Origin of the sequence: Streptomyces sedi (genome assembly GCF_006335015.1) — a bacterium.
Classification (GTDB): Bacteria; Actinomycetota; Actinomycetes; order Streptomycetales; family Streptomycetaceae; genus Streptomyces; species Streptomyces sedi.
Genome location: NZ_VDGT01000002.1, coordinates 1 through 56,731 on the forward strand (window position 1 = coordinate 1; position 56,731 = coordinate 56,731).

General features: G+C 73.7%; 51 protein-coding genes (1 of these 51 cut by a window edge). 25 read left to right on the forward strand and 26 right to left on the reverse strand.

The window, feature by feature from the left end:
- Positions 1-293 precede the first annotated feature (293 nt).
- The 6 genes from FH715_RS02855 to FH715_RS02880 all read right to left on the reverse strand — a co-directional run bounded on the left by FH715_RS02855 (position 294) and on the right by FH715_RS02880 (position 8,322).
- Positions 294-2,330, reverse strand: a complete 2,037-nt coding sequence (locus FH715_RS02855) for an ATP-binding protein (protein ID WP_139640425.1) — start codon at positions 2,328-2,330, stop codon at positions 294-296.
- Between the two features lie 70 nt (positions 2,331-2,400).
- Positions 2,401-3,231: a transferase gene (locus tag FH715_RS02860; protein WP_139640426.1), complete on the reverse strand. Its 831-nt coding sequence runs from the start codon at positions 3,229-3,231 to the stop codon at positions 2,401-2,403.
- Positions 3,228-4,493, reverse strand: a complete 1,266-nt coding sequence (locus FH715_RS02865; RefSeq protein WP_139640427.1) for a glycosyltransferase family 4 protein — start codon at positions 4,491-4,493, stop codon at positions 3,228-3,230. The genes FH715_RS02860 and FH715_RS02865 overlap by 4 nt, the downstream gene beginning before the upstream one ends.
- A 455-nt stretch (positions 4,494-4,948) precedes the next feature.
- Entirely contained in the window at positions 4,949-7,402 is a 2,454-nt protein-coding gene (locus FH715_RS02870) for a phosphoketolase family protein (protein WP_211367405.1), read from the reverse strand.
- Complete coding sequence (locus tag FH715_RS02875; RefSeq protein ID WP_139640428.1) at positions 7,399-7,803, reverse strand: ChaB family protein; 405 nt, start codon at positions 7,801-7,803, stop codon at positions 7,399-7,401. The genes FH715_RS02870 and FH715_RS02875 overlap by 4 nt, the downstream gene beginning before the upstream one ends.
- Positions 7,804-7,980: 177 nt before the next feature.
- Complete coding sequence (locus FH715_RS02880) at positions 7,981-8,322, reverse strand: helix-turn-helix domain-containing protein (RefSeq protein WP_139640429.1); 342 nt, start codon at positions 8,320-8,322, stop codon at positions 7,981-7,983.
- Between the two features lie 768 nt (positions 8,323-9,090).
- Between FH715_RS02880 and FH715_RS02885 the strand changes: the two genes are divergently transcribed.
- Positions 9,091-9,519 (forward strand): hypothetical protein, encoded by a 429-nt coding sequence (locus FH715_RS02885; protein ID WP_139640430.1) that lies wholly within the window; start codon positions 9,091-9,093, stop codon positions 9,517-9,519.
- A 375-nt stretch (positions 9,520-9,894) separates the two neighbouring features.
- Positions 9,895-10,266, forward strand: coding sequence for a hypothetical protein (locus tag FH715_RS28020; protein WP_170184611.1), 372 nt, complete (start codon positions 9,895-9,897; stop codon positions 10,264-10,266).
- A 46-nt stretch (positions 10,267-10,312) separates the two neighbouring features.
- Here FH715_RS28020 and FH715_RS02900 read toward each other — a convergent pair whose 3' ends face one another.
- Positions 10,313-11,749, reverse strand: coding sequence for a glycoside hydrolase family 30 protein (locus tag FH715_RS02900; RefSeq protein WP_139640432.1), 1,437 nt, complete (start codon positions 11,747-11,749; stop codon positions 10,313-10,315).
- Between the two features lie 391 nt (positions 11,750-12,140).
- Between FH715_RS02900 and FH715_RS02905 the strand changes: the two genes are divergently transcribed.
- The 11 genes from FH715_RS02905 to FH715_RS02955 all read left to right on the forward strand — a co-directional run bounded on the left by FH715_RS02905 (position 12,141) and on the right by FH715_RS02955 (position 25,169).
- Positions 12,141-12,749, forward strand: coding sequence for a TetR family transcriptional regulator (locus FH715_RS02905; RefSeq protein ID WP_281290687.1), 609 nt, complete (start codon positions 12,141-12,143; stop codon positions 12,747-12,749).
- Positions 12,750-13,038: 289 nt separating this feature from the next.
- Entirely contained in the window at positions 13,039-15,468 is a 2,430-nt protein-coding gene (locus FH715_RS02910) for a PQQ-dependent sugar dehydrogenase (protein WP_425472652.1), read from the forward strand.
- Positions 15,465-16,886, forward strand: a complete 1,422-nt coding sequence (locus tag FH715_RS02915; protein ID WP_425472653.1) for a ThuA domain-containing protein — start codon at positions 15,465-15,467, stop codon at positions 16,884-16,886. Before FH715_RS02910 ends, FH715_RS02915 begins: the two co-directional genes overlap by 4 nt.
- Positions 16,887-17,120: 234 nt before the next feature.
- Complete coding sequence (locus tag FH715_RS02920; RefSeq protein WP_139640433.1) at positions 17,121-18,242, forward strand: inositol-3-phosphate synthase; 1,122 nt, start codon at positions 17,121-17,123, stop codon at positions 18,240-18,242.
- Positions 18,239-19,096: an SCO3242 family prenyltransferase gene (locus FH715_RS02925; protein WP_139640434.1), complete on the forward strand. Its 858-nt coding sequence runs from the start codon at positions 18,239-18,241 to the stop codon at positions 19,094-19,096. Before FH715_RS02920 ends, FH715_RS02925 begins: the two co-directional genes overlap by 4 nt.
- Complete coding sequence (locus FH715_RS02930; protein WP_139640435.1) at positions 19,093-19,971, forward strand: sugar phosphate isomerase/epimerase family protein; 879 nt, start codon at positions 19,093-19,095, stop codon at positions 19,969-19,971. The genes FH715_RS02925 and FH715_RS02930 overlap by 4 nt, the downstream gene beginning before the upstream one ends.
- Entirely contained in the window at positions 19,971-20,609 is a 639-nt protein-coding gene (locus tag FH715_RS02935; protein ID WP_139640436.1) for an EboA domain-containing protein, read from the forward strand. The genes FH715_RS02930 and FH715_RS02935 overlap by 1 nt, the downstream gene beginning before the upstream one ends.
- The gene (locus tag FH715_RS02940) at positions 20,609-21,466 is read left to right on the forward strand and encodes a TatD family hydrolase (RefSeq protein WP_139640437.1); all 858 of its coding nucleotides are present in this window, start codon (positions 20,609-20,611) and stop codon (positions 21,464-21,466) included. The genes FH715_RS02935 and FH715_RS02940 overlap by 1 nt, the downstream gene beginning before the upstream one ends.
- Before the next feature lie 11 nt (positions 21,467-21,477).
- Positions 21,478-22,662 (forward strand): metabolite traffic protein EboE, encoded by a 1,185-nt coding sequence (gene eboE / locus FH715_RS02945; RefSeq protein WP_139640438.1) that lies wholly within the window; start codon positions 21,478-21,480, stop codon positions 22,660-22,662.
- Between the two features lie 68 nt (positions 22,663-22,730).
- On the forward strand, positions 22,731-24,131 hold the full coding sequence (locus FH715_RS02950; protein ID WP_139640439.1) for an alkaline phosphatase family protein: 1,401 nt from the start codon (positions 22,731-22,733) through the stop codon (positions 24,129-24,131).
- Positions 24,132-24,191: 60 nt separating this feature from the next.
- Positions 24,192-25,169: a DUF1963 domain-containing protein gene (locus FH715_RS02955; protein WP_139640440.1), complete on the forward strand. Its 978-nt coding sequence runs from the start codon at positions 24,192-24,194 to the stop codon at positions 25,167-25,169.
- A gap of 28 nt (positions 25,170-25,197) precedes the next feature.
- On the opposite strand, the gene FH715_RS02960 is transcribed toward FH715_RS02955, so the two are convergent.
- The 4 genes from FH715_RS02960 to FH715_RS02975 form a co-directional block, all read right to left on the reverse strand.
- Complete coding sequence (locus FH715_RS02960) at positions 25,198-25,656, reverse strand: NUDIX domain-containing protein (RefSeq protein ID WP_139640441.1); 459 nt, start codon at positions 25,654-25,656, stop codon at positions 25,198-25,200.
- A 63-nt stretch (positions 25,657-25,719) separates the two neighbouring features.
- The gene (locus FH715_RS02965) at positions 25,720-26,064 is read right to left on the reverse strand and encodes a DUF7848 domain-containing protein (RefSeq protein ID WP_139640442.1); all 345 of its coding nucleotides are present in this window, start codon (positions 26,062-26,064) and stop codon (positions 25,720-25,722) included.
- The gene (locus tag FH715_RS02970) at positions 26,061-26,318 is read right to left on the reverse strand and encodes a hypothetical protein (protein ID WP_139640443.1); all 258 of its coding nucleotides are present in this window, start codon (positions 26,316-26,318) and stop codon (positions 26,061-26,063) included. Before FH715_RS02970 ends, FH715_RS02965 begins: the two co-directional genes overlap by 4 nt.
- A 23-nt stretch (positions 26,319-26,341) precedes the next feature.
- Positions 26,342-26,806, reverse strand: coding sequence for an ATP-binding protein (locus tag FH715_RS02975; protein ID WP_342782157.1), 465 nt, complete (start codon positions 26,804-26,806; stop codon positions 26,342-26,344).
- Positions 26,807-27,046: 240 nt separating this feature from the next.
- Here FH715_RS02975 and FH715_RS02980 point away from each other — a divergent pair, with 240 nt between their 5' ends.
- Both FH715_RS02980 and FH715_RS02985 read left to right on the forward strand, forming a co-directional pair.
- Positions 27,047-27,922 carry a helix-turn-helix domain-containing protein gene (locus FH715_RS02980; RefSeq protein WP_139640445.1) on the forward strand — a complete coding sequence of 292 codons (876 nt, stop codon included), beginning with the start codon at positions 27,047-27,049 and terminating at the stop codon, positions 27,920-27,922.
- Complete coding sequence (locus tag FH715_RS02985) at positions 27,919-28,155, forward strand: DUF397 domain-containing protein (RefSeq protein ID WP_139640446.1); 237 nt, start codon at positions 27,919-27,921, stop codon at positions 28,153-28,155. Before FH715_RS02980 ends, FH715_RS02985 begins: the two co-directional genes overlap by 4 nt.
- A 53-nt stretch (positions 28,156-28,208) precedes the next feature.
- Here FH715_RS02985 and FH715_RS02990 read toward each other — a convergent pair whose 3' ends face one another.
- The 3 genes from FH715_RS02990 to FH715_RS03000 form a co-directional block, all read right to left on the reverse strand.
- The gene (locus FH715_RS02990; RefSeq protein WP_139640447.1) at positions 28,209-29,009 is read right to left on the reverse strand and encodes a protein kinase family protein; all 801 of its coding nucleotides are present in this window, start codon (positions 29,007-29,009) and stop codon (positions 28,209-28,211) included.
- 217 nt (positions 29,010-29,226) lie between these two features.
- Complete coding sequence (locus tag FH715_RS02995) at positions 29,227-29,865, reverse strand: DUF6879 family protein (protein ID WP_211367407.1); 639 nt, start codon at positions 29,863-29,865, stop codon at positions 29,227-29,229.
- Entirely contained in the window at positions 29,858-30,136 is a 279-nt protein-coding gene (locus tag FH715_RS03000) for a hypothetical protein (protein ID WP_139640448.1), read from the reverse strand. Before FH715_RS03000 ends, FH715_RS02995 begins: the two co-directional genes overlap by 8 nt.
- A gap of 355 nt (positions 30,137-30,491) precedes the next feature.
- On the opposite strand from FH715_RS03000, the gene FH715_RS03005 reads away from it, so the two are divergent.
- The gene (locus tag FH715_RS03005; protein ID WP_246108514.1) at positions 30,492-31,196 is read left to right on the forward strand and encodes a barstar family protein; all 705 of its coding nucleotides are present in this window, start codon (positions 30,492-30,494) and stop codon (positions 31,194-31,196) included.
- Between the two features lie 15 nt (positions 31,197-31,211).
- On the opposite strand, the gene FH715_RS03010 is transcribed toward FH715_RS03005, so the two are convergent.
- Together FH715_RS03010 and FH715_RS03015 are read right to left on the reverse strand one after the other, a co-directional pair.
- Complete coding sequence (locus tag FH715_RS03010; protein ID WP_170184612.1) at positions 31,212-31,862, reverse strand: response regulator transcription factor; 651 nt, start codon at positions 31,860-31,862, stop codon at positions 31,212-31,214.
- Complete coding sequence (locus FH715_RS03015; protein WP_246108515.1) at positions 31,853-32,977, reverse strand: sensor histidine kinase; 1,125 nt, start codon at positions 32,975-32,977, stop codon at positions 31,853-31,855. The genes FH715_RS03010 and FH715_RS03015 overlap by 10 nt, the downstream gene beginning before the upstream one ends.
- A gap of 214 nt (positions 32,978-33,191) precedes the next feature.
- Here FH715_RS03015 and FH715_RS03020 point away from each other — a divergent pair, with 214 nt between their 5' ends.
- Positions 33,192-33,809, forward strand: a complete 618-nt coding sequence (locus FH715_RS03020) for a DedA family protein (protein WP_139640996.1) — start codon at positions 33,192-33,194, stop codon at positions 33,807-33,809.
- Positions 33,810-33,993: 184 nt separating this feature from the next.
- On the opposite strand, the gene FH715_RS03025 is transcribed toward FH715_RS03020, so the two are convergent.
- Entirely contained in the window at positions 33,994-34,950 is a 957-nt protein-coding gene (locus tag FH715_RS03025) for an arabinan endo-1,5-alpha-L-arabinosidase (RefSeq protein WP_246108516.1), read from the reverse strand.
- A gap of 478 nt (positions 34,951-35,428) precedes the next feature.
- Here FH715_RS03025 and FH715_RS03030 point away from each other — a divergent pair, with 478 nt between their 5' ends.
- The 3 genes from FH715_RS03030 (at position 35,429) to FH715_RS03040 (ending at position 39,548) form a co-directional block, all read left to right on the forward strand.
- Positions 35,429-36,100: a helix-turn-helix domain-containing protein gene (locus tag FH715_RS03030; RefSeq protein ID WP_246108517.1), complete on the forward strand. Its 672-nt coding sequence runs from the start codon at positions 35,429-35,431 to the stop codon at positions 36,098-36,100.
- A 191-nt stretch (positions 36,101-36,291) separates the two neighbouring features.
- Complete coding sequence (locus FH715_RS03035; RefSeq protein WP_246108518.1) at positions 36,292-37,026, forward strand: HAD family hydrolase; 735 nt, start codon at positions 36,292-36,294, stop codon at positions 37,024-37,026.
- A gap of 80 nt (positions 37,027-37,106) precedes the next feature.
- Positions 37,107-39,548, forward strand: a complete 2,442-nt coding sequence (locus FH715_RS03040; protein ID WP_139640998.1) for a glycoside hydrolase family 65 protein — start codon at positions 37,107-37,109, stop codon at positions 39,546-39,548.
- Positions 39,549-39,658: 110 nt separating this feature from the next.
- On the opposite strand, the gene FH715_RS03045 is transcribed toward FH715_RS03040, so the two are convergent.
- The 4 genes from FH715_RS03045 to FH715_RS03060 form a co-directional block, all read right to left on the reverse strand.
- Complete coding sequence (locus tag FH715_RS03045; protein ID WP_139640453.1) at positions 39,659-40,549, reverse strand: universal stress protein; 891 nt, start codon at positions 40,547-40,549, stop codon at positions 39,659-39,661.
- Between the two features lie 135 nt (positions 40,550-40,684).
- A complete protein-coding gene (locus FH715_RS03050; RefSeq protein ID WP_139640454.1) occupies positions 40,685-41,071 on the reverse strand; it encodes a nitrite reductase small subunit NirD in 387 nt (128 codons plus the stop codon).
- Positions 41,068-43,683 carry a nitrite reductase large subunit NirB gene (nirB, locus tag FH715_RS03055; protein ID WP_139640455.1) on the reverse strand — a complete coding sequence of 872 codons (2,616 nt, stop codon included), beginning with the start codon at positions 43,681-43,683 and terminating at the stop codon, positions 41,068-41,070. The genes FH715_RS03050 and nirB overlap by 4 nt, the downstream gene beginning before the upstream one ends.
- A 1-nt stretch (position 43,684) precedes the next feature.
- A complete protein-coding gene (locus FH715_RS03060) occupies positions 43,685-44,953 on the reverse strand; it encodes an NAD(P)/FAD-dependent oxidoreductase (RefSeq protein WP_139640456.1) in 1,269 nt (422 codons plus the stop codon).
- Between the two features lie 726 nt (positions 44,954-45,679).
- Here FH715_RS03060 and FH715_RS03065 point away from each other — a divergent pair.
- Positions 45,680-46,216 (forward strand): GNAT family N-acetyltransferase, encoded by a 537-nt coding sequence (locus FH715_RS03065; RefSeq protein ID WP_139640457.1) that lies wholly within the window; start codon positions 45,680-45,682, stop codon positions 46,214-46,216.
- Between the two features lie 27 nt (positions 46,217-46,243).
- Here the strand turns inward: FH715_RS03065 and FH715_RS03070 are convergent, their stop codons facing one another.
- Positions 46,244-47,125 (reverse strand): NmrA family NAD(P)-binding protein, encoded by an 882-nt coding sequence (locus FH715_RS03070; protein ID WP_139640458.1) that lies wholly within the window; start codon positions 47,123-47,125, stop codon positions 46,244-46,246.
- An 80-nt stretch (positions 47,126-47,205) separates the two neighbouring features.
- Between FH715_RS03070 and FH715_RS03075 the strand changes: the two genes are divergently transcribed.
- Positions 47,206-48,150: an AraC family transcriptional regulator gene (locus tag FH715_RS03075; protein WP_139640459.1), complete on the forward strand. Its 945-nt coding sequence runs from the start codon at positions 47,206-47,208 to the stop codon at positions 48,148-48,150.
- A gap of 24 nt (positions 48,151-48,174) precedes the next feature.
- On the opposite strand, the gene FH715_RS03080 is transcribed toward FH715_RS03075, so the two are convergent.
- From FH715_RS03080 to FH715_RS03095, 4 genes are all read right to left on the reverse strand, one after another.
- Positions 48,175-49,638 carry a bifunctional phosphatase PAP2/diacylglycerol kinase family protein gene (locus FH715_RS03080; protein WP_139640460.1) on the reverse strand — a complete coding sequence of 488 codons (1,464 nt, stop codon included), beginning with the start codon at positions 49,636-49,638 and terminating at the stop codon, positions 48,175-48,177.
- A gap of 120 nt (positions 49,639-49,758) precedes the next feature.
- Positions 49,759-51,141, reverse strand: a complete 1,383-nt coding sequence (locus tag FH715_RS03085; protein WP_139640461.1) for a hypothetical protein — start codon at positions 51,139-51,141, stop codon at positions 49,759-49,761.
- A 144-nt stretch (positions 51,142-51,285) separates the two neighbouring features.
- Complete coding sequence (locus FH715_RS03090; RefSeq protein WP_139640462.1) at positions 51,286-51,654, reverse strand: cupin domain-containing protein; 369 nt, start codon at positions 51,652-51,654, stop codon at positions 51,286-51,288.
- A 62-nt stretch (positions 51,655-51,716) separates the two neighbouring features.
- Positions 51,717-53,876, reverse strand: coding sequence for a molybdopterin oxidoreductase family protein (locus FH715_RS03095; RefSeq protein WP_139640463.1), 2,160 nt, complete (start codon positions 53,874-53,876; stop codon positions 51,717-51,719).
- 182 nt (positions 53,877-54,058) lie between these two features.
- Between FH715_RS03095 and FH715_RS03100 the strand changes: the two genes are divergently transcribed.
- The 3 genes from FH715_RS03100 to FH715_RS03110 form a co-directional block, all read left to right on the forward strand.
- Entirely contained in the window at positions 54,059-54,787 is a 729-nt protein-coding gene (locus tag FH715_RS03100) for a sirohydrochlorin chelatase (RefSeq protein ID WP_139640464.1), read from the forward strand.
- Positions 54,788-54,820: 33 nt separating this feature from the next.
- Positions 54,821-56,125: a deoxyguanosinetriphosphate triphosphohydrolase gene (locus FH715_RS03105; protein ID WP_139640465.1), complete on the forward strand. Its 1,305-nt coding sequence runs from the start codon at positions 54,821-54,823 to the stop codon at positions 56,123-56,125.
- A gap of 142 nt (positions 56,126-56,267) precedes the next feature.
- Positions 56,268-56,731 carry the 5' end (the start) of an NAD(P)/FAD-dependent oxidoreductase gene (locus tag FH715_RS03110; RefSeq protein WP_139640466.1) on the forward strand. Its footprint extends 832 nt past the window's final position, so 464 of the gene's 1,296 nt are visible here — the first part of the coding sequence; the start codon lies at positions 56,268-56,270; the stop codon falls past the right edge of the window.

Genomic DNA, 56,731 nt, shown 5'->3' on the forward strand with positions numbered 1-56,731 from the left:
CGGGGGTTGGTCGACTACTGACCTTGCCGGTCTGGGTGGGTTGTCGTCTGCGCCCCGGTGGTGGGTTGTTCGCGCAGTTCCCCGCGCCCCTGGTGGGGGCTGGCGTCGTCGTGCGGGTGCGGGTTCACCTGCGGCAGGTGACGGCCCGCTTGGGGGCGCGGGGAACTGCGCGGTGCATGGGTGGCGGGCCGCAGTCGACCACGGTCCGCACCGGCAAGGTGGGTTGTCGGCGTGAGCCCGCTGGTGGGTTGCTCGCGCAGTTCCCCGCGCCCCTGGTGTGGGCTGGCGCCCCCTCACCCCGCCGGAGGCGCCGGCGGAACGCCGGCCCCGCGGTCGGCCTCCGCGAGCCGCTCCGCGACCCGCGCCGCGGCCTCCGGCTCCCGGGTCAGCTCCGCGAGAACCAGCAGCGCCGCCCGCGCCTTGGCCCACAGGCCGAGGCGTTCGGCCAGGGCCGCCGAGGCGTCCAGCGCGGCGACGGCCTCCGCCGTCCGGCCGGCCGCGCGCAACGCCTCCCCGCGCACGAGGCCGATCCGCGCGTGCAGCGCCGCGTTGCGTTCGCCCGGCACCCGGGCCAGCGCCTCGTCCAGCTCGGCGAGCGCGGCCTCGGGCCGGCCGAGGTCCAGCAGGGCGCCGGCGAGTTGGTAGCCCTGCACGGCCATGCCACGCTCGTCGCCCGCGTTGGCGTCCTTCGCCGCCCGGAAGTGCTCCGCCGCCTCCGCCGGGCGCCCGACCGCGCGGGCCAGCACGCCCCTGGTCTCGTGCAGCACACCGCGCAGCTGCCGCTGCGGGACCGCCGCGAGCAGCGCCTCCGCCGGCTCCAGGGTCTCCTCGGCCGCCGCGTACTCGCGCAACTCCACACGGGCGCGCGCCAGTTGGTTGACCATTCGCAGCTCGGCGTCCGGCCGTCCGGCCCAGCGGGCCGCCACCACGCCGAGCCGGTGGGACTCGATCCAGTCCCCGTAGGGCTTGCGGCTGTGGTAGTACGCCCACAGCGCCTGACACATCAGCCACACCCGCTCGTGGCGCCCGTCCTCGGCCGCCGCCCGCAACAGCGCCAGCACGCCGGCGTGTTCGCGTTCCATCCAGTCCAACGCCTCGCCGGGCGCGGAGAGTTCGGGAAGGGCCGCCACCTCGGGGCGGGGCTCGTCGCCGGTCAGCCGCAGCCGTTCGCCGAGCACCGCGCGGTCCACCAACTCGCAGACGGCCCATGCGAACGCGGAACCCGCCTCCCGCGCCGCCGCCCGCTCCGCCTCGTCCGGCAGTGTCGCCGCGTGCGCCCGCACCTCGTCGTGGAACGCGTAGTGGCCCGGCGCCCGCCGGGTGACCAGCCGCGCGGCCTCCAACGCGTCCAGCCCCGCGGACGCGTCGTCGACCCCGAGGCTCAGGGCCAGCTCGCGGGGGAACGTCGGCCCGGGCAGCGCGCCCAGCAGCCGGTAGAGCCGGCGCGTCGCCGGCGGGAAGCTCGCCAGGACCCGGTCGAACGCGTGCCGCATCGTGACGGCCTCTCCCTCCCGGGCCAGCTCGGCCACCACCCGCTCCACGCCGGCGCCGGAACCGTCCAACAGCCGTTCCCCCACCGTCCACAGCGTCAGCGGCCGGCCCCCGCACACCCGCAGCAGCCCGCCGAGCGCCGCGTCGCTGACCTCGCTCTCGTCCAGCCAGGAACGGACCAACTCCCGGCAGGCCGCGGTGTCCAGCTCGCCCACCGGCACCGGCCGCGCGCCGTCCATCCGCAGCGTGCCCAGCGGGCGGCGGCTGGTGACCAGCACCATCCCGTGACGCGGCAGCAGGGCGCGGACCTCGGCCGCGTGTTCCGCGTTGTCCACCACCAGCAGCAGCCCGTGGCGGCCCGCGGTGGCGGAACGGTAGACGGCGGCGCGCCCCGCCGGGTCGGCCGGCACGAAGTCGGCGCCGACGCCCAGCCGTCGGGCCAGGTAGGCGGCCACCGTGCCCAGGTCGACGGCGCCGCCCCGGCGCTCCTGGGCGAGGTCGACGTACAACTGGCCGTCGGGGAACCGCTCGACGTGCCGGGCCGCCCACTGGTAGCTCAGCGCCGACTTGCCGATCCCGCCGTCGCCCGTGAGCACCAGCAGCGCCGGGCCGCCCGCGCCCTCCGGGCCCCGCGCCCGCGCGGCCTCCCACGCGGCGTCCAGCGCGGCGAGTTCGGCCGCCCGGTTGACGAAGCCGTGGGCGGGAGCCGGCACGTCCCGGGGGACGGGCGGCCGTTGGGCGTGCACCACGGTGAGCGCCTCGATCACGCCGGCCTGGACCTGCGCCCCGAACACCGTTCCGCTGCTCTGGTTGTGGACCCGCCCGTCCCCGCCGCTCATCGCCCGCGCCCTCCCCTTCGTCGACGCCGCCCGCCGATGCCCGACGGGAGCCTTCCCGTCCCCCAGGGTGTCAGTCGCCGGGCGACACCTGGATCGACACGTCGTTGTCGATCGTGAAGTACGGCCGGAACACGGCCGAGCCCACCGTCGCCTCCGGGTAGACGAAGACGGCCTTGCGGTCGGGGATATCGTCCAGCAGCCGCGCCACCCGCACCGGGCGGGCGTCGGCGGCCGGCCGGACGAACACGTTCCACACCGACGTGGCGCCCGCCTCGGTCGGCAGCGCCCGGTAGTCGGCGGTGAACGTGAACGCGCCGTCCTCGCCCGGCTCCAGCGCCGCCTCCCGCTCCGGGCCCGCCTTGCCGCGCCGCCGCAGCACGACGGCGGCACCCGGCCCGAACTCGCGGCCCAGCAGCCGCCCGCGCACCGTCACGCCCTCCGGCTCCGGCCGCACCTCGTCGACCTCGGCGTGCCCGTCGCGCTGCCAGGCGCGGACCGCGAGAAACCCGTCCTTGGTGCGGTAGGGCAGCCGCACCCGCAACACGCCGTCGGACAGCAGCGGTTCGACGGGCGCCGTGGGCGCCAGCGCGCGCAGGTCGCGCAGCCCGGGCAGCAGCCGCGCCCGGGGCCGCTCCGGGTCCGCCAGCACATAGGTGTCCCAACGCCCCTCGCGCAGCCGGGGGTTGGACCCGATCTCGGCCCGCCAGCGGCCGGGTGTCTCCGCCACCTCGACCAGCTCGACGGCGTGCCCCGTGGTCTCCTCCTCGCCCTTCTTCGGCCGAAGCCGCAGCAGCAGCTGGGGCGCGGTGGCCTCGGGCAGCTCCAGCTCGAAACGGAGCCTGCCCTCCTCGTCGACCCGGCAGTCGACGCGCGGCGCTTCTACGACGGTGGCCTGGCTCAACGGTTACCCCTTCGGACGGTGCGCAACGTGGAGACGGCGGCGGCGAACGCGGCGTCCCTGACCAGATGACCACGGTTGACCAGTCGGGCCCCGACCCTGGCGCCCAGCGAGACGCGCGGCCGACCACTCGCCTTGACCTCGTGCAGCTCGGTGAAGAGCCGTTCGGCCTGCTCGATGATCGGAACCGGGTCATAGCGCCGGGAGTTGACCAGTGCGCCCTCGCTCATGGAGGCCCGCAGCGCGTCGTTGTTGACCAGTTCCAGCAGCGCCTCGCCGAGCGCCCGCTGGTCACCGACCGGCACCAGCCGGCCGTCCTTCCCCGGGGTGATGATCTCCGCCGGCCCGTGCGGGCAGTCGGTGCTCACCACGGGCAGCCCGCAGCGCATCGCCTCCACCAGCGTCATCCCGAACGGCTCGAAGCTGGAGGTGGAGGCCCCGATCGAGCCCTTCACCCACTCGGCCTCCATGGCGGGCGCGGCACCCATCAGGAACACGTTGTTGTACAGGCCGAGTTCGTTGATCAGGGCGCGCAGCCGGTCGCGCTCCTCGCCCTTGCCGTAGATCCGCAGCTGCCAGTCGGGCCGCTCGGCGGCGACCCGGGCGAACGAGCGGATCAGCAGGTCGTAGCGCTTCACCCGGACCAGCCGCCCCGCGGCGACCACGATCTTCGCGCTCGGGTCGGCGGGCGGCAGCGCCGGCGGCGGAACGCTGTTCGGCAGCGCCTCGACCCGCACGCCGGGAAGCCGCATCTTCCGCTGGTAGGCGGCGGCGTCGGCATGGGTGACGGTCGTCAGGGCGTCCAGCCGCGGATAGACACGGCGCAGCTCGTTGCGCAGCCCCGGCGGGTGGTTGTCGAGCGTCAGATGCTCCTGGCCGACCAGCACCGCCTCGCGCGGCCCCTGGAGCGCGAGATGCACGTTCAGCCCCGGGCGGGTGCCGATCACCACGTCCGCTTCGAGCGTGGCGAGGCAGTGGGCGATCCGCTCGTCCGTCAGGGCGCTGTACTGGCTGTAGCGGTATTCGGCGGCCGGAAAGACCCGGGCGGGTCTGAGATGCCGCGGATCGTCCCGTTCGGTGCGCAGGTCGACCAGCGGGCGCAGACGCACCCGCGGGTCGAGCGAGAAGTTGGGCTCCTCGCGGTGGCGGAGGACGGAGATGATCTCCACCTCATGGCGCGGGACGAGGGCCTCGGCCAGGTTGAACGTCGTCCTGATCGTGCCCCCGATCCCGTATGCGTTGTGCAGCAGGAACGAGATCCTCATACCGGTTTCGACCTCCTGGGAAGCCTCGTGGGTTGCCGGTGAGCGAGTGACGCTCGTCACGTGCCGCGTGGTCGGGTGGCGGCGTGGCCGCGTACCCGCCTGCGGCGAACGGTTCACCGGGACGTTTTCGCGAACTCATCAACGAGCGCCCCGCCCCGAGGATGTGCCCCTGACGGGGCATAACCGGAACGACCTCGCGCCCGCCCACCGGCAGTGAAGGGGCGCTGTCCGCTGTGCGCTGCCCACTGTGCGGTGTGTGACGACCCGCCGTGTGGTCTTGTCGTCGCCGTCGTCTGATCCCCGCCACGAATGCACCGCGCAGTTCCCCGCGCCCCCAAGGCGCCTACCGGCGGTGAAGGGGCGCGGGGAACTGCGCGAGCAACCGTCTGCGGGGTGCACGCGACAACGCACCGTGCGGCCCGGGCGCCGTTGTCGTCCGCGAGCCGCCCGCAGGGCTACACCGCGCCCCAGTGCCAGTTCGCGACCTCCGGGAGGTCCGTCCCGTGTTCCGTCACCCAACGCCCGTGCCGGAAGCGGGCCTCCGCCATCCGTTGCCGCAGCCGCGCCGCCCGGACCGAGAGGCCGGGGACGCGGTCGATGACGTCCATCACCAGCCGGTACCGGTCCAGGTCGTTGCGGACCACCATGTCGAACGGCGTGGTCGTCGACCCCTCCTCCAGATAGCCGCGCACATGCAGCTGCGGGTGGTTGTCACGGTGGAACGTCAGCCGGTGGATCAGCCACGGATAGCCGTGGTACGCGAAGATCACCGGCCGGTCGCGGGTGAACAGCGCGTGGTAGTCGCGGTCCGACATCCCGTGCGGATGGTCCTCCGGCGCCATCAGCCGCGCGATGTCCACGACGTTGACGACCCGCACCGCCAACTCCGGCAGATGCCGCCGCAGCAGGTCGGCCGCCGCCAGCACCTCCTGCGTCGGCACGTCGCCCGCACACCCCAGCACCACGTCCGGCTCTCGGCCGCCCGGGCCCGCGCCGCCCGCGCCCCCGCCGCCGGAACCCTCCGTTCCGGCCCACTCCCAGATCCCCGCGCCCGCCGCGCAGTGCGCCCGCGCCGCCTCCAGGTCGAGCCAGTCGAAGCACGGCTGCTTGCCGGCGACCACCACGTTCACGTAGTCCCTGCTGCGCAGCACGTGGTCGGCCACGGCCAGCAGCGTGTTGGTGTCCGGCGGCAGATAGACCCGCACGACCTCGGGCGCCTTGTTGAGGACCTGGTCGACGAAGCCCGGGTCCTGGTGCGAGAAGCCGTTGTGATCCTGTCGCCAGACGTGCGAGGTCAGCAGGTAGTTCAGCGACGCCACCGGCCGCCGCCAGGGCAGCCGCCGGGAGGTGCGCAGCCACTTGATGTGCTGGTTGGCCATCGAGCCGACGATGTGCGCGAACGCCTCGTAGCTGGAGAACATCCCGTGGCGGCCGGTCAGCAGGTACCCCTCCAGCCAGCCCTGGCAGAGGTGTTCGGAGAGCACCTCCATCACCCGGCCCTCGTGGGACAGGTGCTCGTCCACCGGCAGGATCGCCGTCTGCCAGGTCTTGTCCGTCGCGCGGTACACGTCCTGGAGCCGGTTGGACGCGGTCTCGTCCGGGCCGACCAGCCGGAAGTCGCGACGTTCCGCCGTCGACGCCATCACCCGGGCGAGCAACCCGCCCAGTACCTTGGTCGGTTCATGACTGCCCGTGCCAGGTGACGCCACCTCGACCGCGCACTCCTCCAGCGCGGGCAGCGGCAGCGCGCGCAGCAGCAGACCGCCGTTGGCGTGCGGATTGGCGCCCAGCCTGCGCTCGCCCGTGGGAAGCCCCGACAGCACGGCCGCCGTCGGCCCGCCCTCCTCGTCGAACAGTTCCTCGGGGCGGTAGGAACGAAGCCACTTCTCCAACTCCGCCAGATGCGCCGGGTTCCCCCTCGGGTCGGACAACGGGATCTGGTGCGCCCGCCAGGTGCCCTCCACGGGCAGCCCGTCCACCTCGGCCGGCCCGGTGAACCCCTTCGGCGTGCGCAGCACGATCATCGGCCAGCGGGGCCGCGCCCGCACGCCCTGCCGCCGCGCCGCCCACCACACATCGGCGATCCGGTCCAGCGCGGTGTCCAGCGCCGCCGCCAACTCCCGGTGCACGGCGGCGGGTTCGTCGCCCGTCACATAGAGCGGGTCGTGCCCCACGCCCCGCAGGTACTGGTCAAGCTCCGGCTCGGGAACGCGGGCCAGCACCGTCGGGTTCGCGATCTTGTAGCCGTTGAGGTGCAGGATCGGCAGCACCGCGCCGTCGTGCACCGGGTCGAGGAACTTGTTGGCGTGCCAGGACGCGGCCAGCGGCCCCGTCTCCGCCTCGCCGTCCCCGATCACGCAGGCCACCAGCAGGTTCGGGTTGTCGCAGGCCGCGCCGTACGCGTGGGCCAGCGAGTAGCCCAGCTCGCCGCCCTCGTGGATCGAACCCGGCGTCTCGGGCGCCACATGGCTCGGCACCCCGCCCGGGAAGGAGAACTGCTTGAACAGCCGCCCCATCCCCGCCGCGTCCCTGGTCACGTCCGGGTAGGTCTCGGTGTAGCTGCCGTCCAGCCAGGAGTTGGCCAACGGCGCCGGCCCGCCGTGCCCCGGCCCCCAGACGGCGAGGGCGTCCAGATCCCGTTCGACGATCGCCCGGTCCAGGTGCGCGTGCACCAGGTTCAGCCCCGGGGTGGTGCCCCAGTGGCCCAGCAGCCGGGGCTTGATGTGCTCGGGCCGCAGCGGCTCCCGCAGCAGCGGGTTGTCCAGCAGATAGATCTGCCCGACGGACAGGTAGTTCGCGGCCCGCCACCGCGTGTCCAACGCGGCGAGCGTCTCCTCGTCCGGCAGCACCACCGGAGCGTGACCCCCGGCGGGCGCCTCCGCCCGCCGGGCGTCCTCGCCCGTGGTCAACGGGACCTGGCCCGGCGGGTCGCGCGCCGGTTCGCCGCCTTGACGGCGCCCAACAGCTCGCGACGGTCCATCCGGGAACGCCCGGGAACGTCCAGCCGCCTGGCCATCTCGTACAGGTGCGCCTTGGTGTCCTTCTCGTCCACGCCCTGCCCGCTGCGCCCGCCGACCTGGCGCGGCCTGGCCGACTGGGGATCGGACGGCGCCTTCCGGCCGCGCTCCTTGCGTTCCCAGTGGTCGCCGACCTTCTCGTGCGTGTGCTTGAGCGCCCCGTAGGCGACCCGCTGGGCGCGCTGCCCCCGGCCGTACTCCTTGAGCGCGTTGTCGTGCGCCTTCACCCAGGTGCGCTGCGCGCTTTCCGGGGAGCGCTCCAACGTCGAGGGCATGTCCTTCCGTCCCGGCATGGGCCGATCACCTCCTGGTACGGGCCCGGCCGGATGAGAACCCGGCACGGGCCGGCGCCGGGTACCCGTGGGGGAGGGAACGAAACGGGCCGGCCGCCGCGAGCGGCGTCGGGTGGCCGCCGCGAACGGTGCCAGCCGGTTGTCGCGAACGGTGTCACGTGGCTGTCGGGAACGGCGTCAGGTGGGGTGGGGGTGCGGGGTGAAGCTGATGTGGGAACTCTCCGCGTCCAGGGTGACACTCAGCGCGCCGTCCAGCGCCTTCACCAGCCGTTGCAGCGGTTGCAGCGTCGGCAGGGAGCCTCCGCCCTCGATGCGGGACACCTGCGAACGCGTCATCTCGGCGCGCTCGGCCAACTCGGTCCGGGACAGTCCCAGCGCGACCCGGCGCTCGTGGATCAGCCGGCCGAGCTCGACGGCGAGGAGGGCGTCCAACTGCTCCTGGTCGTACGCGCCCGCCCCACGCGGCGGCGCCCCCGACGGCGGGTCGGCGTCCGGGGCTTGTACCTGGCCTTGGTTCATACGGTCTCCCCTGTCTGACGGTCCCGTTCGCCCGTTCGTCCGTTGCTTCTTCCGTTGCTGGGGAATGCGGCAGCCTTGGGGAACTCGGGAATTCCGCAGAGACGATGCCTCCTTCCGCGTCCCTTCTTCCACCCGAAACGGGAGGATTCATCCGTTCGAGCTGCGCACGGCGGTGGCGGTGACGGTGGTCGGACTACCTGGCGCATGTCCCCGCTTCCGCGGCAGCTGTGGGCGGTCTACGTGGCGCGTGGTCGGCCGGCTCTCCGTCGCGTGCGGATGGCCGTGGCAGGCGGCTACGAGGGGGAGGGGCGCGGGGCGTGGCGTCGTGCGCTGTCGACGGGGGCGTGGGCGGCGGGGGCCGCGCCACCCGGGCGCCATGACCGCGCGTTCTCCCCGGGCCGGCACGCCGCCGGTGGCGCGGGCGGCGCGCACCCGGCTCCGCCGGGCCTCCCACGGCGCCACCTCCCCACTACGCTGACCGCGCCGCGGGGCTACCGTCGTTCCACCGGGCGCGACGCCACGAGGAGCGTGACGCCACGAGAAGGAGGCCCCCATGCGTCGCACGACACCGCCCGTGCCGTGACGAGGCCGGCCCTTCGGTGACTCGCGAACCGGGACCGTACCGCGCGCTACGTGAGTGACGGCGGGAACGTACGCTGTCCCGGCGGCGGCAGTCGAGGCGCTGTCGCGCGTGCCCAACGCGATGACGAGGGCGGATCACTTCTTCGACGCGTCCGTGTGCGGCGGACTCGGTTTCGTCTGACCGGGATGACAGGGAACTTCGTGGCCACCTCCTACGCCTACCGCCATATCTCGGGCCCCTGGGGCCTGCTCGTCGACCTGACCGCTTCGGTCAGGGCGAACGAACCCACCGGAGCGGCTGTCCCGGTCGCGGACGGCCTGTCGTTGGAAGTGCGGGATCAGAACACCACGGAGGAAGACCGGGAGCAGTTGGTGCCAGGGCTGCTGTACGCCGCGCCGGCGATCAGGACCGCCGTGGGAACGGCCCAGGTGACGGTCACGGTCGAGCGGTTGGACTACCCGCTGACCGACTACCAGCCGGAGGCGGCGGCGCTCGCCGTACTCGGCTGGGCCGCCGAGTACTTCGGATTTCCGCCGCTGCCGGCCGAGGCCCGCTATGACAGGGCGTCCAACAGGTACGACGTCGTCCTGGGCGAGGCCGACGAGACGCGATGAACCCGGGCCCACCATGTCGGCGCACCGTGCCGGGCTCATCCGTGTGAGGGAGTCGACGGTCACCCTTGAACGGCGAGTGCGCTTTCCGGCGGGACCTACCGCCGGTACGGGTAGACGAACGGCTCGGTGGATCGCCGCACGGACTCCTGTACGGCGCGGGTCCTCGGCCCCGCCGTGTAGAACCGACCTCGTGCCTCGCCGTGTTGTTCCAGCCAGTCCGTGCGAACCAGTTCACGTATGTCGCGAGTGGACTGTTGCAGGCTCAGTTCAGCGTCGGACTGGTAAACCGGCCGCCGAACGCGGGACTAGGGTCGTTCTCCCCGGGCGGCCGGGCCTGGCCGTCCGTGTGGAGTCCACGGAGGGAGGCGGCCACGAGTGCCCCGACGAACGAGCCGAAGCGCGGCCCGCCGCCCCGTCGGCATCTTCGCCGCGGACGTGCGGGTGTTCCGCCTCTACCGGGACGGCACCGTTCTCGACGTACTGGTCAAACCCGCGCCGGGGCCCGAGCAGGCCGCCGCGCTCGCGCGGTGGCTGCGCCCGGACAACCCGATGCGCGGTGTCCACCGCTCCACGTACACGCTGCGCGGCCGGCGGCTGTCGTTCGCGACGCGCGGCCATCTCGACGGGGGAATCGTGACGGTCGACGGCATCTGGAACGGGGACGCGTTGCTGCTCGACATCACCGGCGGGGGTCGGACCGAGAGGGCCCGCCGCTTCCGGCGCATCGACACCGGGGTGCCGCGCTGAACCGGGACATGCCCCGGGCGGGGATGGGGCCGGGGTGCCCGTCGGGTCAGAGCGTCCAGGTGTAGGTGGCCACCGCTCCGGCGGGGAGGGTGTCGGTCAGGGAGGCGCCGTCGTCCGTGAGGGAGAAGTCGCGGGCGGTGTCGCTCGCGTTGACGACGTAGGCGACGCGGGTGCCGTCGGGGTTCTCGAAGACCACGTTCTGGAGGCCGCCCGGGTCCTCGCTGGTGGAGTCGAGGCGGCGGGCGCCCGGGTCGAGGAACTTGGTGAGGTGGCCGAGGACGTAGAACTCGGCGTTGCGGGTGACCTGGTCGCCGGCGATCTCGACGACGCCGTTGCAGCGGGTGTCGCAGTGGCCCTGGTGGGGGCCGCCCTGGGCGTCGAGGGCGAGGTTCCAGGTGATGACGGTCTCGCCGCCGTGGCGCATGTTGCGGACGACCAGGTTCTCGGCCTGCCAGCGCAGCGTGTCGGCGAAGGTCGAGGACGGGTCGTCGCTGTCGGTGCCGGAGCACTCGGTGAAGAAGACGCGTTCACCCGCCGCGACGAGTTCGCCCTGGGCCTCGGGCTGTCCGCCGTAGCAGTGGAACGCGGCGCCGGCGACCCGGTCGAGGTCGGAGGTCGCCCCGAGCACCTCCAACGGGTAGCCGGGCTCGTCCCAGTTGTGGTCGTAGGCGAACAGCTGGGTCGGCAGCCCGGCCTCGGTCAGCGCGGTGTCCAACACCCGGAGGAACGCGGCCTGTTCGGACGGGCTCATGGAGGTGGACGGGTAACTGGTGGCGAAGAGCGGTTCGTTCTGCGCGGTCAGGTCGCTCAGTTCGATGCCCGCGTCGCCGTAGGCGCGCACCGCCTCGACCAGGTAGTCGGCGTAGTCCTCGTAGTGCTCGGGGAGCAGGGTGCCGCCGTTGAGGGAGTTCTCCGACTTCATCCAGGCCGGCGGTGACCAGGGGCTGCCCATCAGACGGAGGTCGGGGTTGCGGGCCAGCGCGTCGTTCAGCACCGGGATGATCAGCTCGCGGTCGCGGTCGATCGAGAACTGTCCCGGGGTGTCCTCGTAGGTGTAGAAGTCGCCCGTGTTGAAGTCGGTGCTGCCCAGCGGCTGGCGCAGATAGCTCAGCCCGATGCCGTCGCCGTCCCGGGAGAAGAGCGAGTCCAGCAGTGCCTCGCGGTCGCCGTCCGGCAGCGACCGCACCAGGCCGGCGGAGGCCTCGGTCACCGAGGCGCCGGCGCCGCTGAACTCCTGGTGGCGCTGGCGGCCGTCGACCCAGATGTCGGTGGCGGCCGGCTGGCCGTCGAAGGACAGCTCGCCGCGGTCGGCGAGCCGGTTCTGCCCGTCCGGCGTGGTCAGCCACGCCCGGGCGGTGCTCGGCGCGGCCTGCGCCGAGGTGCCGGCGACCACGCCGAGGCCGCCGGCCAGCAGCGCGCCCGCGGTCAGCCCCAACAGGCCGACGCGCAGCGGTGAACGGTGTCGTGCGAGGACGGTTCTCATGTGCGGCTCCCTGGGATGGGCCGGGACGTGGGGGATCGCTGTGGGGCGTCGACCGGGCACTGGTCACTGGTAACCGGTCACTGGCAACTGGTCACTGGTAACTGGCAGCTGGTCGCCTGATGTCAGCTGATGTCAGGTGACCAGTTGAGTGACCAGTCGTTCCGGCGGCACCGACCACCGGCACCGACCACCGGCAGCGACCAGTGGTGGCGACCACCGGTTCCGACCGGTCGGTGGACCCGTCAGGAGAGAGGTAAGCAGACTGACTGACCAGTTGGTAGGTCCGGAACGGAACTGGATGGTTCCGGAACCTGGGGGCGCCGCCCGGCCGGTCGTAGACTGCGGACGTCCGACCCGAGCCCGAGCGTGAACCCCAAGGCAGGAGCCGGTCATGTCCTCAAGCGCGCCCGCGCGTGCCCAGGGTGCCCAGCGGCGGGACGACATCCTGCGCATCGCCATGGAGACCTTCGCCACGCGCGGCTACCACAACGCCTCGCTGGCCGAGATAGCCGAACGCTCGGGCCTCACCCAGGCCGGGGTGCTGCACCACTTCCGCACCAAGGCCGGTCTGCTGACCGGGGTGTTGGAGCTGCGCGACAAGTCGGACATCGAGGCGCTGGGCGACGGCCGCCCCCGTGGGCTGGGGATGCTGCGGCACCTGGTGGACACCGCGCGGCTGAACGCCGAGCGCGCCGGGATCGTGCGGCTCTACACGGTGCTCTCGGCGGAGAGCGTGACCGAGGGGCACCCGGCGCAGGAGTACTTCCGCAGCCGCTACACGGGGTTGCGTGCCATCGTGGTCAGCGCGCTGCGGGAGGCGGTGGACGCGGGGGAGGTGGCGTCGACCCTCCCGGTGGAGAGCGTGGCCAACGGGATCATCGCGGTGATGGACGGGCTCCAGACCCAGTGGCTGCTGGACCCCCGGGCCGTTGACATGGTGGAGACCACGGAACGGGTGATCACCGCGCTGATCGGGGTGCGACCGCCGCCCGAGGGGTGAAGTCCCCCGCGCGCGGGGGAGATACGGGGTGTACGCGCTCATAGTGGGGGCGCGCGCTTCGCCCTGCCCGCTCACTTTGTCCGGCAGGTGGATGAAGTTGTGCCATCTTGTTTCAAAGGGGTTTCCAGTCAGGGAGAAAGTCGTTACCGTCCCTGTGGTGTACCGGTCAACTTCGAGCGGCGCGGCCGTCCCCCTCAACTGACGGCCGCACCGTTCACCTGGCGCGACGGCGCGCGCCTGTGCGACAGCCTCACCCCCCACCCCCGTGCGCTCTAACGGAGGAACGCTCGTGCACAGGAGACTCAAAGCCGTACTCGCGACCGTGGCGGGCATGACGCTCGCCTCGGCGGGTGTGGTGATCAGCCAACAGACGGCGACGGCGGCCGAACCGCCGCCGCTCGACGAGTTCCAGCAGGTCGAACTCGCCAAGGGCGAGGCCGAGATGGGCGAGCCGATGACGCTCGCCGTGCTGCCCGACACGTCCGTCCTGCACACGTCGAGGGACGGCACGCTGCGGCTCACCGGCGCCAACGGACTGACCCAGGTGGCGGGCGAGATCCCGGTCTACAGCCACGACGAGGAGGGTCTCCAGGGCGTCGGGGTCGACCCCGACTTCGAGCAGAACCGCCACATCTACCTCTACTACGCGCCGCCGATGGAGACCCCCGCCGGCGACGCGCCGTCCGACGGCACCGCCGAGGACTTCGCCCCCTACGACGGCGTGAACCGGCTCTCCCGCTTCACGTTGAACGAGGACGGCACCCTCGACAACGGCAGTGAGGTCGAGATCCTGGACGTGGCGGCCAGCCGCGGCCAGTGCTGCCACGTCGGCGGCGACATCGACTTCGACGCCGAGGGCAACCTCTACCTGACCACGGGCGACGACACCAACCCGTTCGCCTCCGACGGGTTCAGCCCGATCGACGAGCGGGAGGACCGCAACCCGGCGTTCGACGCCCAGCGTTCCGCCGCCAACACCGACGACCTGCGCGGCAAGCTGCTGCGCATCCACGTCGAGGACGACGGCAGCTACACCATCCCCGAGGGCAACCTCTTCCAGGAGGGCACCGAGGGCGCCCGGCCCGAGATCTACGCCATGGGCTTCCGCAACCCGTTCCGGATGAGCGTCGACCAGGCCACGGGCGACGTCTACGTCGGCGACTACGGCCCCGACTCCGGCACCGCCGACCCCGAGCGCGGCCCGTCGGGGCAGGTGGAGTTCAACCGGGTGACCGAGCCCGGCAACTTCGGCTGGCCGTACTGCGTGGGCGACAACGAGCCGTACATCGACTACGACTTCGAGACCGGCACCTCGGGCGAGGCCTTCGACTGCGCCGCCCCCGTCAACGAGTCGCCCCACAACACGGGCCTGACCGAGCTGCCGCCGGCGCAGCCGGCCTGGATCCCCTACGACGGCGACTCCGTCCCCGAGTTCGGTGACGGCTCCGAGTCCCCGATGGCGGGCCCGGTCTACCGCTACGACGCCGACCTGGACTCCGAGCGCAAGTTCCCCGAGTCGCTGGACGGCACCTTCTTCGCCGCCGAGTTCGGCCGCCAGTGGATCAAGGCCGTGGAGCAGGACGAGGACGGCAACGTCTCCGGCATCCACGACTTCCTCTGGGAAGGCACCCAGGTCATGGACACCGCCTTCGGCCCCGACGGCGCGCTCTACGTCCTTGACTACGGCACCGGCTACTTCGCCGGCGACGAGAACAGCGCCCTCTACCGCATCGACTACACCGCGGGTGTCAGCGCCCCGGTGGCGAGGGCCAGCGCCGACGTCACCTCGGGCCAGACCCCGCTGGAGGTCGCGTTCAGCTCCGAGGGCTCGACCGACCCCGACGGCTCCGAGCTGACCTACGCGTGGGACTTCGGCGACGGCGCCACCTCCGAGGAGGCCGACCCGACCCACACCTTCGAGGAGGCCGGCACCTACAGCGTGGTGCTGACCGTGACCAACGCCGCCGGCGCCACCGGCAACGCGTCCGTGCAGGTCGTGGCGGGCAACACCGAGCCCGAGGTCAACCTGCTGCTGCCGGGCGACGGCGCGCTGGTCGACTTCGGCGACGAGGTGCCGTTCGAGGTGGAGGTCACCGACGCCGAGGACACGGAGATCAACTGCGAGGACGTGACCGTCACGTTCATCCTCGGCCACGACTCGCACGGCCACCCGCAGACCTCGGCCAACGGCTGCTCCGGCACCCTCCAGACCCTCGCGGACGGCGAGCACGACCCGAACGCCAACATCTTCGGGGTCTGGAACGCCGAGTACACCGACGCCGGCTTCGGCGACGCCCCGCCGCTGACCGGCAGCGACGAGGTCGTCAGCCAGACCAGGCAGCGCCAGGCCGAGCACTTCGGCGAGGCCGAGGGCCCGACCACGGTGAGCGTCGACGCCGCCCACGGCGGACGCGCGGTCGAGGTCACCGACGGCGGCTGGATCTCGTTCGAGCCGTATCTGCTGGACAACGCGACGGAGTTCACCGCACGCGTCGCCTCCGAGGGCGGCAGCGGCACCGTCGAGGTGCGCGCCGACGCCCCCGACGGCCAGCTGCTGGGCACCGTCGAGGTCGGCGACACCGGAGGCGCGGACGCCTTCGAGGACGTCACGACGGAGCTGGCCGACCAGCCGGCCGAGTCCACCACGCTCCACCTGGTTTTCACGGGTGGCACGTTCAACCTGGACGACTTCACCTTCAGTACCGGAAGTGAGGAGTGAGCGCGTTGAGTGAAACTACCCGCAGCACCCGGTTGAGACGAGCCTGCCTCCTGCTCGTCGGGGGCGCCCTGTGCGCCACCGCACTGCCCGCGATGTCGGCGGGGGCCGCCGAGGCCCCCGACGGCGCGGGGCAGGAGACCGCGGCCGAACCGTTCGACGTACTGGTCTTCTCCAAGACCGCCGGATTCCGGCACGACTCGATCGAAGCCGGCATCGAGGCGATCACGCAGCTGGGCGAGGCCAACGACTTCACGGTGACCGCGACCGAGGACTCGGCGCTGTTCACCGAGGAGAACCTGGCCCAGTACGAGGCCGTCCTCTTCCTGTCCACCACGGGCGACGTGCTCGACGACACGCAGCAGACCGCGTTCGAGGGTTACATCAACAACGGCGGCGGCTACGTCGGCGTCCACGCCGCCGCCGACACCGAGTACGACTGGGAGTGGTACGACGGCCTGGCCGGCGCCCTCTTCGACAGCCACCCGCAGATCCAGCAGGCGACCGTCAACGTCGAGGACCACGACCACCCGGCCACCGCGCACCTGGGCGACACCTGGGAGCGCACCGACGAGTGGTACAACTACCGCACCAACCCCAGGGAAAGCGCCCGCGTGCTGGCCTCGCTCGACGAGTCCTCCTACGAGGGCGGCAACATGGACGGCGACCACCCGATCGCCTGGTGCAAGGAGTACGAGGGCGGCCTCGCCTTCTACACCGGCGGCGGCCACACCATCGAGTCCTTCGCCGAGGAGGACTTCCTCCAGCACCTGCTGGGCGGCATCCAGTACGCCGCCGGCCAGACCGACGCCGACTGCTCCGTCCCGAGCGAGGACCCCGAGGACCCCGAGGAGCCCGAGTACACCTCGATCTTCGACGGCACCTCGACCGAGGGCTGGACCCAGGCCGGGCCCGGCGAGTTCGAGCTGGACGCCGAGGAAGGCACGCTGACCAGCGTCGGCGGCATGGGCCTGTTCTACTACGAGGCCGAGTCGTACGAGAACTTCTCGCTGCTGCTCGACTGGCGCCAGATCGGTGACTCCAACTCCGGTGTCTTCCTGGGCTCCCCGGTCTCCGACGACCCCTGGGACGCGGTGAACCAGGGCTACGAGATCCAGATCGACGACACCGACGTCCCCGAGCGGACGACCGGCTCCGTCTACACCTTCCAGGGCGCCGACATCGAGGCCAGGGACGCCGCGCTCAACCCCAACGGCGAGTGGAACACCTACGAGCTGCGGGTCGAGGGCGACCATCTCCAGATCTTCCTCAACGATGTGCTGATCAACGACTTCACCTCGACCGAGGAGGACCGTAGCCTGGCGGGACACATCGGGCTCCAGAACCACGGCGACGACGACACCGTGCAGTTCAGGGACGTCCGTGTCGCCGAGCTGACCGACACCGACTGCCAGCACTGACCCCACAGAGCCGACCCACCGGTACCCCGACAAGCACCACCCCACGACTCCGTCCACCGCCGCGAGGGGCGGCGGGGACGGAGGCCGGCCCCGCGCGGGCCGGAGGGTGACGGCAGGGGCGGAACCGCCGAACCCGCCCCGCGCCGCCGCCTCGCGCGTTGCCCGGTCACGCCGCACACGTGGCCGGGCACCGCGCGCCCTCGCCCCTTCCGCAGCTGCACAGAAAGCCGCGACATGACAACAGAACCCCTGAAACGCGTCGGAGTCTGGCTGATCGGCGCCCGGGGCTCGGTGGCCACCACCACCGTGGCCGGCCGCGCCGCCCTCGCCGCCGGACTGCACCCACCCACCGGACTGGTCACCGCAGGGCCCGCGTTCGCGGGGGCCGGCCTGCCCCCGCTGGAACAGCTGGTGTTCGGGGGCCACGACACCCACCCCACCCCGTTGCCCAAGCGCGCCGAACAGCTCGCGGAGGCCGGGGTCCTGCCGCACGGACTGCCGTCCGCCGTCGCCGACGAACTGGCGCGCGCCGACGCCGAGATCCGCCCCGGCGGCCCCCAACCCGACGACCCGCGCTCCGACGAGCGGCTGGTCGAGGCGTTCGCCGCCGACATCGCCGCGTTCACCGCCGGCCACGGGCTGGCCCGCACCGTCGTCGTCCACCTGGCCAGCACCGAGCCGACGCCGGCCCCCGGCGACGCCCGCGCCCCGGCCAGCGCGCTCTACGCCGCCGCGGCGATCGCCGCCGGCGCCTCCTACGTCAACTTCACCCCCGCCACCGGGATGCACGCCGAGGGCCTCGCCGCCCGCGCCGCCGCCGCCGGGCTGCCGCACGCCGGACGGGACGGCAAGACCGGGCAGACCCTGCTGCGGGCCGTGCTGGCGCCGATGTTCGCCCAACGGGAGCTGGCCGTGCGCGCCTGGTCCGGCAGCAACCTGCTGGGCGGCGGCGACGGCGCCACCCTCGCCGACCCCAGGGCCGCCGCCGCCAAGAACGCCGGCAAGGCCAGGGCGCTCGCCGACAACCTGGGCAGCGAGCCCGAGGGCGAGACCCACATCGACCACGTGCCGGCGCTCGGCGACTGGAAGACCGCCTGGGACCACGTCGCGTTCGACGGCTTCCTCGGCACCCGGATGGTGCTCCAGACCATCTGGCAGGGCTGCGACTCCGCGCTCGCCGCCCCCCTCGTCCTCGACCTGGCGCGGCTGGTGGCCCGCGCGCACGAGACGGGGATGACGGGACCCGTTCCCGGGCTCGGCTTCTTCTTCAAGGACCCGGACACCGACCCGCCGGGCCTCGCCGAGCAGTACCGCGAGCTGCTGGCGCTCGCCGACCGGCTGGCTGGCCGCTCGTGACCGGCGGCAGGGCCCGCGCCTGGGTGGAGCTGGTGCGCGGGCCGGCCGCGCTGACCGTGCCGGGCGACGCCCTGGCCGGCTCGGCGGCCGGCGGCGCGCCGGCCCGCAACACGGCGCTGGCCATCGGGAGTTCGGTCTGCCTCTACTGGGCGGGCATGGCGCTCAACGACTGGGCCGACCGCGCCGAGGACGCCCGCGACCGGCCGCACCGGCCGCTGCCGTCCGGCCGCGTCGCGCCCGCCGCCGCCTTCGGCGCCGCCGCCGGCCTCACGGCCGCCGGCCTGGCGCTGGCCGCCGCCGGCAACCGCGCCCAGCTGGCCACCGCCTCCGCGCTGGCCGCGACCGTCTGGGCCTACGACCTCAAGCTGAAGCACACCGCGGCCGGCCCCGCCGCCATGGGCGCCGCCCGCGGCCTCGACCTGCTGCTCGGCGCCGCCGGCGCCGGCCGCGTCGCGCCCGCGGCGCTGCCGCCGGCCGCGCTGCTCGCCGCCCACACCACCGCCGTCACCCATGTCTCGCGGAACGAGGTCGGCGGCGGCGACCGGACCGCGCCGCTGGCCGCGCTGGCCACCACGGCCGGCATCGCCGCCGTCGTCAGCCGCCCCGGGCCCGAGGCCGGCACGGCGCGCGGCTGCGCCGCCAGCTACCTGCTGACGGCCGCGCCCGCCCTGACCCGCGCCGCCGGCCAACCCACCGGCGCGCACACCAAGGCCGGCGTCGTCGCCGGCCTCCAGGCGCTGGTGCCGCTCCAGGCCGGCCTCGCGGCCCGCGCCGGCGCCCGCGCCTCCGTGCCCGTGCTGCTGACGCTGCTGGGCGCGGCGCGGCGGCTGTCCAGAAAGGTCAGCGTCACATGAGTCCCGGCTTCCGCCTGGCGTACGGCACCAACGGCCTCACCGACCTGCGCCTGGACGACGCCCTCGCCCTGCTGGCCGACCTCGGCTACCGGGGCGTCGCGCTGACCCTCGACCACATGCACCTCGACCCGCTCGCCCCCGACCTGGCCCGCCGCACCGAGGCCGTCGCCGCCCGGCTGGACCGGCTCGGCCTCGCCGTCGCCGTCGAGACCGGCGCCCGCTACGTCCTCGACCCGCGCCGCAAGCACGGCCCCAGCCTGCTCGACCCCGACGCGGAGGCCAGGGGCCGGCGGATCGCGATGCTCACCGACGCCGTCCGCGTCGCCGCCGACCTCGGCGCCACCGCGCTGCACTGCTTCAGCGGCCACCGTCCCGAGGAGACCCCCGAGGAAGTGGCCTGGAGCCGGCTCGCGGACTCCTTCGCCCCGCTGCTGGACGCCGCCACCGACGCCGGAGTCCCGCTCGCCGTCGAACCCGAGCCGGGCCACCTGCTGGGCGACCTCGCCGGCTTCCACCGGCTGCGCCGCCGCCTGGACTCGCCCGAGGCGCTGCGGCTGACCCTGGACATAGGCCACTGCCGCTGCCTGGAGCCGGCGCCCGTCGCCGACTGCGTCACGGAGGCCGGCCCGTGGCTGGCGCACGTCCAGATCGAGGACATGCGGCGCGGGGTCCACGAGCATCTGCCGTTCGGCACCGGGGAGATCGACTTCCCGCCGGTGCTCGCCGCCCTCGCCGACACCGGCTACACCGGGCTCGTCTCCGTGGAACTGCCACGCCACTCGCACGCCGGACCCCAACTCGCGGCAGAATCGTTCCAGTTCCTGGAAGCCGCGCTCACCGACACCCGGATGAGCAGTCGTTCGGAGGTCCCCTGATGGACTCACCCACCCTGCCGCAGGCCCTGGCCGCGCTCCGCGCCGAGCTGGTCGAGGCCGTGCCCCACGAGGCCGCCGAGTGGCTGGAGGCGACCCTGGGCTGGGCCGCCGACGCGGACTGGGAGTCCTCGTTCGCCGTCGCCACCCGCCGCGTCGGCCGCGGCGCGCTGCCCGTGTCCGGGATGCCGGCCGCCGACGCGGCCCGCGTGCTGCTGCTGCACGCCGCCGACGCCGACCTGGCGACCGTCACCCGCCTCTACCAGCAGGGCGACGCCGCCGAGCGCCGCGCCGTGCTCCAGGCGCTGTCCTATCTGCACCTGGGGCCGGAGGCCGTCCCGCTCGTCGAGGACGCCCTGCGCACCAACGACACCCGGCTGATCGTCGCCGCCGTCGGCGACTACGCCGCCGCCCACCTGGACCAGCACCAGTGGCGGCACGCCGTCCTCAAGTGCGTCTTCACCGGCGTCCCGCTGACCGCCGTCTCGGGCCTGGCCACCCGCACCGACGCCGAGCTGCTGCGGATGCTCGGCGACTACGCCGCCGAGCGCGAGGCCGCGGGGCGCCCCGTTCCCGAGGACGTCGGCGAGGTCCTCGCCGCCCAGCCGCCGCACCAGCCGCAGCACCCCCAGGAGCCCTGATGCGCATCTTCGACCCGCACATCCACATGTCATCCCGCACCACCGACGACTACCGCGCCATGCGGGACGCGGGGGTGCGGGCCCTCGTCGAGCCCGCGTTCTGGCTGGGGCAGCCGCGCACCAACGTCGGCAGCTTCCTGGACTACTTCGACGCCCTCCTCGGCTGGGAGCCGTACCGGGCGGCCGAGCACGGCATCACCCACCACTGCGCGCTGGCCCTCAACCCCAAGGAGGCCAACGACCCGCGGTGCGTCCCCGTGCTGGCCGAGCTGGACCGCTATCTGCGCAAGGACAGCGTGGTCGCCGTCGGCGAGATCGGCTACGACTCGATGACGCCCGCCGAGGACGAGGCGCTGGCCGCCCAGCTCCAGCTCGCCGTGGACCACGAGCTGCCCGCCCTCGTCCACACCCCGCACCGCGACAAGGTCGCCGGCGTGACCCGCACCGTCGACGTGGTCAGGGAGTCGGCCCTGCCCACCGAGCGGGTGCTGCTGGACCACCTCAACGAGACGACGGTCGCCGCCGCCAAGGACAGCGGCTGCTGGCTCGGCTTCTCGGTGTACCCGGACACCAAGATGGACGAGACCAGGATGGTCCGGTTGCTGCGCGAGTACGGAACGGAGAAGGTGCTGGTCAACTCGGCCGCCGACTGGGGCAACAGCGACCCGTTGAAGACCCGGAGGGTCGGCGAGGCCATGCTGGCGGACGGCTTCAGCGACGACGAGGTGGACCTGGTGCTCTGGCGCAACCCGGTGGCGTTCTACTCTCTCAGCGGGCGCCTCGACCTCGGCGAGCGGCCCGAACGCGACGACTACGCCGGCAACGTGCTGCGGCGCGGGGCGCCCGCCGACAGCTGAGAGGGTTACCTGTGCGCTTCCGACACCCCAGTGGTGGGCTGATACACCTCGCCTACTGCACCAACGTCCACCCCGCCGAGACCCTTGACGGGGTCCTCACCCAGCTCAGCGAGCACTGCGCGCCCGTGCGCCGTCGGCTGGGCCGGGAGCGTCTCGGCATCGGCCTGTGGCTCGCCGCCGACGTGGTCAAGGCCCTGAGCCGCGACCCGAAGGCGCGCGCCACGCTCACCGAGGCGCTGCGCCGGGAGGGCCTTGAGGTGGTCACCCTCAACGGCTTCCCGTATCGCGGCTTCGGCTCGGCGAAGGTCAAGCACCGCGTCTACCAGCCGGACTGGACCACGGACGCCCGTCGGGAGCACACACTCCAACTCGCGTGTCTGCTCGCCGGGCTGCTGCCCGACGACGTCACCGAGGGCACCATCTCCACCCTGCCGCTGGCCTGGCGCACCCCCTACGACGCGGCGGCCGAGTCGGCGGCCGTCCAGCAGCTGAACCGGCTCTCCCGCGAGCTGGACCTGCTGGCCAGCGGAAACCGCCGGCAGATCAGGGTCGCCCTGGAGCCCGAGCCGGGCTGCGTCATCGAGACCACCGACCAGGCCAGCAGGCTGCTGACCGGCCCCGAGGCGCCGCCCACCGACCGGATCGGGCTCTGCCTGGACACCTGCCACCTGGCCACCGCGTTCGAGGACCCGGACGAGGCCATCGACCGGCTGGTGCGGCAGGAGGTCCCGATCTACAAGGCGCAGCTGTCGGCGGCCCTGCACGCCGAACACCCGGAACGGCCGGAGGTGCGCCAGGCGCTCGCCGAGTTCGTCGAGGAGCGCTTCCTGCACCAGACCAGGGAACGCGCCCAGGACGGCACCGTCACCGCCCGTGACGACCTGGACTTGGCGTTGGACGGCGAGAAGCCGCTGAGCGCCTCCGGGCCCTGGCGGGTGCACCACCACATCCCGCTGCACGCCAAGCCGCCGGCGCCGCTGTCCACCACGCTGCCGGTGCTGCGGCAGTCCCTGGCCCGGCTGGTCGGCGGGCGGCGCCCGCTCACCCGGCACCTGGAGGTGGAGACCTACACCTGGCAGGTGCTCCCGCCCGAGCTGCGCCCCACCGACGCCGACCAGCTGGCCGACGGCATCGCCGCCGAACTCTCGCTGGCGCGCGACCTGTTGACCGACCTCGGCCTGAAGGAGGAGGCGTGAGCCGCGGCCGGCGCCCGCACGCCGGCTGATCCTCCCCGAGCAATCACGCACCGAAAGGAAGTGCTGCCATGAGCCGCCGACTGGTGGTCATCGACGTGGTGGGACTGACGCCCGAACTGCTCGACCACATGCCCACGCTCAAGGCGGTCGCCACCGCCGGCTCCCAGGCGCCGCTCGGCACCGTCCTCCCGGCGGTGACCTGCTCGGCGCAGGCGACGTTCCTCACCGGCGAACTCCCCTCGGGCCACGGCATCGTCGGAAACGGCTGGTACTTCCGCGAGTTGGGCGACGTGCTGCTGTGGCGGCAGCACAACGCCCTCGTCGGCGGCGAGAAGATCTGGGACGCCGCGCGCAAGGTCGACCCCGAGTACACGGTGGCCAACGTCTGCTGGTGGTACGCCATGGGCGCCGACACCGACTACACCGTCACGCCCCGGCCGATCTACTACGCCGACGGCAAGAAGGACCCCGACTGCTACACCAGGCCGCCGGAGCTGCACGACGAACTCACCTCGCGCTTCGGTGAGTTCCCGCTCTTCACCTACTGGGGGCCGACGGCGGCCATCGACTCCTCGCGGTGGATCGCCCACGCCGCCCGCCGCCTGCTGACCACCCGTCAGCCCGACCTGACCCTGGTCTATCTGCCGCACCTGGACTACGACCTCCAGCGCTTCGGTCCCGACTCCCCGCAGGCCAGGGCGGCTGCCGCCGAACTCGACGGCGAGCTGGCCCCGTTGCTCGACGCGGCGCGCGCGCAGGAAGCGACGGTGGTCGCGCTCTCCGAGTACGGCATCAGCCCCGTCAGCCGCCAGGTCCACATCAACCGCAGGCTGCGCGAGGCCGGGCTGCTTGAGGTCTACACCCAGGCCGGGATGGAGTACCTGGACCCGTGGGTCTCCCGCGCGTTCGCCGTCGCCGACCACCAGGTCGCCCACGTCTACGTGCGCCGCCCGGAGGACCTGGAGCCCGCGCGCGAGGCGCTGAAGGACCTGCCGGGCATCGCCGAACTCCTCGACGACGAGGGCAAGGCCGCCCACGGCCTGGACCACCCCCGCGCCGGCGACCTGGTCGCGGTCGCCGACGAGGACTCCTGGTTCACCTACTACTACTGGCTGGACGACGCCGACGCGCCGGACTACGCCCCCACCGTCGAGATCCACCGCAAGCCCGGCTACGACCCGGCGGAGCTGTTCCTCAACCCGGAGGACCGCCTCGTCAAGGCCCGCGCGGGGGCGGCGCTGGTCCGCAAGAAGATCGGGATGCGCTACCGCATGAACGTCGTCCCCCTCGACGGCGCCCAGATCCGAGGCAGCCACGGCCGCCTCCCCACCGACCCCCGCCACCAGCCGGTGCTGATCTGCTCCGACCCCGACGCGCTGAACGGCGACGAGGTCGCCGCGACCGAGGTCAAGTCGCTGCTGCTGCGGCTGGCGGAGCTGGAGAAGGGCGAGGAACGGGCAGGGGAGTAGGCCCGGGGGCGGGCGGTCCTCGCCGTTTTCCCGTGTTGCGGCGCTGACATACTGGCGGCCATGGACACGCGAGACCAATTCCGTTCCCTGGCCGCGCAACGCGGGTTCACCGCCGAGGAGATCGAGGGCTGGTTACGGGAAGCGCGCGTGCATACCGAATTGTCCTCGGGGCCACCCGAAGGCGCCATTCCGGGGCCCGGCATCGTGGCCGGTCGGGTCGGCGGTCTGCCGAGGCTGCCGGTCGGATCCGAGTGGCCGCGAGGATGCGCCCCGTATTACGAGACCCCGTTGACCAGTGGCGGTCGGCTGATCCGGGAGGCCGCGGACAGAGCCTGGCCCATTCCCTTTTTCTGCTCGGTCGACTGCGCCGCGCTGCCGTCCGAGACGGATCTGCCCTTTCCCGCCGGCGGCACGCTGCTCTTCTTCGTCGAACAGGACTACCTGGACCCGATCGGGCGCGTGGTCTACGTGCCGGAAGGCGTGGAGACCGTGGAGCAGTCTCCGCCCGAGCCCGAGCCCGAGCCCGAGCCCGAGGACGACGAGGACATGGTGATCCTTCCCGAGCAGGACCTCTATGCCTTCGTCACCTACAGCTGGCCGCCGTGGTTGCTCTCCTCGCCCGAGGACGGCACAGACCTGGAGCCCGAGGAGAAGGCGTTCCACGCTCGCGTTCCCCGAGCGGGCGAGATCAGCGGCGTGGCGGCGGAGATCTGGCGGGAGCCTCCCTTCGGATGGACCACCGTCAAGCTCGGAAGTCACCACTACGCTCCCCAGGGCTACCCGGAGCACAAAATCGCCGAGGAGCAAATCCGGGAGGAATACCGGGCCGCGTCCCGGGAGGACGCGCTTCAGGACGAAGAGGCGATCCGGGAACTCGCCCGGGAACGCGGGGAGCAGCTCGCCCTGGCGAAGGAATGGGTGACGTTGGGCGTTTTCGAGATACCGGACAACGAGAGCTTCTACGCGAGTTTCCTTATCCACAGGGACGATCTCGCGGCCTGCCGCTTCGACGATGTCAGGTTCTTCGTCGAACACTGACCCCGTTTCCGGGGAAGCCGCCCGCGGCTCAGCTGAAGGCGGCCTCCGGCCGGTCGGCGTTGATCAGCAGCGGAAGCCTGCGGCGCCGGCCGGCCGCGATGATGGCGTACTGGTAGAGCGCCGGCGGCTCGTGGAGCTCCCGCATGGGAACCCAACTCGCCCCGTCCTTCGGCGGGTTGGCCGGGACTCCGGGGGTGTGCCCGCCGTCCAGGACGTAGGTCAGGCCGTTCAGCTCGCCCCGTTCGTCCGTCATCGGGCTGACGGCGTAGAACTCGGACAGGGCGCGGTCGTATCCCGTCGTCTCCATGAACAGCTCGCGCGCGGTGAGGATCACGCACCGCCCGTCCGGCACCTCGCCGTGCGGCAGCACCCAGCCGTCCTCGCGGCCCTCGCGCGGGCCGCGCACCATCAGGGCGTGGTTGGTCTGCGTGGTGGCCAGGACGTGGAACGTGACGGACAGGCCGGAACGGACGATGGTCGTGTGCATGGTGCTGACTCCTCGGTGAGGTGGTGGGTGGGTGGGCCGGGACGCGTCGTGGGGCCCGGTTGGCTAGCCGAGGCCGGGGAGCAGCCCGGCCAGCGCGGTGAGCAGGCACATCAGCCCGACGAACGCCGGGCCCCCGAACCCGCCGGAGCCCCGCGCGGGTGGCGGCGCTGGCGGGTCGGTGCGTGGGAGGACCCGCCAGTGGCGTTCGGTCCTGGCGAGAAAGAAGGTGTGCTCCGGGTGGTCCTGGGAATGCTGGATCGCCCAGACGGCGGTGGGCAGCGGGTCGTCGTCGAACAGTGGGGACGTGGCCTCGCACGTCATGCACGCCACGCCGTGGATGCCCTCCGGCACGCCGGGGCCGCGTGCCTGGACCAGCACCCGGTCCGCACCCCTGACGATCTCGTTCACGACGGGTCCCCCTCGCCGGTCGGCTCGTACAGCGGTTCGGCGCGGGCCGCCTCGGCGAAGTCCCAGGCCATCGCGTTCAGTTGACGCAGACACGCGTCACACGCGTACAGCGGAGCGGCGACCCCCGACGACGTCAGGCAGCCGATCCACACCACGGGGCCGGAGCGGAAGCCGCAGTAGAACCAGCAGGGCCCGAACGCTCGTTGCTCCTGCCCCACCCGTTCCGGAGTCGGTATCTGGAACTCCCACTCCACGGGGCGCGACGTCCCGACGGCGTTCACTCGGCACCCGTCCCGGGGAAGGCCGAACGGCACCTGAACCAGACCGACTTGCCCATCAGCGGCCCGACGGGGGAGGCGTAGGGCATGGGCATGTACCCGAGGTCGTCGGCCATCTCGCGCAACAGCCACAGCCCGCGCCCGCACTCCGCCGACCAGTCCGGGGTCTCGCCGATCACGGGTGGTTGACTCGACCGGTCGCACACCTCGACCAGCACCTCCCCGCCCGCGCGTCGGATGCGGAGGCGGCAGCGCGGATCGGTCACGTGGCGGCTGACGTTGGTGAGCAGTTCGGTGACGCCGAGCCGCACCAGTTCCACGGCCTCGGTCGAGGCGCCCCACCGGGACATCAGCTGTCCGGCGGACCGGCGCCAGGTCTCCATCCGGCGCGCCTCGGCGAGTAAGCCCCGGACGAACACCGGGGGCGCTGGCCTCGAACTCCTCTGACTTCTCAAGCCGTTCACGGGACACCTCCAGCCGCGACAGCGCGGGCATGGGCAGCAGAAATCCGTACACACAGCGGAGTCGCTCGATGCCGCTGTGCACTTTCAGCAGTGTGGGTCACGTGACCTCGTTCGCGCAACTCCCGCGTTCTAAGCGGTAATCGAACACGTTCCACCTGCGGGTGAAGCAGGGTTGCGCAACGCGTACAACCGGCCGATACGCTGCGAACACTTCGTCAGGAGCGGTTCAGGGAGGGGCCCATGTCCATCAACCTCAACACCAACGCGATCTTCGCCATGCGCGACGTCGGCGAGCAGTTGCAGGCGTTGCGTGACCGGTCCGGCCTGCGGCAGGACGACGTGGCGGCCAAGCTGGGCGTCACGCGGTTCACGGTCAGCAAGCTGGAGCGCGGGCAGGCGTTTCCGACGCCGGCCCAGCTGAAGGTCTTCTTCAAGCTGTACTCGATGAGCCCGGAGGAGCGGGCGAAGATGCAGGTGACGGTTGACCAGGGCCGCTCGTACGGTCGCGCGTGGTGGGAGGAGCAGCGCTTCCGTGACCTGTTCAAGGGCGACTCGTACCGCTACTTCCATGTCGAGGACGCGGCCGAGCGGTTGGCCAGCCACTCCGGCACCTATGTCCCCGGGCTGCTCCAGACCCGCGACTACGCCGAGGCCACCTCGGATTTCGGAATGCAACAGGACAGCGCGGAACGGCGGGAGTCCTTCGTCGAGTCACGGGCGCGCCGCCAAGCCCTGCTGACCAGGAAGAACCCGACCGAGGTCGACCTGCTCTGCCTGGAGTCGGCGGTGCGCGCGGTGGTCGGCGGCCCCGAGGTGATGCGGGCCCAACTGGCGCATCTGATCGCGATGATGGAGCTGCCGAACGTCACCTTCCGGCTGATCCCCTACTCCGCGGGAGCCGCCAGCATCGTGAGTGAGGTGTTCACCATCGTGGACTTCCCCGGGACGGACAACCGGAGCGTGGTCTCCCAGGAGAAGCTCACCGGTGAGATGCTGCATGATGACCCTGTGGAAGTTCGGCGGGCGCGACGCAAGTTCAGCGGTCTCGCGGACTACGCGCTGAGCCCGGACGAGACGCTTCAGCTCCTGCGGACGATCGAGAAAGAACACCGATGAGTGACGAGAAGGAACGACTGCGCTCCGCCCCGTTGGACGGGGTGTGGGTCAAGTCGTCCTACAGCAACGGCAGCAGCCCCGACTGCGTGCAGTTGATGGCCATCGACGGCGGTGTCGCTGTCGGGGACTCCAAGGCCCCCGGCCGCACCCCTCAGCGCTACACCCGTGCCCAGTTCGCCGCCTTCCTGGCGGACGTGAAGACGGGCGCGTTCCCCGAGACCCCGGAGCACTAGCGCGACCCGGTACCACCCCAACACGGCCCACGCCGCCCCGCGGCGTGGGCCGTTCAGTACTCCAGCCCCCGGTGCGTCGCCCAGGCGTGCGTGGCGTCGAACATCGCGCGCAGCCAGGGCTCCTCGGGGCGGCGGAGTGCGCGGTGGCGGTTCATGCGGGTGTAGGCGACGACGAACGCGTCGATGGCCTTCGGATCGGCGTCCACCCAGGCCGGGCAGCGCGCGGCCCAGGACTCGGCCTCCTGGGGGGTGTGAGCGTCGGCAACCAGTTGGAGCACCAGCATCGCCGGGTCGATGAAGGCGGCACCTCGGGTGGGCCAGGACCAGTCGACGATCCAGGAACGTCGTTCACAGATCAGGAAGTTGGACGGGTTGATGTCGGCGTGAAGCAGCGTGTCGCCTCGGAACAGGTCCGTCGTTCCCGCGTCGGCCCACCAGTCCCAGCGGGTCTCATGCCACTCGCGGGCGATGTCCGGCAACTCCAGCCGCCCGATCTGGTTGAGCATGCCGACGATCGTCGGCAGATCACCTGTGTGGGAGTCGAAGGCAGCCTCGCGAGCATGGACGCGCTCGAACGCGAGCACGATCCAGTGCTCGTCCTCCGTTGACCACATCAGCTCCGGAGACACGGAGCGCACGAAGGGATTGATCAGCCCTTCCCGCACCATTTGATCGCGCCGCCCTCCGGGACGGTTACGCATTCCCTTCAGAAAGAACGACCCGTTCTCGCATTCGACGACCAGCAGTACATCCGTGCTGAACCCGTGCCCGTCCGGCGGTGGACCGTGGTGGGTCACCGCGCCGGTGTAGGGGCGGATCAGCGACCAGAATTCCGGGCCGGGCGTGCTGGTCATCGAGAGCGTCACCTTCGTGGCCTGCGGACTGTGGGTGTGTGGGTGGCACTGCGGGGGAGCACTCCTCATCGTCCGGATTGCGGGGAGGCGGGAAGTCTCCCCTGGGAGGGCAGGGATCACCGGCGGGACAACGCGCCGCCGCTGACGCTGCCCGCCTGCACCGTGTCGCGGGAGGTGCCGGACAGCTCCGCGTGGGAGTCGCCCCGCGACGGCTCACTCACACCTGTCCCCGCGCGGAGAAGGGCGAGGGGAGGTGGGCGACGTAACGGTCCACGTAGGAGACCACGTCCTCGCCCTGCTCGTAGAGCCCCTGGATGAACGCCGTCCAGCGCCGGATCAGTTCGGGGTCGGTGTAGCGCCGGCAGCCGTCCAGCACTCCGCCGTCGGTGTAGAGCACCTCGTAGAGCACCAGGTCACCGAGGACGACCACCTCGGGAAGCGGGCCGCCGGCCGGTTCCCACTCCCGCACCCGGTCCGCCCCGATGACCCGGATCCCCTTGCCCGCCTTCGCCTGCACCCGCAGCGCGTGCAGCTCCCACTGCATGTACGGGGTCAGGGGCTCCTCCACCACCCGGATCCGGTGGAACGGGGCGCGGCGTTCCTCCTTATGTCGCACCGCGGACAGCCAGTCGTCGTGCTCCTCCTCCAGCAGCCGCAGAGCGTCGTCCCAACGGCCCTCGGCGAGCGCGTCCCTGCTGGGGTCGTCCTGCTCCTCGAAGTGCTGGAGGCGTTCGAACTTCCAGGAGGAGCGGTCGAGCACGGCGTTGTCGCGTTCCGCGAAGTCCGCGCGGTAGGGGGCCAGTGCGAGGCGGGTTCCCAGTTCCGGGTCGAGGCGCAGGTCGGAGGAGTCAGTCATCGGGGATGTCCTTCTTCGCCAGCCGCATCATGCGGCCGGGGATGATCACGAGGCGTTCGTCGGAGGCGACGGCCACCCCTTCGGGGAGGCGCGCGCGGTAGGTCTCGGTGTGGTCCCGGCCTATCACCGCGACGTCCCCGTTCTCCAGCTCCCAGATGTCCGGGCAACCGTTGTTGTCCTTCGAGTCGCCGCTCTCCGCCGCCGAAACGCCTGACCGGCGCGCGAACCCCGCTGACGTGTCGGCTTCCCCGAGGGGGCGACGCCGGTGCATGGGTGGCGGGGGTTGGTCGACTACGGAGCTTCGTGGCTGGGTGGGTTGTCGGCGTGAGCCCGGTGGTGGGTTGCTCGCGCAGTTCCCCGCGCCCCTGGTGTGGGCTGGCGCCGTCGTGCGGGTGCGGGTTCACCTGCGGCAGGTGACGGCCTGCTTGGGGGCGCGGGGAACTGCGCATGCGAGGTCGGTTCGTAGGAGAGCGGCAGGTGTTCGATGTATGTGCCGGGCCGTGCTCGCTTGAGGATTCGTACGGAAGGTCGAAGAGGGGTTGTTTCGTCCGCCTGGTTGACGTGCATCGTTGACGCACCTGGTTGACGCGCGCGGCGTCGGGCTTCGGGGCGGCAGAATGGGGTGTATGTGTGCGTTGGCCGTGCGGCTGAGGGAACCGGGTGCGGGGGTGGCGTGGGTCGAGGCCGGCGTCGTCGAGGGGTTGTTCCGGGTGGGGCCCGGGAGAGGCGGGGAGCGGGAGCTGTCGCTGCGCGGGGTCGTCGGGCCGGTGGTCGGGGCCGGGCGGCTGGGGCCGGGAGAGGTGGCGCTGCTCGACGACGCCGGCGCGGTGCTCGGCGCCTACCCGGTGGAGGAGGTGGCCCTCGGCGCGGTCAACGGGCGCGCGGTGACGGTGACGTGCTCCTTCCACCGGTTTCCACACCCGGGCGCCGGCGCGGTGTGGGAGGAGTGGGCGCGCGCGTTCCCTTCCACGCCGGGGGGTTGGGCGGCGGGTGGTGCGGAGCGCCGCGCGGGGTGGTTGGAGGCGGCGCGGCTGCACGCGGTCACGCCGGGGGCGCGCGCGGGCGGGGCATACGCGCTCGACGGCCGCCACCTCGTTGACCGCGCCGCCCTCTACTGCGCGCTCGGCGAGGCGTTGAACGGCCCCGGCGGCTACTACGGCGCCAACCTCGACGCCCTCCACGACTGCCTGACCGGCGGCTTCGGCCCCCGGCCCCCGTTCACCCTGCGCTGGCGCCACGCGGCGGCTTCCCGCGCCCGGCTCGGCGAGGAGTACGTCGACGCCTTCGCCGCCACGCTGCGCGAGGCGGGCGTGGGCCTGGCGTGGGAATGACCGGGGCCGGCGCGCTCACGCCCCCAGGTAGCGCAGCACCGCCAGGACGCGGCGGCTGTGGGTGGTGGTCGCCGTGTTGGTGAGGTCGAGCTTGGTGAAGATCGCGTTGACGTGCTTCTCCACCGCGCTGCGCGAGACGAACAGGCGGGCGGCGATGGAGGCGTTGGTGTGGCCCTCGGCCATCTGCGTCAGCACCTCGCGTTCGCGGGCGGTCAGGGAGTCGAGGGAGCGTCGTTGGCCGCCCCTGGCGAGGAGTTGGCGGACGACCTCGGGGTCGAACGCGGTGCGTCCCTCGGCGACGCGGTCCAGCGCGTCGAGGAACTCCTCGATCTCCACCACCCGGTCCTTCAGCAGATAGCCGACGCCCTCCGGCGAGCCGGTCAACAGCTCGGTGGCGTAACGGCGTTCGACGTACTGCGACAGGACCAGCACCCCGACCCCGGGCCAGCGCTCGCGGATGGCGAGCGCGGCGCGCAGCCCCTCGTCACGGTGGTCGGGCGGCATCCGGACGTCGATCACCGCGACGTCCGGGGGCTCGGCGGCGACGGCCGCCAGCAGGGCGTCGGCGTCGCCGACGGCGGCCAGCACCCGGTGGCCCTCGTCGGCGAGGAGCCGGGCCAGCCCCTCGCGCAGCAGCGTGGAGTCGTCGGCGAGGATCAGGCGCATGGCAGCTCCGCTGTGATGACGGTGGGCCCGCCGGGCGGGCTGTGGATGTCGAGTCGGCCGTCGAGCGCGGCGACCCTGCGGGCCAGGCCGAGCAGCCCGCCGCCCGCCGGGTCGGCTCCGCCGCGCCCGTCGTCGGCGACCCGCAGCGAGAGCGGTTCCGCCGCGCCGCCCGTGACGGTCACGGTGACCTCGGAGGCGTCGCCGCCGTGCTTGACCGTGTTGGTGACCGCCTCGCAGATCACGAAGTACGCGGCCGTGGCCACGGGGCGCGGCGGCTCGGTCGGCAGGGTGTGGTGCAGCCGCACGGGCAGCGGGCAGCGTTCGGCGAGGGTCTCCAACGCGGCGCCGAGACCGGCCTCGTCCAGGACGGTCGGATAGACCCGCCAGGCGACCTCGCGCAGCTCGGTGAGGGCGAGTGCGGCCTCCCGCCGAGCCTGGCCGAGGAGTTCGGCGGCACGTTCGGGGGAGCGCTGGGCGCGGCTGAGGGACAGGCCGAGGGCAACCAGACGCTGCTGGACGCCGTCGTGCAGGTCGCGTTCGATCCGGCGGCGTTCCTCGGTGATGGCCTCCACCACCCCGGCGCGGCTGTCGGCGAGTTGGACGATGCGCTGGCGAAGCGCCTCCTGCTCGCTGGGCCCGAGGAAGTGGTGGGCGAGCTGCCGTTCCAGGCGGATCACCGCCGCCAGGCCGAGCACGGTGAGGGACGCCAGAAACGCGCCGCCGATCCCCGAGGGCACGGTCGCCAGCGGCGAACCCAGCGCCCACCCCCACAGCAGCAGCGACCCGTATCCGACCCCGACCACCAACGTGGCCAGCATCAACGCGCCCAGCGCCGCCAGCCCGACGCGACAGCTGAGATAGGGCAGCGCGCGGTGCGCCGGCCAGCTTCCGGCGATGTCGGCGTCGAGGAGACGGATCAGCCGGGCGCGTTCCAGCCGGGCGGCGCGGACGGTCAGCGCGGTGAACGGCGGCGGTTGCGCCGTGCGGCGGAGGCGTCCGGCCCAGCCGAGGAGGACAAGGGGCGCCAGGACCAGCCCGGTGCCGACACCGGTGGTGACGCCTGCCAACTGCCGCAGCAGAAGGCGCGACCGTTCGAGTGGGCCCAGTTTTCGCACTCCTGGGACGTTAGGCGAGGCGGGGCGTGGGCGGTACTGCGGAGATCCACAGGGTGACCGCTGGGAACCACACGGTGAGTCATGAGGTGGTCCGCGTGGCGTTCCGGGTCGGGGGACTTGTAGCGTCTCCCATGTGATCGTATCCTCCGCAACTCACCAACTCGCTTCCTCGGCCGAGGACCCGGGCGGCATCGCCGGGTGGGCCACCGACCTGATGGAGGCGATGGGCGCCCCGGGCGCCGGCCTGGCCATCGCCCTGGAAAACCTGTTCCCTCCGCTGCCCTCCGAGATCATCCTGCCGCTGGCCGGCTTCACCGCCAGCCGCGGTGAGATGGATCTGTGGGCCGCGCTGCTGTGGACGACTCTCGGCTCCGTGGTGGGCGCCGTGGCGCTCTACTGGGTGGGCGCGGCGCTGGGACGTGACCGGCTCATCGCGATCGCCGAGAAGCTGCCGCTGGTGAAGATCTCCGACATCGAGAAGACGGAGGCCTGGTTCGCCAAGCACGGCAACAAGGCGGTCTTCTTCGGTCGGATGATTCCCATCTTCCGAAGTCTGATCTCCATCCCCGCCGGGGTGGAGAAGATGCCGCAGCGCACGTTCCTGCTGCTGACCACCCTCGGCAGCGCGATCTGGAACAGCATCTTCGTGATCGCCGGCTACCACCTGGGCGAGAACTGGGAGGAGGTGACCGATCTCGTCAGCGTCTACTCCAAGGTCGTCCTCGTGGTGGTGGTGCTGGGGCTGATCGGCTTCATCGTCTACCGGTCCACGCGCCCGGGCGGCGGCAGGCGCCGTGCCAAGGCGGGTCAGGAAGCCGGCCAGGACGACTGACGGTCGTCGTTTTCCCCAGGGAAGCGCGCGACGTGGGGTGTTCGCCTCGGGAGTAACCCGGGACGGACACCCCACGGGTGTGTCAGGGGCCCTTTCGGCGGGGCGGCGGGGCGGCGGGGCGGCGGGCGCTGAACGGTGAGCGGTGAGCGGTGAACGGCGGGCGGCGGGCGGCGGGCGGCGGGCGTCAGTAGGCGACGGGCCAGCCGCTGCTCCAGTCCAGGAGGTTGACGCCGAGCTTGGGGGCGCCGTTCTCCTGGCCGTCGTAGTAGTGGTAGACGAGCAGGTCGCCGTCGGAGTCGTTGAGCACGCTCTGGCCGCCCGGGCCGATCCACCGGTCGTGGCTCTCCAGCACGAAGGTGCCGCCGCCGTCGCGCAGGTCGACGCCGTCGGCGTCCAGATAGGGGCCGGTCGGGCTGCTCGCCCTGCCGACCCGGACGCGGTAGGTGCTGTCGGTGCCGGCGCAGCAGGTGCCATAGGAGTTGAACAGGTAGTAGTAACCGTCCCGCTTCACCAGCGCCGGTCCCTCGATGCCGCCGTCGGCCGAGGCGAGGCCCTGCGGTGCCGGGGCGTCGGGAAACTGCTTGCCGGTCGCCGGATCGATCTCGATCAGCTTGATTCCGGTCCACCACGATCCGAACGCCAGCCACCAACGGCCGTCGTCGTCCACCATCAGACTCGGATCGATCGCGTTGTAGTCGTCACCCGAGCCGGTGCGGTGCACCATGCCCTGGTCGTCCCAACTGCCGGGCAACCCGGTCGCGCTGGTGGCCAGGCCGATCGCCGAGGTGTTCTGCCCGAAGTTGGAGACCGCGTAGTAGAGGTAGTAACGGCCATCGTGGTACGAGACGTCCGGCGCCCACGGGTTGCGGTCGGGGGAGATCTCGCCCCACCAGTCCTCGGGCGCGGTGAACGCGGAGCCGGCGTCGCTGAACGCGGTCCGGTCCGTCGAGATCCGCGCCTCCAGCAGGTCGTTGGAGCCGTAGACCACGTAGCCCTGGTCGGTGCGGACCATCGAGGGGTCGTGGATCCCGATGTCGCCGGTGACCAGCCCCGGCGGCGGATAGGCGGCGGAGGCCGTCGGCTGCCACAGCAGCAGGGCGCAGGCGAGTCCGAGCAGCGTGGCGAGGGCGGTGCGGGTCACGCGGGTCGCGCGGGTCGCGCGCCTTGCGCGCGTGGGTGGGGGGAAGGGCACGGGGTCTCCTTCTGCGGACGGGGTGCGGCCCTTCGTGGTCGCCGCCGTGGCGGGGAACGTTGCCGCGGGGCGGGCGGGGGTGACGGGCATCACAGTTCCGCCCGGTGGTGGGTTGCTCGCGCAGTTCCCCGCGCCCCTGGTTGTGGTGGGCGTGGTCGGTTACCTGCGGGTTCACGTGCGGCAGGTGGCGGCCTGCTTGGGGGCGCGGGGAACTGCGCGGTGCATGGGTGGCGGGGGTTGGTCGACTACTGACCTTGCCGGTCTGGGTGGGGTGTCGGCGTGAGCCCGGTGGTGGGTTGCTCGCGCAGTTCCCCGCGCCCCTGGTGTGGGTGGGCGTGGTCGGTCGGGTGCGGCGGCCAGGCGGGTTGCCGTCGCCGGAGGCGATGATCGACGAGCGGTGGGGGCGGGTTGCGGGGAGGCTGAGGGGGTGGAGAACCATCGCACGGACGTCGGGCGCCGGATCGCGCTGCGGCGCGAGCAGCTGGGGCTCGACCGCCGCGCGGTCGCCGAGCGAGCCGGGGTCGCGCCCGAGTACCTGCGGTACCTGGAGGAGCGGCCGGCCTCGCCGAGCTACGCGTCGTTGACCAGGGTGGCGCGCGCCCTGGAGACCACGGTCGCCGAGCTGATCGGCGGCCCGCCGCCCAGCGGCGCCGCCCCGCCGGAGGTCAGCCACCGGGACGCGCTGGCCGAGCTGGACGAGGCGACCTGCTGGGAGCTGCTGGCCGGGCACACCGTCGGCCGTGTCGCCGTCGAGACGGACGGTGGTCCGGCGATCGTGCCGGTCAACTACGCGCTGGACGACCACACGCTGGTCTACCGCACCGCGTCCGAGACCTCGCCGGCACGGGCGACGGAGGCGGAGGAGCTGGCGTTCGAGGTGGACCATCTCGACGAGGCGCAGCGGGTCGGCTGGTCCGTGCTGCTGGTGGGGCCGGCGCGGCGGCTGGCCGACGCGGAGGAGATCCGGGTGCTGACCGAGCGCCTGGCCGGCGCCGGTGGCGACCCGGCGGGGACCGAGCCCTGGGTCGGAGGGGACCGCGACCTGTGGGTGCGGCTCACCCCGGAGCGGGTCACGGGCCGGCGCGTCACCCTCGTCTGAGTCCTTCGCCGAGCCTTCGCCGAGCCTGTGCCGAGCCTGCGCCCGGCCTTCCGCCGAGCCTGCGCCGAAGCCTCCCCGGTGCCCCCTCCCGCGGGCCGTGGGGCACCCGTTTGCGGGGCCGCCGCCGGCGGGTTCCCATGGAGGGAACGCCATGGCGCTGCCGTGGCCGACCAGGGAGGCGGTGGTGCCCGGTGACTGCGACCGTGCCGGACCTGTGGGAGTGCCATGCGGTCATCTTCGACACCGACGGGGTGATCACCGACTCCGCCTCGGTGCACGCGGAGGCGTGGAAGGAGGCGTTCGACGAGGTTCCGGGAGTGGACCCGCCGTTCGACGCGGACGAGGACTACCGGCGGCACGTCGACGGCAAGTCCCGGCTGGACGGCGCCGCCGCGTTCCTCGCCGCGCGTGGCATCGAGCTGCCCGTCGGCGACGTGGAGGACGCGCCGGGCACCGAGACGGTCTGCCAGGTCGCGGCGCGCAAGGAGGAGGCGTTCATGCGCCGTCTCCACGAGCGCGGCGTGGACGTCTTCGCCGGCACCGTGCGGCTGTTGAACAAGCTGCACGAGGCGGGCGTGCCCTGCGCCGCCGTCTCCTCGTCGCGGCACGCGCGCGACCTGCTGGCCAGGGCGGGCGTCCGTTCGCTGCTGGGCACGGTGGTCGACGGCAACGACATGGCGCGTCTCGCGCTGCCGGGCAAGCCGGACCCCGCGCTCTTCCTCGAAGGCGTGCGCCGGCTGGGCTGCGACCCGGCGACGGCCGCCGTCGTCGAGGACGCCCTGGCGGGGGTGGAGGCCGGGCACCGGGGCGGCTTCGGGCTCGTCGTCGGCGTCAACCGCACCGAGACCGAGGACGGCGCGCACGACCTGAGCGAGCACGGCGCCGACCTGGTCGTCGACGACCTCGCCCGGCTCGTGCGGAGGTGACCGGCGTGGCCACCGGCATGGACGCGGAGGAACCCACCTGGCCCGGCGGTCCCGACGACCGGACCGGGCCCACCGAGCCGATGGACCGCTGGGCCGCCTGGTCCGAGGAGGAACGGCAGATCGACGGCTGGGAGTGGGAGTACGAGGGGTACGACCCGCGGGAGGAGCGGCTGCGCGAGGCGCTGTGCACGCTGAGCAACGGCTACTTCTCGACGCGCGGCGCCGCCCCCGAGGCCCAGGCCGGCCCGGCCCACTACCCGGGCACCTACGCCGCCGGCCTCTACAACCGGCTGACCTCCACCCTCGCGGGGCGCCGGCTGACGCACGAGGAGATCGTCAACCTGCCGAACTGGCTTCCGCTGCGTTTCCGCGTCCACCCCGACGAGGGCGCGACCGGCGAGTGGTTCACGCCCGACGCGCACCCGGAGGGGCTGCTGCGGTACCACCAGTCGCTCGACCTGCGACGCGGGGTGCTCACCCGCGAGCTGCGGCTGCGCGACCCGCACGGCCGGCACCTGAACGTCACCCAGTCCCGGCTGGTCTCCATGGCCGACCCCCATCTGGCGGCGCTGCGCACGGAGTTCAGCGCCGAGGACTGGACGGGTTCGATCGAGGTGGAGTCCGCGATCGACGGGCTGGTCGGCAACACCGGCGTCGCCCGTTACCACGACCTGGCCGGCCACCACCTGACGGAGCTGGGCACCGGCGCCGAGGAGCCGGACGTGGTGTGGCTGCGTTGCCGCACCAGCGCCTCCGACGTGCGGATCGTGCTGGCCGCCCGCACCCGCGCCACCCCGCAGGGGCCGCCGGAGGCGACGCACGACCGGCTGACGGACTTCCGCGCGGCGCAGCGCGTGATCCTGCCGCTGGGCCCGGGACGGCCGTTGACCGTCGAGAAGGTGGTGGCGCTGCACACCTCGCGGGACCGGGCGATCGTCGGGCCGCTGCCGGCCGCGTTGGAACGGGTGCGCCGGGCGCCGGACTTCGAGGGGCTGCTGGCCGAGCACGCCGCCGCCTGGGCGCGGCTGTGGCGGCGCGCCGACCTCCAGGTGCCGGGGGAGCCGGGGCATGTGCTGCGGGTGCACATGTTCCACCTGTTGCAGACGCTGTCGCCGCACAGCGCCGACCTGGACGTGGGCGTTCCCGCGCGGGGGCTGCACGGGGAGGCGTACCGGGGGCACGTCTTCTGGGACGAGCTGTTCGTGCTGCCCTATCTCAACCTGCACTTTCCCGAGCTGTCGCGGGCGTTGATGGGCTACCGCCACCGGCGGCTGCCGGCCGCGCTGCGGGCGGCGGCGGAGGCGGGCCGCGAGGGCGCGATGTACCCGTGGCAGTCGGGCTCCGACGGCCGCGAGGAGACGCCGGAGGTCCATCTCAACCCGCGCTCCGGCCGTTGGCTGCCCGACAACTCGCGCCTCCAGCACCATGTGGGCGCGGCGGTCGCGTACAACGTGTGGCGTTACGGGCAGTCCTCGGGCGACACGGAGTTCCTGTACGCCGAGGGCGCCGAGATGCTGACCGAGATCGCCCGGTTCTGGGCGGCGATCTCCGAGTTCGACCGGGACGAGGGCCGTTACCGGATCAGGGGCGTCGTCGGGCCCGACGAGTACCACGAGGCGTACCCCGACGCGGAGCGCGCCGGCCTGGACGACAACGCCTACACCAACGTCATGGCCTCCTGGACCCTCGCCCGCGCCGCCGAGCTGGTGCGCACCATGCCGGTCTCGCGCCGCTCCGAACTGGCCGACCGTGTCGGCCTGTCGGACGCCGAGCCGGAACGCTGGGACGAGGTCTCGCGGCTGCTGCGGGTGCCGTTCCACGAGGGCGTGATCAGCCAGTTCGACGGGTACGGCGAGCTGGCCGAGCTGGACTGGGAGGGCTACCGCCGCCGTTACGGCGACATCCGTCGGCTGGACCGGCTGCTGGAGTCCGAGGGCGACTCCGTCAACCGCTACCAGGCGTCCAAGCAGGCCGACGTGCTGATGCTCGGCTATCTGCTGACCCCCGGCGAGCTGATCGAACAGTTCGCCAGGATGGGATACGAGCTGACGGAGGAACGCTGGCGCGCCACCGTCGACCACTACCTGCGACGCACCAGCCACGGCTCGACGCTCAGCGGCGTCGTGCACGCCTGGGTCCTGGCCAGGGCCCGGCACGCGGACGCGTGGTCGTTCGTCAAGGAGGCGCTGGCCAGCGACGTCGCCGACATCCAGGGCGGCACCACGGCCGAGGGCATCCACCTGGGTGCGATGGCCGGCACGCTGGACCTGGTGCAACGCGGGCTGACGGGGCTGCGCTCGGAGGGCGGCGCGCTGTGGCTCGACCCGTCGCCGCTGCCCCAACTCCAGGAGTTCGGCTTCTCGTTGCGCCACCGCGGGGTGGGGCTGCGGCTGCGGATGCGGCCGGGACAGCTGTGGGTCGGCGTCCCCCCGTGGGAGGAGTACCCGGTGCGGCTGGTCCTCCCCGACCGCATGGTCGACGTCGCCCCCGGCGAGGACACGGCGGTCCGGCTACCGGACTGACGCCGCCCGCCGGGGCGGGGGGCGGCGCGGGTGACCGTCCGCCGGGGCGCGGTCGACCGGTCACGTGTGTGTCCGGCTGAGGCAGTCGTTCCGCGAATCCGCCCGGAGGGCTACTCGTCGTGCGGCACCACCGCCACCGGGGTGCGGGCGTGGTGGAGGGCCGCGTGGGTGACGGGGCCGGCGCGCATGGCCAGCAGGGGGCGGCGCGTGCGGCGGCCCGTGACCAGCAGCGCCGCGTGGAGGGAGCCCGCGTCGAGCAGCACCTCGGCCGCGTTGCCGTAGCGCAGGTGCTCGACCACCGGCACGCCCGGGTACCGCGCCCGCCAGGGCGCCAACGCCTGGACCAGTTCCTCGCCGCGCTGGGCCTGGAGGTCCGCGTGCTCGGGCGTGGTCTCGAACTCCTCGGGCGGCGTGGACCCGAAGAGCGACGGCGTGCCCCAGGCCCGCACGGCGCGCACGGCCGCGCCGCGCGCCGAGGCCATCGAGAACGCGAACTCCAGCAGGGTGGCGGCCGGTTGCCCCAGATCCTTGAGGCCGACCACGATCTCGTCGCCCTCGGTCTCCTCGGCGGGCGCCCGGTCGTTCGGGCCGTCGTCCGGCCCCGAGCGGACCAGCACGACGGGCCGCGCGGTATGGGTGATCACCGGCAGCCCGACCGAGCCCAGCAGGAAGCCGGCGACGGGGCCGTGGCCCCGCGAGCCCAGGACCAGCAGTTCGGCCCTGGCGGCCTGTTCCACCAGGCCGGCGGTCGCCATCTCGGGCAGCAGCTCCGTGGTGACGGTCAGCTCCGGGTGCCGGTCGGCGACCTCGTCGTGGTGGTCCTGGAGCAGCCGCTGGGAGGCGGGCTCGTCGGGAACGGGCGGCGCGTACAGGGGCTCGTTGATCCAGGCGTGCACCAGGTGCAGGGGCAGCCCGCGACGCACCGCCTCGCGGGCCGCCCACTCGGCGGCGGCGCGGCTCTGCCGGGAGCCGTCCACGCCGACGATGATGGGGCGGGTCATGGCGTACCTCGAATCTCGCCTCGTTCACGGCAGCGGCGGGGCCCGCGGCGGGCGCCCGCCCTCCGTGCCACTCTCCCGCGCCGAGCCGCGCGGGGCGAGCCGGGCGGGGCCGCCCGGGGCACGCCGGCGTTCGGCTCAGCGCAGCCGCAGCGGGTGGACGGGCAGCGCCAGCGCCGGGTCGTCGGGGGCGTCGAGGCAGACGCCGGTGGCCAGGTCGAAGCGCTGCTTCAGCAGCGGCGAGGCGACGAAGGGACGCCGCTCGGCGCCCGCCGAGCCCAGCAGGCCCCGGGAGATGACGTAGGCGCCGGTGAACGGGTCGCGGTTGCCGACGGCGTGCGCCTCCCCGTGCCGGTCGACGAAGACGGCGGCCTGCTCGCCGTCCGGCAGCAGCACGGCCACGCCGCGCCCCGGCAGCAGCGCGGCCGGCGCGCACACCGGGACCCACGCGCCGGCGTGACCGATCTCCAGCAGCGGCGAGGGGGCGGGAAGCGGACGGGTGAGGGTCGCGGTGGCGGTGGTCATGACGGGTTGCTCCCTTCGAGGGTGCGGACCGGGAGGGTGGGCCCGGCCAGCACGGTGAGGTCCGGCTTGTGCTGGTCCCGTTCGGGCACGAAGCGGACCGAGGGGTCGGGGGTGCCGGGCGCGTTGACGAACGACACGAAGCGCGCCAGCTTCTCCGGGTCCTCCAACGTCGCCGCCCACTCGTCCCGGTAGGCGGCGACGTGCGCGGCCATCCGGGCCTCCAGCTCGTCGCAGATGCCGAGCGAGTCGTGGACCACCACGTCCCGCACGTGCGCGAGCCCGCCGCCGATCCTCTCCAGCCACACGGAGGTGCGCTCCAGACGGTCGGCGGTGCGGATGTAGAACATCAGGAACCGGTCGATCAGCCGCACCAGTTCGGCATCCGACAGGTCCCGCGCCAGCGACTCGGCGTGGCGCGGGCTGGCGCCGCCGTTGCCGCCGACGTACAGGTCCCAGCCGCTGGCGGTGGCGATGATCCCGAAGTCCTTGCTCATCGCCTCGGCGCACTCCCGCGCGCAGCCGGAGACAGCCGACTTCAGCTTGTGCGGCGCGCGCAGTCCCCGATAGCGAAGCTCCAGGTCGATGGCCATCCGCACGCTGTCCTGCACCCCGTAGCGGCACCAGGTGGAGCCGACACAGCTCTTCACGGTGCGCAGCGCCTTGCCGTAGGCGTGGCCCGACTCGAAGCCCGCCTCGACCAACCGGGCCCAGATCGAAGGCAGTTGGTCGACGCGGGCGCCGAACAGGTCGATCCGCTGGCCCCCCGTGATCTTGGTGTAGAGGCCGAAGTCCCTGGCCACCTCGCCGATCACGATCAGCTTCTCCGGGGTGATCTCCCCGCCGGGGACGCGGGGCACCACCGAGTAGGAGCCGTTCTTCTGGAGGTTGGCCAGAAAGTGGTCGTTGGTGTCCTGCAACGCGGCCTGCTCGCCGGCCAGCACATGGCCGTCGGCGCCGATCGCGGGCGCCAGCGAGGCGATGATCGAACCGACCGTCGGCTTGCACACCTCGCAGCCCTCGCCGCCGCGCGCCTCCGGCCTGCCGTGCGCGTCGAGCAGCGCGCGGTGCGAGGCGATCTCCAGGCTGGCGACGATCTCGAAGAGCTCCTGGCGGGTCTGCGCGAAGCAGCCGCAGAGCCCGGTGTCCACCGCGATCCCGCCCGCCGCCAGCTCCGCGTCGACCAGCTGGCCGACCACGCGCACGCAGGAGCCGCAGCCGCTGCCGGCCCCGGTGCAGGCGCGCACCTCCGCGACCGAGGCGCGGCCCTCGTCGGCGACGGCCGCCACGATCGCGCCCTTGGTGACGTGGTGGCAGCCGCAGACCACCGCGTCGTCCGGCAGCGCCGCCGGGCCCAGCGCGGCGGCCGGCGCCAACCCGGCGGGCAGCACCAGCTGTTCGGGCGGGGCCGGCGGCACCGAGCCGGTCAACGGGCGCAGCATCCCGTAGGAGTCGGCGTCGCCCACCAGCACCCCGCCCAGCAGCGTGCCGTCCGGCCCGACCACCAGCTTCTTGTACACGCCGGCGCGCGAGTCGGCGTACACCACGTCGAGCGCGCCCTCCGTGCGGCCGTGCGCGTCGCCGAAGCTGGCGACGTCCACGCCCAGCAGCTTCAGCTTCGTCGAGGTGTCGGCGCCGGTGAACGGCCGTCCCTCCCCGCCGGCGACCAGGTCGGCCGCCGTGGCCGCCATCGCGTAGCCGGGGGCGACCAGCCCGTAGACCACGCCGTCGCTGGCCGCCGCGCACTCGCCGATCGCCAGCACGGCCGGGTCGGAGGAGCGGCAGTGCTCGTCCACGGCGACGCCGCCCCGCGCGCCGACGGCGAGCCCGGCCGCCCTGGCCAGCTCGTCGCGCGGGCGTATCCCGGCGGAGAAGACCACCAGGTCCGTCTCCACCCGCGAACCGTCCGACAGCACCACCCCGTCGACCGCGCCCCGCGCGTCCACGGTGACCTCCCGGCCGCCGACGCCGGTGTGCACCACCAGGCCCATCTTCTCGACCGTGCGGCGCAGCGCCCCGCCGCCGCCCTCGTCGACCTGGAGCGCCATCAGCCGGGGGCTGAACTCCACGACGTGCGTGGCCAGTCCGAGGTCGCGCAGCGCCCCGGCCGCCTCCAGGCCCAGCAGCCCGCCGCCCACGACCAGGCCGGTGCGGGCACGGGTGGCGGCGTCCCGGATCGCCGCGACGTCGTCCAGCGTGCGGTAGACGAAGCAGCCGTCCGCCTCACGCCCCGGCAGCGGGGGGACGAACGGGGCCGAGCCCGTCGCCAGCACCAGCGTGGTGTACCCGACGACGGCACCGGAGCGGGTGGTGACCGTGCGGGCCGCCCGGTCGATCGCCGACACCGGGTCGTCCAGCCGCAGTTCGACGCCGTGCTCCTCCAGGAAGCCCTCGGGGACCAGCGACAGCTCCTCGGCGCCCGTCCCGCCGAACCACGACGTCAGATGGACCCGGTCGTACGCCGGCCGGGACTCCTCGGCGAGCACCACGACCCGGGCACGCGCCGTGACCCCGCGCGCCGACAGCTCCTCGACGAAGCGCTGGCCGACCATCCCGTGGCCGACCACCACCACCGTCGGCCTCGGCGCCTGCCCGGACAGGTCACGTCCCTCCATGTCACAACCCTCCGTCGTCGGTGAGCAGATGCAGCAGCGGGGCGTCGTCCGGCAGCGGTTCGTCGCCCTCCCAGGCGCGTGCCAGCGTGCCGACGCCGCCGAGATCGCCGACGAGCACCCCGCCGCGCAGCCGGTCGCCCCTGACCACGACCTTGCGGTAGGCGCCCCGGGTGGCGTCGGCCAGCCGCACCACGTCGTCGCCGGGCGCGGCCTCGGGCGCGCCGAAGGCCGCCAGGTCGAAGGCGTCGCCGTCCGGCGAGGTGAGGCAGAGCCGGGTCAACGACCTGGTGCCCGCGTAGCGGGCCGGGCCGCCGGTGAGCACGTCGGCCAGCACGTCCGCCTGCTCCTGCGCGGGCACCGCCAAGCCGTAGAGCCGGCCCGCGTGTTCGGCGCAGTCGCCGAGCGCGTACACGTCCGGGTCCGAGGTGCGCAGCCGGTCGTCGACGGCGACGCCGCCGCCGGCGCCGAGGGCGAGCCCGGCGGCGCGCGCCAGCGCGGTGCGGGGGCGGACCCCGCCGGCCGCCACGACCAGGTCGGCCGGGCGCTCCGCGCCGTCCGCGCCGACCACGGCGGCGACCGCGCGGCCCCGGCGGCCCCCGCCTTCGGGCCGGGTGCGCAGCGCCCGCACCGGCAGGCCGGTGCGCACCTCCACGCCGGCGTCGGTGAGGCGGGAACGGAGCAACGTCGCCGCGTCCGCGTCGAGTCGACCGGGCATCAGGCGGTCGGCGCGTTCGGCGAGCAGCACGGCGCAGCCGCGCGCCGCCAGTGCGCCGGCCGCCGTCACGCCCAGCGGGCCGCCGCCGACGACCACGGCGCGGACGCCGGGGCGTGCCGCCTCGGCGACGGCCAGGGCGTCGTCCAGGGTGCGCAACGTGTGCGCTCCGTGCGGCGTCGCGTCGTCGGTGCTCCCGTCGGCGCTCCCGTCGGCCGGCGGGGCCGGCTCCGGTGTGGCGCCGGTCGCCAACACGAGTTTCTCGTAGGGGAGTTCGGTGCCGTCGGCGCAGCGCACCAGTCGGCGTTCCCGGTCCAGCTCCCGGGCCGTGGCCCCGGCGCGCCAGTCGACGGCCTTGCCTGTCGCCGGCAGGGCGATCGTCTCGGCCGGGTAGCGGCCGGCGACGACCTCGGTCAGCAGCACCCGGTTGTACGCCGGGCGCCGCTCCTCGGCGAGCACGGTCACCGGCGGCCCGTCCGGCGCGGTGCCGAGCGCGCGGGCCAGCCGCGCGCCGGCCATCCCGCCGCCGACGATCACCACCCGGGGTCGTTTTCTCATGCTTCTCAGTATCGAGGGGCCTGTTACCCGACCACATCACCGCCGTTTCCCCGGCGCAACGCTGCCCTCATCCCCGCCCGACGGCGGGTGTGAGCTGGCCGCCGGCCTGTTCCGTGGGGTGTCGGCGTGAGCCCGGTGGTGGGTCGCTCGCGCAGTTCCCCGCGCCCCTGGATGGGGCTGGCGTGGTGGGGCGGGTGCGGGTTCACGTGTGGCAGGTGACGGCCTGCTTGGGGGCGCGGGGAACTGCGCGGTGCATGGGTGGCGGGCCGCAGACGACTACGGAGCTTCGTGGCTGGGTGGGGTGTCGGCGTGAGCCCCGGTGGTGGGTCGCTCGCGCAGTTCCCCGCGCCCTTCACTGCCGGTGGGCGGCTCGGGGGCGCGGGGAACTGCGCGAATGCTGGGTGGCGGGCCGCAGACGACCACGGTGCCCCGCTGTCAAGGCGGGTTGTCGGCGTGAGCCCGGTGCATCCGTGCCTGGGTGCGGACGACAGCGACGGTGCACCGTCCACCCGGGTGGTCGCCCGGTCAACCCCCGGAGGGAATCGCGCTCTTCTCCCGGCCCCCTCGGTGATCCACAATGAACTCCACCGGGCACACCGGCCCCATCCTGCACTGCGCGGGACCTGACGACACGGCGCCGCCATCACGCGCCGGCGGGCCCGCCGAGGGGCGCGCCCGCCCCCCGGCGACCTGCCGCGACGCGCATGGCGGCTGCGAGGATGACACATGACCGAGCTTCGGACCGCCCACACGGCCGACCTCGACACCGGCACCCTGGCCGCAGCCAGGGCCCTGCTCGACACCGTCTTCGGCGGGGACATGACCGACCAGGACTGGGAACACTGCCTGGGCGGGGTGCACGCCCTCGTGTGGGAGGGCGCGGAGTTGATCGGCCACGCCGCGGTGGTGCAACGGCGCGTGCTGCACGGCGGACGCGCCCTGCGGACCGGCTATGTCGAGGGCGTGGTGGTCCGCGCCGACCGCAGGGGGCGGGGCCACGGGGCCTCGATGATGGCCGAGTTGGAGCGGGTGGTCAGGGGCGGCTACGAGTTGGGCGCCCTGTCGGCCTCGGAGGAGGCGTTGGGCTTCTACGCGGCCAGGGGCTGGCAGCGTTGGCAGGGACTCACCTGGGCGCTCACGCCGTTGGGCATCGCCCGCACCGAGGAGGACGACGACGGCGTCTTCGTGCTGCCGCTGCCGCGGGTGGCGATCGACCTCACCGCCGAGCTGGTCTGCGACTGGCGCGACGGCGACGTCTGGTGACCCCGGGGCGGCCCGCCCCGCCCCGCCTCAGTCGGTGGGCGCCCAGGCGCCGGCGGTCGCCGCGCGGCGGGCGTAGCGGGCGAAGTCACCGGCCGGGCGGCCCAGCACGGCGGGGATGTCGTCGGTGACCGGGGTGTTGCGTCCGTCGAAGACCTCGACGAAGAGCTGTGTCAGCAGTTCGGCGTGCGCCTCCGTCAGCCCGCCGGCGACCAGCGCCTCCCGGTAGACGGCGGGCGCGACATGGCGGTGGGTCACCGGCCGGCCGGTCGCCGCCGAGAGCGCCTCCGCGGCCTCCGCGAGGGTCAGCGCGCGCGGCCCGGTCAACTCGTACACGCGGCCCTCGTGTCCGGGGCGGGTCAGCGCGGCGACCGCCACCTCGGCCAGGTCGTCGAGGTCGACGAACGGCTCGGCCGCCGCGGGCGGCACCGGCAGGGTGAACGTTCCCCCGCGCACCTCGTCGACCAGGAACTCCTCGCTGAAGTTCTGCGCGAACCAACTCCCGCGCAGCACCGTCCACTCCAGGCCCGACTCGGTCACGGCCTGTTCGGACGCGGCGGCCCACGGCATTCCGCGCCCGGACAGCAGCACCAGCCGGCGCACCCCGGTGCGGGCGGCGAGGGAGGCGAACGCGGCCAGGTTCTCCGCCGCGCCCGGCGCGGCGACGTCCTCGGGGTAGCTGAGATAGACAGCGTCGACGCCGGCCACCGACTCGGGCCAGGTGGCGGGCCGGTGCCAGTCGAAAGCCGGGTCGCCGGAGCGCGAGGCGACCCTCGCGCCCGGCAGCAGGGCGGCGATCCGCCGCCCGGTCTTGCCGGTGCCGCCGGTGAGCAGCACCCGTGCGGCGGGGATCTCCCCGGGGGCGGTGCGTGTGGGGGACGTGGGGCGGGGCGTGAAGGTCTCCGTGTTCATGGCCTCAGTCCACCGCGTGGCCCGCGCGGGCACCATCGTCTTCCGGCGCGCGGCCATAAGCGAGCGTCTAGGCTGTGCTCATGGACCCGTTGACCAGTCTTCTGGAGGGCCCCAGGGCCCGGGACGCCTTTCTGCTGCGTGCCCTGCTCAGCCCTCCGTGGTCCGTGCGGGTGCGGGACCAGGCCCCGTTGACCATGCTCTGTGTCGTGCGTGGCACGACCTGGCTGCTGCCCGACGGGAGGGAGCCGCGGCAGTTGACGGCCGGTTCGGTCGCGCTGCTGCGCGGCCCCGAGGCGTACCGGGTGGCGGACGATCCGGGCAGCGCGACGGGGGCGGAGATCCTTCCGGGCGGGTGCAGCGTCGATCTGGACGGCGGCAACCTGTGCGAGACGCTCTCGCTCGGCACCCGCACCTGGGGCAGCGAGTCCGACGCCCCCAACGAGCTGCTGATCGGCACCTATCCGCTGGCGACCGAGGTGACGGGCGGCCTGCTGCGCGCCCTGCCGCCGGTGCTGTCGCTGAGCCCCGCCGAGTGGGACTGCCCGCTGATGGGGCTGCTGGCCAACGAGATCGACCGCGACGCCCCCGCCCAGGACGTGGTCCTCGGGCGGATACTGGACCTGCTGCTGATCTCCGTGCTGCGCGCCTGGTTCGAACGGCCGGGTGCCGAACCGCCCTCCTGGTACCGGGCCCACGGCGATCCCGTCGTCGGCCCCGCACTGCGGATGCTCCAGGAACACCCCGCGCACGCCTGGACGGTGGCCTCGCTCGCCGCCAAGGTCGGCGTCTCGCGCGCCGCGTTGGCCCGCCGCTTCAGCGAGCTGGTCGGGCGGCCCCCGATGGCCCATCTCACGGACCGCCGCCTCGACCTCGCCGCGGAACTGCTCCGCGACCCCGACCTGACGGTGGAGGCGGTGGCCCGCCGCGTCGGCTACGGCAGCGCGTTCGCGTTGAGCACCGCGTTCAAGAGGGAACGCGGCATCACCCCGAGCGACCACCGCGGCGCGGCCCTCGCCGGCGGCTGACCGGCCGCGCCGGGGCCCGACCGGTCAGGCCGGCCGGTAGACCGTCAGCGGAGCCGGGTGCTTGTCGATCAGCAGCTCCCCGGGGGCCGGGCCCGCCTCGCCGTCGTAGGCGAGGGAGGCGTCTCCCGCGAGCCCCCTCAGCCGCAGCCTGGGCAGCCGGGCCGCCGCGTAGACGCCCGAGTTGTCCAGCGTGCCGGTGAGCGCGGCGAGCACCACCCGGGTGCGGGCCAGCCTGCGGTCGGCGCGCACCACGCGGACGTCCAGCAGCCCGTCGTCGAGCTGGGTGCGGTGCGCGGGCGCGAAACCCTCGGGCGAGTACAGGCCGTTGCCGGCGAAGAGCAGCCACAGCTGCTGGCGGTGGCCGTTGACCTCCACCTCGATGGGCTGTCCCGTGCGCATCAGCCGGACCATCGCCACCACCGCCGACGGCCACTTGCCGATCCGGCCCTCCAACCGCTCGCGGGCGCGGACCAGTTCGGGGTAGAGGCCGACGCTGAACGTGTTGACGAAGTGGGTGGTGGGGCCGTCCGCCTCGCCGACCGGGCGGACCCGCGCCAGGTCGACCGCGATCGCCCGGCCCTCGGTCAGCGCCGCCGCCGTGTCGTCGAAGGTGTGTATCCCGGTGTCCAGCGCGAAGTGGTTCAGCGTGCCGCCGGGGAAGACCGCCAGCGGCAGCCGCCGCTCCACCGCGCGGGCCGCCGCCGCGTTGACGCTGCCGTCGCCGCCGCAGACGCCCAGCGCGCCGCCGCGCTCGGCCGCCCGGTCGGCGGCGGTGTCCAGCAGCGTCAACAGGTCCTCGTCCTCGCCGCGTTCCAGCACCTCGGCCTCGGGCAGCAGCACGCGCAGCCGCTCCGCGTCCGAACCGCCCTGCCCCGCGCTCTCGTTGACGACCACCACCAGCCCGGCGCCGTCGGCGAGGGCCGGCGCGTGCGCGGCGTGGTGCTGCAACCGGGTGTCGGCGGGGCGCCGCGGCCACCAGCGGTGGGTGATCAACGCGGCGCCCACGCCCAGGGCGCAGCCGGCCACCACGTCCGCCGGGTAGTGCACGCCGACATAGACCCGGGAGGCGGCGACGGCGGCGGCCACCGGCGCCACGGCGGCGCCGAGCGCGCCGGACTCCAGGGCGACGCCCGTGGCGAAGGCGGCGGCCGAGGCGGCGTGGCCGGAGGGGAAGGAACTGGTGCGCGGCGCCCTTGCCAGCCGTCGCGTCAGCGGAACGCCGTCGATCGTCGGGCGCTCGCGGCGGGCGGCGTACTTCACGAAGACGTTGCTGGTCAGCGAGGCGAGCGCCACGGCGGCGAGGCCGCGGGCGGCGGCCCGCCGGCCCGGTCGGCCGCCGACGGCCGCGATCCCGGCGGCCGAGGCCAGCCAGAGCCGGCTGTGGTTGGCCGCCCGGCTCAGCCGGGGCAGCACGGCCTGCACCAGGGGAGGCTCCGCCTCCGCCACGCGCGCGAAGATCTGCCGATCCCACCGTCCCCACGTGCTCATCCGAGTCACGCTCCTCCCGCATCGACCGACGTCACCGCGAGCGAACGTACCCGCTCCGGCGCGCTTCACCGCCCACCGGGGTGCGTCAGACCACCCACCCGGCCGCCCGCGTGGCCTCCGCTACGCGGCCTGCCCGATCAGGTCCAGTCGGCGCCGTCTCGTGTGCCCGTCGTTCACCGACGCCAGGGTCGTGATCAGCAGCAACGAGCCGCCGACGCCGCCGAACCCGGCCGGCAGGGCCAACGTGGGGACGTCCCGCGCGGGGGCGACCCGGTCGCGCGGGTCGTAGAAGAGCGGCAGCCGGTCCCCGACGCCCTCCCGCTCGCAGCTCGCCAGCCGCTGGGAGAGCGTCCTGCCGTCGTCGACGAGCCGCACCTCGCACGTGGTGCCGCCGCGCGCGGGGCTGCGTTTGCTGACGATCTCCGCCGTGGCCCACTCGCCGCGCTCCCGCAGCGCCAGCTCCTGGTGGCCCTGCCAGCCCATGATGGCGACGCAGATCCCGCCGAGCACGAAGAGCGTGAGAAACCCGACGCGCGACCCGTAGTGCACTATCTCCAGGAGCAGCAGCACCAGGAAGCAGGCGGCCAGCGCCAGCAGCGGCCACACCAGGAAGTCGTTGGACCGTCGGGGCAGCACGGCGGCCAGCAGCGCCAGGCCGCAGCCGACCAGGCACAGCAGCGCGGAGAGCAGCAGCGCCCTCCACCGGGACAGGCCGCCTATCCATCGGCTGGCCCGCGCGCTGAGCCGGCTCAGCGCCCAGGGCTCAGCGGCCGAACGGTAGTTGGCGTAGAGCTGGCGGCGCCGGCCCTCGGGGCTGTCCGGCGGCGGCGACGCGCTCTCGACGGGCGGCTGGCCCGGCGCCCAGCCCACCGGCGGCGGCACCCAGCGCGGACGCCGGTGGCGCAGCGCCCGCACCAGGCCGGGCACCGACCAGGCGAGCGCGAGGAGCCCCCAGACGAGGAGGGCGGCCACCACCGGGCCGTTCCCCCGCTCGTCGTCCGAGCCGACGAGCGCCTCGCGCGCGCCGGCGCCCAGGCAGACGAGGGTGAACAGCAGCCCGGCGCCCGAGACCGCGCCGAACAGCAGCCGGCGTCCCGGCATCGAGGGCGCCGCCAGCGGGGCGGCGCGCAGCAGCGGGGCCAGCTCGGCGGCGGCCCGGTGGCCGGAGCGCAGCAGCAGCGTCAGCAGCCAGGTCGCCACGGCCAGCGCCGGAAGCCCGACGAGCAGCCCCGTCCTGGCCTCGTCCGTCTCACCGTCGGCGCTGAACTCGACGCTGCTGAAGAAGGCGGCGGAGATCAGCCCGAAGCCGACGGCCAGCGTCATATGCCCCAGCAGTCGCAGCGGTGAGAGGAGTCTGCCCAGCAGCAGCTCCGCCCGCGCCGCCGTCTCCGGCGGGACGGCGTAGGGATCGGCCGGCCCGGCAGGCCCGGCCGGCCCCACCGGCAACCGGGGAGGCCAGGGCGGGAGTTCGTCGCCGTCGCGCCCGCTCGTCCGCTCGTTCATCTGGTGCGTCCCCCCGCCGAAGTAACTCTGGCGTATCAACCCGTCGCTCGTCGTCACCTTAGCGGGCGCCTATGACAGTGGCCCATCCCCCCTTGACGGCGGCGGGCCCGCCCCCGGGCCCCTCGCGCGACGGTGCCGGGACCCTCAGTCCGCCGCCGGCGTCCTGCGGGTGTCGGTGACCACGACCGGTTCGCCCGTGGCCGTGACAGAGGTCAGCAGCACCACCGCGTCGCTCACCGCCGTCAGGTCGTGGCGTTCCCTCGGCACCGGCGCGAGCTGCCCGGCACGCAGCGTCAGCTCCGACTTCGCCGAGTGCAGCCGCACCTCCCCGCGCAGCACCTGGAGGCTGGCCGCCGGCGGCGACTCGTGCTCCTCCAGCCGGGCGCCCCCGGCGAGCGCGATCACGCTCTGCCGCAACGGGCCGTCCCGCAGGAAGAGATGGGCGCTGCGGCCGTGTTCGGCTGCCAGCGCCGTGGCGAGGTGCTCGTCGGCGAGGCGGGTCAGGTCGTCCATGCCCTCCATGCTGCCCGCGCCGCCCGCCCCCGCAACCGGGCCGGACGGGGGAGCCGCACCGTTCACCCGTTGACGGCGCGTTCCACCCGGACCGCGCAGACCTTGAACTCCGGCATCCGCGACGTCGGGTCGAGCGCCGGGTTGGTCAGCGTGTTGGCCCGCCCCTCACCCGGCCAGTGGAACGGCATGAAGACCGTGTCCGGCCTGATGTCCGGGCTGATCCTGGCCGGTGCGACCGCCCGGCCGCGCCGCGAGACCACCGCGAGCCGCTCGCCGTCCGCCACCCCGAGCCGCGCCGCGAGCCGCGGGTGGAGCTGCACGAACGGGCCCGGCGCCGCCTCGTTGAGCCGCGCCACGCGCCGGGTCTGCGCCCCCGACTGGTACTGCGCCAGCACCCGGCCCGTCGTCAGCAGCAGCGGGTACTCCGCGTCCGGCTCCTCGGCGGCGGCGCGGTGCAGCACCGGGGCGAACCTGGCCCGCCCGTCCGGGGTGGCGAACCGTTCCAGGAACAGCCGGGGCGTCCCCGGGTGCGGGGCGTCGTCCGGCGTCTCGGTGCGTGTCTCCGGGCACGGCCAGAAGACGCCGTCCTCCTCCGCGATCCGCCGGTAGGTGATCCCCGAGTAGTCCGCCTTGCCGCCGGCCGAGGCGCGCCGCAGCTCGTCGAACACCTCGGCCGGGTCGGTCGGGAAGCCCTTCTCCCAGCCCAGCCGCGCCGCCAACCCGTGGAGCACCTCCAGATCCGTCCGGCAGCCGGGCGGCGGGTCGAGGGCGCGGCGCCGCAGCAGCACCCGGCCCTCCAGGTTGGTCATGGTGCCGGTCTCCTCCGCCCACTGGGCCACCGGCAGCACCACGTCCGCCAGCCGCGCGCTCTCCGAGAGCACCACGTCGCAGACGGCCAGGAAGTCCAGCGCCCGCAGCCGTTCCTCCACGTGCGCCGCCCTCGGCGCGGAGACCACCGGGTTGGAGCCGAGCAGCAGCAGCGCCCGCACCCCGTCGGGGGTGTCCCGGCCGAGGGCGTCCAGCAGCTCGTAGGCGCTGCGCCCGGGGCCCGGCAGCGTCGAGGGCTCGACGCCCCACACCCCGGCGACGTGCTCCCTGGCCGCCGGGTCGGTCAGCATCCGGTAGCCGGGCAGCTGGTCGGCCTTCTGCCCGTGCTCCCGCCCGCCCTGCCCGTTGCCCTGCCCGGTCAGGCAGCCGTAGCCGGAGAACGGGCGGCCGGCGCGGCCCGTCGCCAGGCACAGGTTGATCCAGGCGCCCACGGTGTCGGTGCCCTTGGCCTGCTGCTCCGGCCCCCTCGCCGTCAGCACCATCGCCTCCCGGGGTGCGCAGAACATCCGCGCCGCCTCCCTGAGCCGGGGCACCGGCACCCCGGTGACGCGTTCCACCAGCTCGGGCCAGTGCGCCATCGCCCCGGCCCGCGCCTCCTCCCAGCCGCTGGTGCGGGCGGCGACGAACTCCTCGTCGACCCGGCCCTCGGCGACCACCAGGTGCAGCAGCCCCAGCGCCAGCGCCAGGTCGGTGCCGGGGCGCGGCGCCAGATGCAGGTCCGCCTGCTCGGCGGTGCGGGTGCGGCGCGGGTCGACGACGATCAACGTGCCGCCGTTCGCCCGCAGTTCGGTGAGGTAGCGCAGCGCGGGGGGCATGGTGTCGGCCGGGTTGGAGCCGACGAGGATGACGCAGCCGGTGCGCGGGATGTCGGCGAGCGGGAACGGCAGCCCCCGGTCCAGGCCGAACGCCAGGTTGCCGGCGGCGGCGGCCGAGGACATGCAGAACCGGCCGTTGTAGTCGATCTGCGAGGTGCCCAGCACCAGCCGGGCGAACTTGCCCAGCGCGTACGCCTTCTCGTTGGTCAGCCCGCCGCCGCCGAAGACGCCGACGGCGTCGGCGCCGTGGGTGCGCCGCGTCCCTGCCAGCCCCTCGGCCACCCGCGCCAGCGCCGTCTCCCAGTCGGTCGGCACCAGCGCGCCGCTGCCGGGGTCGCGCACCAGCGGCTCCGTCAGCCGCAGCCCGCGCGCCAGCGTCTCGGGCGCGGCGCGGCCCTTGCCGCACAGCGCGCCCCGGTTGACGGGGAACGCGGCCCGCTCGGCGACGGCGACCCCGCCGGCCGCGCGCGGGTCGGGCACCAGCCGCATCCCGCACTGGAGCGCGCAGTAGGGGCAGTGGGTGTCGACGGCGCCGCCCGCGTCGTCGGACGGGTGGGCGCGTGGCGTGTCGCGGCTCATGCGGCCATCGTCGTCCGGACGTGTTACGGAAGCCAACGCGGCCCGTTACGTGGCCCGTTGCCGCGCGTTACCCGCCGGATGCGTTCCGCTCAGCGCGCGCCTCCGGCGGCGGTGAGGAACGGCGCTCGGGGTCGTGACGCCGGCGCAACACGGTGGCAATCCGCCGGGCGCAGGCTTGGCACATGAACGACCGCCGCCCGCCCACCCTCGTCGCCGTCGCCCACGGTTCGCCCGACCCGAGGGCCGAGCCCGCCGTCCGCGCCCTGCTGCGGCTGGTCGGCGCGATGCGGCCCGGGGTGCGGGTGGCCGTGGGGTACCTGGAGAACGACCGGCCCACGCTGGAGGGGACCCTGGCCGGGCTCGGCGGCTCGGCGGTGCTGGTGCCGCTGCTCTTCAGCCGCGGCTACCACGTGAAGCAGGAGATACCGGGTGCGCTGGCCGCCGTCGACGACCGGTTGCGGGTCACCGTCGCCGGCTCGCTCGGCCCCCATCCGCTGCTCGCCGAGGCGCTCCACGGCCGGCTGGTCGACGCCGGCTACCGCGGCGGCCCCGTGGTGCTGGCCGCCGCCGGCTCCCGTGACCCGGAGTCGGCGGCCGGCACCGGATACACCGCCGCGATGCTCGCCACCCGGCTCGGCGGCGTGCCCGTCGTGCCGGCCTACGCCTCCGCCGACTCCCCGACGGTCGCCGAGGCCGTCGAGGCGCTGCGCGCCAGCGGCCACCGCGAGGTCGCCGTCGCCTCCTGCTTCGTGGCGCCCGGACGGTTCGCCGAACGCTGCGCCGCCGAGGCGCCCGGCGTGGCCGCCGCGCCGCTGGGCAACCACCCCGCGCTGGCCCGGCTGGTGCTGCACCGCTACGACCAGGCGCGCCGCCACTGGCAGGCGCCCGCGCTCGCCGCCACGGCCGGCTGAGCCACGCGCCGGCCGGCGCGTTACGGTCAAGGAATGGTCGAGTACGTCGAGTACAGGGACGTCGAGGGCGGCTACGAGCCGCACGCCGCCGAGCGGTTCGACGCCGAGCCGGACAAGCGCCCCGGCCGCACCGCCTTCCAACGGGACCGCGCCCGCGTGCAGCACTCCTCAGCGCTGCGCAGGCTCGCAGGCAAGACGCAGGTCGTCACGCTCGACGAGGCCGCGGCGCACCAGGACTGGGACGCGGCGCCCCGCACCCGGCTGACGCACTCCCTGGAGTGCGCGCAGATCGGGCGCGACCTCGGCGCCGCCTTCGGCTGCGACACCGACGTGGTGGAGGCCGCCTGCCTGGCGCACGACCTGGGCCACCCGCCGTTCGGCCACAACGGGGAGCGGGTGCTGGACCGGGTCGCCGCCGAGGCCGGCGGGTTCGAGGGCAACGCGCAGTCCCTGCGGCTGCTGACCCGGCTGGAGCCCAAGCGGCTGACGGAACCCGACGGCGGGGGCGCGCCCCGTTCGTTCGGGCTCAACCTCACCCGCGCCACCCTGGACGCGGCCACCAAGTACCCCTGGCCGCGCGGCGGTCACCCCTCCGACCCCGGCTCGCCCAAGTACGGGGTCTACGACGACGACCTGCCGGTCTTCGGCTGGCTGCGCCGGGGCGCGCCCGAGGACAGGCGGTGCTTCGAGGCGCAGGTGATGGACTGGGCGGACGACGTGGCGTACTCCGTCCACGACGTGGAGGACGGGCTGCACGCCGGCCATCTCGACCCGGCCGCGCTGACCGCGGCCCCGGAGCGCGCCGCGGTCTTCGAGGTGGCCGCCCGCCGCTACGCGCCGCCGGGGGTGACGGGGGAGGAGCTGGCCGAGGCGCTGGACAGGCTGCTGCTCCAGGAGTGGTGGCCGCACGGCTACGACGGGGGCGCGCTCGCCCAGGCCCGGTTGAAGGACGCGACCAGCCAGCTGATCGGCCGGTTCTGCCTGGCCGCCGAGCACGCCACGAGGGAGGCGTTCGGCACCGGCGCGCTGCGCCGCTACGGGGCGGACGTCGTGGTGCCGCGCGCCACCCGGCTGGAGTGCGCGGTGCTCAAGGCGGTGGCCGACGTCCACGTGATGCAGCGGCCGGAGCACTCCCAGGCGCGCGGCGAACAGCGCGAGCTGCTGGAGGAGTTGTGCGACGCGCTGCTCCGGCGCGCGCCCGAGGGGCTCGACCCGCAGTACCGGGCGCTGCACGCGGCGGTTGAGGACGAACGGGCCGCGCTGCGGGTGGTCGTCGACCAGGTCGCCGCCCTCACCGACGCGGCGGCCCGCGCGCGCCACGCACGACTGCGCCGCTGACCGCCCCCTTCCGGTGTCGCCCGAGGTGGGGCAGGCTCCATGGGGGTGAACGGGCGGGAAACACCCCGTGCGCACGGGGCACGCGCAGGCCGTGCGCGCGCGGGGGGCACCGCCGGACAAGGCCGGTCTGGGAGGCAGGCGCGTGGACGGGACACAGACGTATCTGATCATCGGCGGTGGGCTCGCGGGCGCCAAGGCGGCGGAGTCCCTGCGCGCCGAGGGCTTCGGCGGGCGGGTGATACTGCTGGGCGACGAACACGAACAGCCCTACGAGCGGCCCCCGTTGTCCAAGGACTACCTGGCGGGGCGCGCCGACCGCGGCAGCGTCTTCGTCCACCCGGCCGGCTGGTACGCCGCGCACCGGGTCGAACTCCACCTGGGGCAGCCGGCGGTCGCGATCGACCGGCACCGCCGCGAGGTCCGCCTGGGCGACGGCACCCGGCTGCCCTACGACCGGCTGCTGCTGACCACGGGCGCCGAACCGCGCCGGCTCGGCATCCCCGGCACCGAACTGGCCGGCGTGCACCACCTGCGGCGGCTGGCCCACGCCGACCATCTGCGGGGCGCGCTCACCGCCCCCGGCCGCGAGGGCGACCCGCTGGTGAT

Bases quoted from the DNA above. Each gene is read 5' to 3' on its own strand.
- FH715_RS02855 (WP_139640425.1), bottom strand. From the start codon at position 2,330: ATGAGCGGCGGGGACGGGCGGGTCCACAACCAGAGCAGCGGAACGGTG.
- FH715_RS02865 (WP_139640427.1), bottom strand. From the start codon at position 4,493: ATGAGGATCTCGTTCCTGCTGCACAACGCATACGGGATCGGGGGCACG.
- FH715_RS02875 (WP_139640428.1), bottom strand. From the start codon at position 7,803: ATGCCGGGACGGAAGGACATGCCCTCGACGTTGGAGCGCTCCCCGGAA.
- FH715_RS02880 (WP_139640429.1), bottom strand. From the start codon at position 8,322: ATGAACCAAGGCCAGGTACAAGCCCCGGACGCCGACCCGCCGTCGGGG.
- FH715_RS02885 (WP_139640430.1), top strand. From the start codon at position 9,091: ATGACAGGGAACTTCGTGGCCACCTCCTACGCCTACCGCCATATCTCG.
- FH715_RS02900 (WP_139640432.1), bottom strand. From the start codon at position 11,749: ATGAGAACCGTCCTCGCACGACACCGTTCACCGCTGCGCGTCGGCCTG.
- FH715_RS02905 (WP_281290687.1), top strand. From the start codon at position 12,141: ATGTCCTCAAGCGCGCCCGCGCGTGCCCAGGGTGCCCAGCGGCGGGAC.
- FH715_RS02920 (WP_139640433.1), top strand. From the start codon at position 17,121: ATGACAACAGAACCCCTGAAACGCGTCGGAGTCTGGCTGATCGGCGCC.
- FH715_RS02930 (WP_139640435.1), top strand. From the start codon at position 19,093: ATGAGTCCCGGCTTCCGCCTGGCGTACGGCACCAACGGCCTCACCGAC.
- FH715_RS02935 (WP_139640436.1), top strand. From the start codon at position 19,971: ATGGACTCACCCACCCTGCCGCAGGCCCTGGCCGCGCTCCGCGCCGAG.
- FH715_RS02940 (WP_139640437.1), top strand. From the start codon at position 20,609: ATGCGCATCTTCGACCCGCACATCCACATGTCATCCCGCACCACCGAC.
- FH715_RS02950 (WP_139640439.1), top strand. From the start codon at position 22,731: ATGAGCCGCCGACTGGTGGTCATCGACGTGGTGGGACTGACGCCCGAA.
- FH715_RS02955 (WP_139640440.1), top strand. From the start codon at position 24,192: ATGGACACGCGAGACCAATTCCGTTCCCTGGCCGCGCAACGCGGGTTC.
- FH715_RS02960 (WP_139640441.1), bottom strand. From the start codon at position 25,656: ATGCACACGACCATCGTCCGTTCCGGCCTGTCCGTCACGTTCCACGTC.
- FH715_RS02980 (WP_139640445.1), top strand. From the start codon at position 27,047: ATGTCCATCAACCTCAACACCAACGCGATCTTCGCCATGCGCGACGTC.
- FH715_RS02985 (WP_139640446.1), top strand. From the start codon at position 27,919: ATGAGTGACGAGAAGGAACGACTGCGCTCCGCCCCGTTGGACGGGGTG.
- FH715_RS02990 (WP_139640447.1), bottom strand. From the start codon at position 29,009: ATGACCAGCACGCCCGGCCCGGAATTCTGGTCGCTGATCCGCCCCTAC.
- FH715_RS02995 (WP_211367407.1), bottom strand. From the start codon at position 29,865: ATGACTGACTCCTCCGACCTGCGCCTCGACCCGGAACTGGGAACCCGC.
- FH715_RS03000 (WP_139640448.1), bottom strand. From the start codon at position 30,136: ATGCACCGGCGTCGCCCCCTCGGGGAAGCCGACACGTCAGCGGGGTTC.
- FH715_RS03005 (WP_246108514.1), top strand. From the start codon at position 30,492: ATGTGTGCGTTGGCCGTGCGGCTGAGGGAACCGGGTGCGGGGGTGGCG.
- FH715_RS03010 (WP_170184612.1), bottom strand. From the start codon at position 31,862: ATGCGCCTGATCCTCGCCGACGACTCCACGCTGCTGCGCGAGGGGCTG.
- FH715_RS03020 (WP_139640996.1), top strand. From the start codon at position 33,192: ATGGAGGCGATGGGCGCCCCGGGCGCCGGCCTGGCCATCGCCCTGGAA.
- FH715_RS03040 (WP_139640998.1), top strand. From the start codon at position 37,107: ATGGACCGCTGGGCCGCCTGGTCCGAGGAGGAACGGCAGATCGACGGC.
- FH715_RS03045 (WP_139640453.1), bottom strand. From the start codon at position 40,549: ATGACCCGCCCCATCATCGTCGGCGTGGACGGCTCCCGGCAGAGCCGC.
- FH715_RS03050 (WP_139640454.1), bottom strand. From the start codon at position 41,071: ATGACCACCGCCACCGCGACCCTCACCCGTCCGCTTCCCGCCCCCTCG.
- nirB (WP_139640455.1), bottom strand. From the start codon at position 43,683: ATGGAGGGACGTGACCTGTCCGGGCAGGCGCCGAGGCCGACGGTGGTG.
- FH715_RS03060 (WP_139640456.1), bottom strand. From the start codon at position 44,953: ATGAGAAAACGACCCCGGGTGGTGATCGTCGGCGGCGGGATGGCCGGC.
- FH715_RS03065 (WP_139640457.1), top strand. From the start codon at position 45,680: ATGACCGAGCTTCGGACCGCCCACACGGCCGACCTCGACACCGGCACC.
- FH715_RS03070 (WP_139640458.1), bottom strand. From the start codon at position 47,125: ATGAACACGGAGACCTTCACGCCCCGCCCCACGTCCCCCACACGCACC.
- FH715_RS03075 (WP_139640459.1), top strand. From the start codon at position 47,206: ATGGACCCGTTGACCAGTCTTCTGGAGGGCCCCAGGGCCCGGGACGCC.
- FH715_RS03080 (WP_139640460.1), bottom strand. From the start codon at position 49,638: ATGAGCACGTGGGGACGGTGGGATCGGCAGATCTTCGCGCGCGTGGCG.
- FH715_RS03085 (WP_139640461.1), bottom strand. From the start codon at position 51,141: ATGAACGAGCGGACGAGCGGGCGCGACGGCGACGAACTCCCGCCCTGG.
- FH715_RS03090 (WP_139640462.1), bottom strand. From the start codon at position 51,654: ATGGACGACCTGACCCGCCTCGCCGACGAGCACCTCGCCACGGCGCTG.
- FH715_RS03095 (WP_139640463.1), bottom strand. From the start codon at position 53,876: ATGAGCCGCGACACGCCACGCGCCCACCCGTCCGACGACGCGGGCGGC.
- FH715_RS03100 (WP_139640464.1), top strand. From the start codon at position 54,059: ATGAACGACCGCCGCCCGCCCACCCTCGTCGCCGTCGCCCACGGTTCG.
- FH715_RS03105 (WP_139640465.1), top strand. From the start codon at position 54,821: ATGGTCGAGTACGTCGAGTACAGGGACGTCGAGGGCGGCTACGAGCCG.